This window comes from Streptococcus mitis (assembly GCF_000722705.1).
GTDB lineage: Bacteria > Bacillota > Bacilli > Lactobacillales > Streptococcaceae > Streptococcus > Streptococcus mitis_P.
Window position 1 is genome coordinate 1 of record NZ_JPFW01000010.1, and the last position, 57671, is coordinate 57671.

At 40.1% G+C, this 57671-nt stretch carries 52 protein-coding genes, 3 pseudogenes and 1 riboswitch (1 of these 56 running past the window's edge); of the genes and pseudogenes, 8 read left to right on the forward strand and 47 right to left on the reverse strand.

Going from position 1 to position 57671, the window contains the following annotated elements:
- The 24 genes and pseudogenes from SK642_RS11030 to SK642_RS09295 all read right to left on the reverse strand — a co-directional run.
- A pseudogene (locus tag SK642_RS11030) lies at positions 1–159 on the reverse strand (flagellar assembly protein H domain protein); the annotation flags it as partial.
- Positions 160–1098, reverse strand: coding sequence for an Rpn family recombination-promoting nuclease/putative transposase (locus tag SK642_RS09195; RefSeq protein WP_033684506.1), 939 nt, complete (start codon positions 1096–1098; stop codon positions 160–162).
- 100 nt (positions 1099–1198) lie between these two features.
- Positions 1199–2887, reverse strand: coding sequence for an alpha-L-fucosidase (locus SK642_RS09200; protein WP_033684508.1), 1689 nt, complete (start codon positions 2885–2887; stop codon positions 1199–1201).
- A 1-nt stretch (position 2888) separates the two neighbouring features.
- Positions 2889–6677 (reverse strand): sugar-binding domain-containing protein, encoded by a 3789-nt coding sequence (locus SK642_RS09205; protein ID WP_051734086.1) that lies wholly within the window; start codon positions 6675–6677, stop codon positions 2889–2891.
- A gap of 237 nt (positions 6678–6914) precedes the next feature.
- Complete coding sequence (locus SK642_RS09750; RefSeq protein WP_051734087.1) at positions 6915–11177, reverse strand: ZmpA/ZmpB/ZmpC family metallo-endopeptidase; 4263 nt, start codon at positions 11175–11177, stop codon at positions 6915–6917.
- Positions 11178–11532: 355 nt separating this feature from the next.
- The gene (locus SK642_RS09215; RefSeq protein ID WP_004235732.1) at positions 11533–12417 is read right to left on the reverse strand and encodes an SPFH domain-containing protein; all 885 of its coding nucleotides are present in this window, start codon (positions 12415–12417) and stop codon (positions 11533–11535) included.
- 145 nt (positions 12418–12562) lie between these two features.
- On the reverse strand, positions 12563–13714 hold the full coding sequence (locus tag SK642_RS09220; RefSeq protein WP_033684509.1) for an iron-containing alcohol dehydrogenase: 1152 nt from the start codon (positions 13712–13714) through the stop codon (positions 12563–12565).
- Between the two features lie 860 nt (positions 13715–14574).
- Positions 14575–16080 (reverse strand): zinc ABC transporter substrate-binding lipoprotein AdcA, encoded by a 1506-nt coding sequence (adcA, locus tag SK642_RS09225; RefSeq protein WP_033684510.1) that lies wholly within the window; start codon positions 16078–16080, stop codon positions 14575–14577.
- 9 nt (positions 16081–16089) lie between these two features.
- On the reverse strand, positions 16090–16896 hold the full coding sequence (locus SK642_RS09230) for a metal ABC transporter permease (protein WP_033684511.1): 807 nt from the start codon (positions 16894–16896) through the stop codon (positions 16090–16092).
- A complete protein-coding gene (locus tag SK642_RS09235; protein WP_033684512.1) occupies positions 16889–17593 on the reverse strand; it encodes a metal ABC transporter ATP-binding protein in 705 nt (234 codons plus the stop codon). Before SK642_RS09235 ends, SK642_RS09230 begins: the two co-directional genes overlap by 8 nt.
- On the reverse strand, positions 17593–18033 hold the full coding sequence (adcR, locus tag SK642_RS09240; protein WP_033684513.1) for a zinc-dependent transcriptional regulator AdcR: 441 nt from the start codon (positions 18031–18033) through the stop codon (positions 17593–17595). The genes SK642_RS09235 and adcR overlap by 1 nt, the downstream gene beginning before the upstream one ends.
- Positions 18034–18185: 152 nt before the next feature.
- On the reverse strand, positions 18186–19454 hold the full coding sequence (gene dltD / locus SK642_RS09245) for a D-alanyl-lipoteichoic acid biosynthesis protein DltD (RefSeq protein ID WP_033684514.1): 1269 nt from the start codon (positions 19452–19454) through the stop codon (positions 18186–18188).
- Positions 19447–19686 (reverse strand): D-alanine--poly(phosphoribitol) ligase subunit DltC, encoded by a 240-nt coding sequence (gene dltC, locus SK642_RS09250; protein WP_000351967.1) that lies wholly within the window; start codon positions 19684–19686, stop codon positions 19447–19449. The genes dltD and dltC overlap by 8 nt, the downstream gene beginning before the upstream one ends.
- A gap of 12 nt (positions 19687–19698) precedes the next feature.
- The gene (gene dltB / locus SK642_RS09255; protein WP_033684515.1) at positions 19699–20943 is read right to left on the reverse strand and encodes a D-alanyl-lipoteichoic acid biosynthesis protein DltB; all 1245 of its coding nucleotides are present in this window, start codon (positions 20941–20943) and stop codon (positions 19699–19701) included.
- Positions 20940–22490, reverse strand: a complete 1551-nt coding sequence (gene dltA, locus SK642_RS09260; RefSeq protein WP_033684516.1) for a D-alanine--poly(phosphoribitol) ligase subunit DltA — start codon at positions 22488–22490, stop codon at positions 20940–20942. The genes dltB and dltA overlap by 4 nt, the downstream gene beginning before the upstream one ends.
- Before the next feature lie 20 nt (positions 22491–22510).
- Positions 22511–22642, reverse strand: a complete 132-nt coding sequence (locus SK642_RS09265) for a teichoic acid D-Ala incorporation-associated protein DltX (RefSeq protein ID WP_000813667.1) — start codon at positions 22640–22642, stop codon at positions 22511–22513.
- A 311-nt stretch (positions 22643–22953) separates the two neighbouring features.
- The gene (locus SK642_RS09270) at positions 22954–24132 is read right to left on the reverse strand and encodes a ryptide export MFS transporter (RefSeq protein ID WP_033684517.1); all 1179 of its coding nucleotides are present in this window, start codon (positions 24130–24132) and stop codon (positions 22954–22956) included.
- Between the two features lie 7 nt (positions 24133–24139).
- A complete protein-coding gene (locus SK642_RS09275; protein ID WP_033684552.1) occupies positions 24140–25231 on the reverse strand; it encodes an MFS transporter in 1092 nt (363 codons plus the stop codon).
- Positions 25228–25662, reverse strand: a complete 435-nt coding sequence (locus SK642_RS11035) for an SPASM domain-containing protein (RefSeq protein ID WP_235230877.1) — start codon at positions 25660–25662, stop codon at positions 25228–25230. Before SK642_RS11035 ends, SK642_RS09275 begins: the two co-directional genes overlap by 4 nt.
- 208 nt (positions 25663–25870) lie before the next feature.
- A complete protein-coding gene (locus SK642_RS11040) occupies positions 25871–26203 on the reverse strand; it encodes a radical SAM protein (RefSeq protein WP_235230878.1) in 333 nt (110 codons plus the stop codon).
- A gap of 149 nt (positions 26204–26352) precedes the next feature.
- A complete protein-coding gene (locus SK642_RS11045; protein WP_033684519.1) occupies positions 26353–26544 on the reverse strand; it encodes a hypothetical protein in 192 nt (63 codons plus the stop codon).
- Positions 26545–26613: 69 nt separating this feature from the next.
- The gene (locus SK642_RS11180; protein ID WP_350353758.1) at positions 26614–26727 is read right to left on the reverse strand and encodes a KxxxW-cyclized peptide pheromone; all 114 of its coding nucleotides are present in this window, start codon (positions 26725–26727) and stop codon (positions 26614–26616) included.
- 32 nt (positions 26728–26759) lie between these two features.
- Positions 26760–27622, reverse strand: a pseudogene (locus SK642_RS09290) (helix-turn-helix domain-containing protein).
- 448 nt (positions 27623–28070) lie between these two features.
- Positions 28071–28271 (reverse strand): hypothetical protein, encoded by a 201-nt coding sequence (locus SK642_RS09295; protein WP_033684520.1) that lies wholly within the window; start codon positions 28269–28271, stop codon positions 28071–28073.
- Positions 28272–28402: 131 nt separating this feature from the next.
- Between SK642_RS09295 and SK642_RS09300 the strand changes: the two genes are divergently transcribed.
- Positions 28403–29011, forward strand: coding sequence for a hypothetical protein (locus SK642_RS09300; protein WP_051734088.1), 609 nt, complete (start codon positions 28403–28405; stop codon positions 29009–29011).
- 86 nt (positions 29012–29097) lie between these two features.
- Here the strand turns inward: SK642_RS09300 and SK642_RS09305 are convergent, their stop codons facing one another.
- The 5 genes from SK642_RS09305 to SK642_RS09325 form a co-directional block, all read right to left on the reverse strand.
- Entirely contained in the window at positions 29098–29301 is a 204-nt protein-coding gene (locus SK642_RS09305; RefSeq protein ID WP_033684522.1) for a hypothetical protein, read from the reverse strand.
- A 192-nt stretch (positions 29302–29493) separates the two neighbouring features.
- A complete protein-coding gene (locus SK642_RS09310; protein WP_033684523.1) occupies positions 29494–30198 on the reverse strand; it encodes an MIP/aquaporin family protein in 705 nt (234 codons plus the stop codon).
- Positions 30199–30267: 69 nt separating this feature from the next.
- The gene (gene glpO / locus SK642_RS09315; RefSeq protein WP_033684524.1) at positions 30268–32094 is read right to left on the reverse strand and encodes a type 1 glycerol-3-phosphate oxidase; all 1827 of its coding nucleotides are present in this window, start codon (positions 32092–32094) and stop codon (positions 30268–30270) included.
- 53 nt (positions 32095–32147) lie between these two features.
- Positions 32148–33653 carry a glycerol kinase GlpK gene (glpK, locus tag SK642_RS09320; protein ID WP_033684525.1) on the reverse strand — a complete coding sequence of 502 codons (1506 nt, stop codon included), beginning with the start codon at positions 33651–33653 and terminating at the stop codon, positions 32148–32150.
- Positions 33654–33811: 158 nt separating this feature from the next.
- Positions 33812–35239 (reverse strand): helix-turn-helix domain-containing protein, encoded by a 1428-nt coding sequence (locus SK642_RS09325; protein WP_033684526.1) that lies wholly within the window; start codon positions 35237–35239, stop codon positions 33812–33814.
- Positions 35240–35403: 164 nt separating this feature from the next.
- Here SK642_RS09325 and hslO point away from each other — a divergent pair, with 164 nt between their 5' ends.
- From hslO to SK642_RS09340, 3 genes are read left to right on the forward strand one after another with little or no spacing between them, the layout of a single operon-like run.
- The gene (gene hslO, locus SK642_RS09330; protein ID WP_033684527.1) at positions 35404–36276 is read left to right on the forward strand and encodes an Hsp33 family molecular chaperone HslO; all 873 of its coding nucleotides are present in this window, start codon (positions 35404–35406) and stop codon (positions 36274–36276) included.
- Complete coding sequence (gene dusB, locus SK642_RS09335) at positions 36263–37243, forward strand: tRNA dihydrouridine synthase DusB (RefSeq protein ID WP_033684528.1); 981 nt, start codon at positions 36263–36265, stop codon at positions 37241–37243. Before hslO ends, dusB begins: the two co-directional genes overlap by 14 nt.
- A gap of 1 nt (position 37244) precedes the next feature.
- Complete coding sequence (locus SK642_RS09340) at positions 37245–37790, forward strand: cysteine hydrolase family protein (RefSeq protein WP_033684529.1); 546 nt, start codon at positions 37245–37247, stop codon at positions 37788–37790.
- Between the two features lie 76 nt (positions 37791–37866).
- On the opposite strand, the gene SK642_RS09345 is transcribed toward SK642_RS09340, so the two are convergent.
- Positions 37867–38550, reverse strand: a complete 684-nt coding sequence (locus SK642_RS09345; protein ID WP_033684530.1) for a hypothetical protein — start codon at positions 38548–38550, stop codon at positions 37867–37869.
- Between the two features lie 286 nt (positions 38551–38836).
- On the opposite strand from SK642_RS09345, the gene SK642_RS09350 reads away from it, so the two are divergent.
- Positions 38837–39067, forward strand: coding sequence for a hypothetical protein (locus tag SK642_RS09350; RefSeq protein ID WP_033684531.1), 231 nt, complete (start codon positions 38837–38839; stop codon positions 39065–39067).
- 73 nt (positions 39068–39140) lie between these two features.
- On the opposite strand, the gene SK642_RS09355 is transcribed toward SK642_RS09350, so the two are convergent.
- The 17 genes from SK642_RS09355 to SK642_RS09435 form a co-directional block, all read right to left on the reverse strand.
- Positions 39141–39914 carry an NUDIX domain-containing protein gene (locus tag SK642_RS09355; protein ID WP_033684532.1) on the reverse strand — a complete coding sequence of 258 codons (774 nt, stop codon included), beginning with the start codon at positions 39912–39914 and terminating at the stop codon, positions 39141–39143.
- Position 39915: 1 nt separating this feature from the next.
- The gene (pnuC, locus tag SK642_RS09360) at positions 39916–40695 is read right to left on the reverse strand and encodes a nicotinamide riboside transporter PnuC (RefSeq protein WP_033684533.1); all 780 of its coding nucleotides are present in this window, start codon (positions 40693–40695) and stop codon (positions 39916–39918) included.
- A gap of 9 nt (positions 40696–40704) precedes the next feature.
- Positions 40705–41763: an AAA family ATPase gene (locus tag SK642_RS09365; protein WP_033684535.1), complete on the reverse strand. Its 1059-nt coding sequence runs from the start codon at positions 41761–41763 to the stop codon at positions 40705–40707.
- Positions 41764–41909: 146 nt separating this feature from the next.
- Entirely contained in the window at positions 41910–44342 is a 2433-nt protein-coding gene (locus tag SK642_RS09370; RefSeq protein ID WP_033684536.1) for an ATP-dependent Clp protease ATP-binding subunit, read from the reverse strand.
- A gap of 1 nt (position 44343) precedes the next feature.
- Positions 44344–44802 (reverse strand): CtsR family transcriptional regulator, encoded by a 459-nt coding sequence (locus SK642_RS09375; protein WP_033684537.1) that lies wholly within the window; start codon positions 44800–44802, stop codon positions 44344–44346.
- Between the two features lie 118 nt (positions 44803–44920).
- Complete coding sequence (locus SK642_RS09380; RefSeq protein ID WP_033684539.1) at positions 44921–45649, reverse strand: ABC transporter ATP-binding protein; 729 nt, start codon at positions 45647–45649, stop codon at positions 44921–44923.
- Positions 45649–46656, reverse strand: a complete 1008-nt coding sequence (locus tag SK642_RS09385) for an ABC transporter substrate-binding protein (protein ID WP_033684553.1) — start codon at positions 46654–46656, stop codon at positions 45649–45651. Before SK642_RS09385 ends, SK642_RS09380 begins: the two co-directional genes overlap by 1 nt.
- 37 nt (positions 46657–46693) lie before the next feature.
- Positions 46694–47452: an ABC transporter permease gene (locus SK642_RS09390; protein WP_161681781.1), complete on the reverse strand. Its 759-nt coding sequence runs from the start codon at positions 47450–47452 to the stop codon at positions 46694–46696.
- Positions 47415–47705 (reverse strand): thiamine-binding protein, encoded by a 291-nt coding sequence (locus tag SK642_RS09395; protein WP_033684540.1) that lies wholly within the window; start codon positions 47703–47705, stop codon positions 47415–47417. Before SK642_RS09395 ends, SK642_RS09390 begins: the two co-directional genes overlap by 38 nt.
- A 69-nt stretch (positions 47706–47774) precedes the next feature.
- A riboswitch (TPP riboswitch) is annotated at positions 47775–47877 on the reverse strand.
- 82 nt (positions 47878–47959) lie between these two features.
- Entirely contained in the window at positions 47960–49078 is a 1119-nt protein-coding gene (gene cbpD, locus SK642_RS09400; protein WP_033684541.1) for a choline binding-anchored murein hydrolase CbpD, read from the reverse strand.
- A gap of 193 nt (positions 49079–49271) precedes the next feature.
- Positions 49272–49538, reverse strand: a complete 267-nt coding sequence (locus tag SK642_RS09405) for a Veg family protein (RefSeq protein WP_001278169.1) — start codon at positions 49536–49538, stop codon at positions 49272–49274.
- Position 49539: 1 nt separating this feature from the next.
- Positions 49540–50892, reverse strand: coding sequence for a replicative DNA helicase (gene dnaB / locus SK642_RS09410; RefSeq protein ID WP_033684542.1), 1353 nt, complete (start codon positions 50890–50892; stop codon positions 49540–49542).
- Between the two features lie 43 nt (positions 50893–50935).
- Positions 50936–51388: a 50S ribosomal protein L9 gene (gene rplI / locus SK642_RS09415; RefSeq protein ID WP_000864215.1), complete on the reverse strand. Its 453-nt coding sequence runs from the start codon at positions 51386–51388 to the stop codon at positions 50936–50938.
- Positions 51385–53358, reverse strand: coding sequence for a DHH family phosphoesterase (locus tag SK642_RS09420; protein ID WP_033684543.1), 1974 nt, complete (start codon positions 53356–53358; stop codon positions 51385–51387). The genes rplI and SK642_RS09420 overlap by 4 nt, the downstream gene beginning before the upstream one ends.
- Before the next feature lie 135 nt (positions 53359–53493).
- Positions 53494–54042, reverse strand: a complete 549-nt coding sequence (hpf, locus tag SK642_RS09425; RefSeq protein WP_004255322.1) for a ribosome hibernation-promoting factor, HPF/YfiA family — start codon at positions 54040–54042, stop codon at positions 53494–53496.
- 79 nt (positions 54043–54121) lie between these two features.
- Positions 54122–54784, reverse strand: coding sequence for a ComF family protein (locus SK642_RS09430; RefSeq protein ID WP_033684544.1), 663 nt, complete (start codon positions 54782–54784; stop codon positions 54122–54124).
- Positions 54781–56079 (reverse strand): DEAD/DEAH box helicase, encoded by a 1299-nt coding sequence (locus tag SK642_RS09435; RefSeq protein ID WP_033684545.1) that lies wholly within the window; start codon positions 56077–56079, stop codon positions 54781–54783. The genes SK642_RS09430 and SK642_RS09435 overlap by 4 nt, the downstream gene beginning before the upstream one ends.
- Before the next feature lie 56 nt (positions 56080–56135).
- Between SK642_RS09435 and SK642_RS09440 the strand changes: the two genes are divergently transcribed.
- The 3 genes and pseudogenes from SK642_RS09440 to cysK all read left to right on the forward strand — a co-directional run.
- A complete protein-coding gene (locus tag SK642_RS09440; protein ID WP_033684546.1) occupies positions 56136–56771 on the forward strand; it encodes a YigZ family protein in 636 nt (211 codons plus the stop codon).
- 96 nt (positions 56772–56867) lie between these two features.
- Positions 56868–56960 (forward strand): annotated as a pseudogene (locus SK642_RS11050) (PH domain-containing protein); the annotation flags it as partial.
- Between the two features lie 96 nt (positions 56961–57056).
- On the forward strand, positions 57057–57671 hold the 5' portion of the coding sequence (gene cysK / locus SK642_RS09445; RefSeq protein ID WP_033684547.1) for a cysteine synthase A. 312 nt of this gene lie beyond the right edge of the window; the window shows 615 of its 927 coding nt (coding positions 1–615); it begins with the start codon at positions 57057–57059; the stop codon falls past the right edge of the window.

Genomic DNA, 57671 nt, shown 5'->3' on the forward strand with positions numbered 1-57671 from the left:
CATCTTCCTATCCTCCTCGGACCAGCTCTTGTAGTCTAGCAGTTGGTCTGCCTGGCTGATGGCTCGCTCAGGTTGTTGGGTAAAGGGTTTATTCCCGAAAAACTCCAACCATGGCTTGCGAACCTCGTCTTTGCTGGTTTCTCTGTATTTTTTGAGTTCTTATTTGTGATGTTCTTTCAATAGTTCTTCAAACTCAGAGACAGTCATACCTAACTGCTGGCTGGCAACCTCGGAAGTCAGAAGACCTTGACGGACTAGATTTAGTAGCATAGACAAACTTCCTTCAACTTTCCCACGCTCCAGTCCCTGTTCAATGCCCTCTGCACGACCACGTTCTAATCCTTTTTCTTCAGCTTGTTCCAAGGCATAATCATGAGCCAATAACGCTTGTTCTTCACGTCTGCGTTGTTCACTAAACATTTTCCTATCCTCCTCGGACCAGCTCTTGTAGTCTAGCAGTTGGTCTGCTTGGCTGATGGCTCGCTCGGGTTCTTGAGTAAAAGGTTTGTTACCGAAAAACTCCAACCACGGCTTACGAACCTCGTCTTTGCTGGTTTCTCTGTATTTTTTTAGTTCCAAGAACGCCATCTTGACCAGATGGTTTTCTTGTCCATTGTTTGTGATAGTTAAAACCTCACCTGTCGTGTCCTCGCGCATGCTAAAGCTATGAAAGGCCAAATCATCTTGGAAATAATTACTATCCACAATAGCGATTGCGTATACTGGTGCGATGTGTTTGTAACTCTGATGAGTATCACCTTCACGTTGACGAATTTTTTCTAGGTTTTGATTGACCTGACTGCACAAGTAAGCCCACAGGCGATTGATGAAAAAATTCTGATGATGAACTTGGATTTCGATAATAACCTGCGTGCCATTGTCCAACTCCGCCAAGACATCTATGCTAGTGTAGAAATCCTGCGCCGAGTACGGCATGGAAGGCAAGACGTGAATATTGCTCCCCTCCAAAATGGTTACATTTTTTGCTGGTAAGTCCAACATATCGCGGATAAATTGACAAGTGATTTCTGGATTGCTAAAAATCTTCTTAGCAACCAAGTCATTAGTCGGGCTGATGCCTGGATGTCTTAGAATCATCCTTTTCCTCCTTTTATTATACCACAGTTTTAAATCTAATTTTGCTAGATTCGATGGTTCCATCTATTTATTCGAAAAGGAAATGAATTGTGAAGATATTTTATCTCGTTTCAACTAAAATATGAGCTTGATCAACCAGTTGTCCATCAACAGTCATATTCAGATAGAAATCCAAGGTCTTATCAGCAGCAAAATACAGGGTTGGTATGGTCAAGTCTTTTTTGCTTTCCCCAGTTTGGAATTGAAGAACTTGTATCTCATCCTGATAGGCAACACCATGCACACCTGTCCCAGGTTGAATCGAAATCTTAGCCTCCAAAGGAGTATTACTTTCGCTACGTTCAATTCTAAAATGAAGAGTCTCTCCCTTTGCCACAGCTAGACTTTTTTCTGCAAATACTAGCCCCTGAACAACTACTTTTTGTAATAACCTCGGAGTTTTATAAAGTGAAATCTTGGTCAATACAGGCATAGATTGTGCCTCTGTAATCATCACGCGCACCTTCTGTGCCTTTACTAGTGAACCTCGCAAGAGGCGCTTATGACCAACTGTGAATTCCGTACCAAATTCTTGCCAGACGCCACCCATCTCTACTTGCACCTGAAAAGCAGCAATTCGTTGTCCTATCTTCAAATCTTCTCTTAACTCAATTACATCAAAAGTTTTAGGAGATCCTAGGTCGAGTTCTAACTGGATGGGCAAGCCTACATCGCTTGCCCAAGAGCTGGTCTCAAGGCCATCTGTCAGATGATGACAGCCAAAGTCTGCGGAAAGAGCGGGACCAGATACCTTGGCTCCCAGAGCCAAATCTTCCCTATAGAGCTCGTCACGATAAGCCGCAAATTCGTAGAGACGCTTGATATCTTTATCGTCAAATAGACCATCTTGATTCGGCGGAATATTAAGCAAGAGAGGTGTTCCCCTCCCTACCGAGTGAAAATAAATCTCTACCAACTCCTCAAGTGACTTAGGATCCTGATCCTCATGGTAAAACCAACCTGGTCTAATGGAAACATCTGCCTCACCGATTGAGAAAATCCTGCCTGAAGAATCCCCATGCTGAAGATAGTCCAGCTCTGCTGCTGTTCCTAGTTGATCTGGATTCACCTTTTGCCACAGGGGATCACCTGCATACCCTCGTTCATTGCCAATCCAGCGGATACTGGTACCTTCTGTTGAAAAAATCAAGCAGTCTCCCTGCAGGTCACGAATGGTCTCAAACCATTTCTCAAATTCATAATTGACCTTTTGAGCACCCTCTCCTCTGGCACCATCCATCCAGACCTCAGCAAATTTTCCTGCATTGCCATAGGCAGGATTTGATAAAATCTCCTTCAACTGAGACAAATAATAGGCATTATAGTCCGCTTCTCGATCCACATGATAGAGAGGACTGTGGGCATCCCACGGCGATAGGTAGACCCCCATATCCATATCAAACTCTGTGGCGGCTTGGGACACTTCAAGGAGCAAGTCCCCCTCTCCATTCCTCCAAGGACTGGCCTTGACCGAATAATCTGTATGAGCTGTCGGATAGAGGACAAAGCCGTCGTGGTGCTTGATCACCAAAATCAACTTTTTAAAGCCCGTTTCCTTGAGCACGCGAACCCACTCACGCGCATCTAACCCTGTCGGATTAAAGCGTTCAGGATCCTCCTGACCTGTCCCCCATTCCTGGTCATAAAAGGTATTAGGCCCAAAATGGATAAAGGCCGCTAGTTCATCCTCTAAATAAGCTAGTTGAGCCTGACTAGGCAAGGGGCCATGCGGTTTTATTTCTCTTACCATACTACTTCCTATCTACACTTTTCTTTACTTTTTTGGCATATACTTGCAATTCGGTTAAGGCTATGGGACTAGTCAAACCTTCAAATCGAAGACGAAGGGCATAGGTCTCCACCTTATCAAATTCAAAACGAAGCTCTTCATCCTTGTCGCTTGACACTTTTCGGATAGCTGATACAGGGCGCCAATTCTCCTCTTGCTTGAGCAGAGAATCCTTGTCCAAATGGTTGGGAGTTCGAGGTAAGGCAGGCTCATTCCCTACATAATAATCAATAAAGGTCGGCTCTACCACCACGTAATCTTGATTTTCAACATAATACAAGGTCAGGTTATCTACAAATCGCGGTTTTAAAATCCCTGCATCTCCAAACAGAATGCCCACGCTGGCTTGCTCTGACTTGGCAATCCAAGTATTGGCTGTCGATTTCTTCCTAGCAATAACCTTGTCATTGAGATATGAAGCTGGATGATTAGGCTCTGAGTGGGAAGCAAAGACCAGAGGCAGATTAGACCCTGTCCACTGATTGGAAATAACTTCCCCATCTACACTAGCAGCTGTCACATGAATAGTGACTGTTGCTGGCAACTCACAACTCGCTACTTGCCCTGTGAGAACATATTCTCCTACCTGAGCATAGATTTGAGGATCGAGTTCATCCCAAGTCACCTTGGCAGTATCTCGTCTGCCATCTGATAAGACTAGCTTGACTCGCTCTGGTAAGTGTGGAGCTTCCTTGACAAGCGTCCAGACCCTTTCAGGCTCAATAGCGTAAATCCCTTGGACACAAACCTGAGCCAAAGCCTTTAGATCCAGCCCTTCTAGCTGACCAGATACCGTAAATTCATGAAAGCTTTCCAAAGCTTCTTTAGGAATTTCCTCCCACACAACCTTGACTCGTTTTGCACCGCCTGACTCATAGTCCACCAAGACCGAGGACGGAAACTGTGGATAAATCCCCTTATCTGTATACAAGCGAAGCAGTCTTACAGAAACTGCCTTCCCTAGTGAGGTATTTTCTGCGACCTGCAAGTGAGTTTGATAGGTCTTCCCTTGATAAATAGCACGGATAAGCAAGTCACCTGCAGACAAGCAATGAAGCACTCCCTGCTTGATAATAGCATGGGCACTGCCACTCGTCTCCCAAATCACTTCACTATTCCCCACCTTATTCACAGGGTTATCCACAATTTGTGGATAAAGCCCAATGGCTGGGGAATCTCCTTCTTGTAAACCTGTCTGCTTGTCCACTCGAATCTCAAACAAGCGCTTATTTTTCACTGGCTGGTAAGGCAAAGCTTCTCCCACTAGAAAATCAAAACTTGCTGGCTCTAGTCCTCTAGCACTGGCTTTTACTCTCACTTGACCTGACTGATCTAAGCTCTGAACTAAAACAACACCCCTGCCATGAAAGCCTCTCCTCTTAAACCGACCATTTTTCTGAGCCTGATAACGTTCACGACTGGCCTGTCTGCCGTTATCCACACCCACAATGCGAGCAGGACCTTGAATTTCAAAATGAAGTTGATTGGAAGCAGTCGACACCCAATTTCCATCCTTGTCCAATACATCAAAATAGAGATAAAGGAGGTCTTGTCCATCTGGTTCCAGTTGTGTTTTCTCGGCATGTAGCCCGATTTGAACTGGCTTACCTGCAGTCACCACCCTATCTTCTGCCACAATCTGACCTTGACGGTCATAGGCCACAGCACGCAATTCTCCTGGTTGATAAGGCAAACGCCATTCGAGATAGAGTTGATCTGAACCTTGTCCCTCTTGGTATTTTCTACCATCTGAAGTCCATTTTTCCTGAAAAGTCTTTCTCCCCTGAGATTTTCCATTGAGAAATAGCTCTACTGAACCAGCATTTGAATACACTCGAACAGGGATATCCCCATACTTATCCACAACTTGTTGATAACTCTGGTGGATTTCCCAATTCCAATGGGGCAGGATATGAACCATAGGATGCTGATCTAGTTCCAACCACTGACTTTGATAGAAATAATAGTCATTTTTAGGAATCCCTGCCGTGTCCACAAGCCCAAAATAAGAACTCTTGACAGGCGTATCATTTTGATTGTGCCAAGGAGTCGGCTCACCGATATAGTCCACCCCTGTCCAGATAAACTGACCTGCATAGTCTAGCCGATTTCGATCTGCTATCCAAGAAGCCGTCGCCGTCTTCCCCCAAGGAACCCGATCATTGCCATAGTCCGACTGTTCAAAATTCCTCACGCGACGATTATCCCCAACCCATTCCTTATCTGGTCGAAAATAGCTGTCACGAGTCCGTGTAGCCGATGAGGTTTCAGACCCATAAAGTCGCCACTTGGGATGTCTTTTGCGAATCGCGTCAATATTGTCTTCCGAGTAATTCAAGCCCACCACATCCAGCAAATCAGCAATCTTTTCATGACCTCCAGAACCATCTCCAAAACGGAACTGATCCATTCCCATGGTTACAAAACGGCTATCATCAACCTCCTTAACCCTTTCCAGCAAGCGTTTGATCGTCTTCAATGAATGAGCATCTCCATTTGCTTCGCTGACTTCATTTCCCAAGGACCACATAAAGATAGCTGGATTGCTCTTGCCACGCTCAATCATAGTGCGCAAATCGTAGTCTGACCAAAAATCGCCTTCCCTCGCTTCTGGATGAGTTGCTTCTTCCTCAAAAAAGCGACCATAATCATATTCTTTCTTGCCTCCATACCAGGTATCAAAGGCTTCTTCTTGGATGAGTAGGCCCATTTTGGCAGCCAGATCCAGCAAGATACTACTAGCTGGATTATGGGTAATTCGAATAGCATTGACCCCCATTTCCTTCATCTGGAGCAAGCGTCTCTCAGCAGCTGACCTGTTTTCCGCAGCTCCCAGCGCTCCGTAGTCATGGTGCAGACAAACCCCATGAATCTTCAACCAGCGACCATTTAGAAAGAAGCCATTATCCGCTTGCCAATCCATATAGCGGTAACCAAAAGTCTCCTCTTCTTCATCAACTAAGACGCCATTTTTATAAAGACGAGTCTTCAATTGGTAAAGGTGAGGGGAATCAATATCCCAAAGCAAAGGTTGAAAAATTGATATTGCTTGTTTGAAATGATATTTGTCCCCAGCTTCAATCACTACAGAGTCTGTCGCCTGCCAGTCTGACAGTTGTTGTCCATCATACCAGATACTCTGTTCCAAATACACCGACACGGACTGAAGCCCATCATTTGAAACCTTGCTTTCAAGCTGGGTTTCCACCCAAGATCGCCTTTGCCCCTTAAGCTTGGAACTTGCTATCTTAATCCCATACAAATCCAGATGAACTGCATCTGTAATCAACAATTTTACTTCTCGATAAATACCGCTACCCGAATACCAACGACTGCTAGGTTGCTGATTTTCCACAAAAACCGCAAGCTGGTTGGCCGTCCCATCGTTTCTTAGATAAGGTGTGATATCATGAGAAAAGGGCATATAGCCATTGGGATAATAGCCCAGCACTTGTCCGTTGACATAGACTTGGGCATTCATGTAAACCCCATCAAAGAGCAAACGCACCGAAACAAGACTGGCATCTTCTTCCAAGTAAAACTGCGTCCGATACCAGGCCTGACCCCCATTTAACTGACCACCCTCATTTTGCGCTGGCGAATAATGATCAAAATCATTGTAAATACTCCAGTCATGGGGCACTTGAATGACCTGCCAATTTTCCCTCTGAAAATCCGATGCCAAGGCCTCTTCTTTCCCCACCTCCTGGCTAAAAAACCAGTGATTTCGTAAAACTTCTTCTCTTCTCATACAAGCATTCCTCGTTAAACAAGTCTATTGACTTGACTATAGCACAAAACAAAAGCGCTTTCAAGTTTTCATCCATCACTCCCTAAATACTCAGAAAAGATTCTATAATTTGTGGAGAAGTCTGAAAATCACTCCATGTTCCTATAAACTATCATTTTCAAGAAATAAGATCAAAGCTTACAAGAACCAAAAAAACACCTCTCTGAATGTTCATTCCAGAGAGATGTTCCTTTTGTCTTAGCTATTGTAAATCGATTGTCTAAAGTCATCTGAATCTTTGAGATAAGCTTTATAAATCGCTTTTTTCAGTTTTTGAACGGGGGTTTCGATAAAGGTATAGGTGCGAGCAGTTGTTTTGCCTGCCTTAATCTGTTTCAACTCCTCTTGGACAGCTTTCTGCATCAATTCACTTAACTTCTGACTTGTCAGACTTACTTCCTGACCTTCATATTGGATTGTCAAAGGTTTCAATTGATTGAGCCTATCCACTCTTTCCTTGATTTGTGCTTTTTTGAACTCAGCATAGCTCTTACCACTTAAAACTTTATTGAAAATGTAAGTATCAGACAAAGGCTTGTTTTCAGCCTCTGCTGCTTCTTTAAACTGATTTGACACATAGGGAACAAATCCTTCATAATAGCCCAAAGCAGCCATCAATTCAAAGGCTTGTTTTCTAAAAGTGATATCCCCACTCATACCAGAGTCATTTTGACTAACACCATAAATGGTATCAAACATATCAACGGTATAATAACCATTTGCTGCAATTTTACCTTTATCTGAAAAACCAGCAATGATATAACGATTGACCAGGATATGATTGTCAATCAAACTATCAATATTTGTCAATTTCTTGGCATCTTCTAAGGTCAGTTCTTGAATCTCCTCACTCTTATGAGTCGGTTTAACCGCTGTATTACGGTAATCTACCCAAGTTCTAGGACCTGTTGAAGTAATCGGCATTATTTTTTTGAAATAACTCATCTTGTCTTCTGCAGATAAGCCTCTACTTGCCTCTGCTTCTAGGTAATCTAGAGTATAAAGGACATCAAAACTTCCCTTCATGTAAGATTGCAAATCTTCTACCGTTTTAAATCGTTCAGCTGTTTTATTGTAAAATCCATTCTTATCACTCTCATCATATACAAAGTTAAGATTGAAATAAGTATCCTTTTCTGGATTATAGGAGTTTTCAAAAATACCACGCGCATAAAACTCTGCTCCTGTACCATCTCGACGACCATGATTATTAAACAAGACCGTTCTATCTAGTAAGTGCGTCATTTCATGAGAATAAGTCGCTGAACCTCTATCATCCAGAACCCTATCTATAAAGTAACGGACACCTAATCCATTAGCCTCAGCTCCCACCTTACTTACTGGAGAATAGTAATTCATAGGGGTCATAAATTGGTCGACTCCCTTATCAGCTCCACTACCAGCAGCTGATGACCAAGTGCTATCAATCTGAGCATTCGGATTACTTGTATATTTCTTCATCGTATCAATAATCAAGCGATTTGTCAGCAACTTATCACGATTTTCTGGTTTTGTTATACGATAAAGAGTATCAACATAGTTGGCTTGTTGTACAGCCGCTTTTTCAATTAAAGACTTGACTCTAGCAAGCTCAGCCTGATACTTAGTTGGATTAGACTGGGCAAGAGAAGTATCTATATAGGAACCAATATTACCGTAAGTAATCGTCGCCATATTACTAATCACGTAAACATGTGGTTCTTTCACATTCAAAAGGCCCAAAATAGCAGCCATATTAGCTTCTTGTTTACGAGGATCCTTTTCCCCAGCGGTCAACTTGCTATATAGCCCGACATGCACTGAAGGATTTTCCTTAGATGGTTTTTCAACAATCATAGCTTGGCTAGATTTTTTAAGCCAAGTATCCGCATCATCTGACGTAAAGAGTTGGCGATTGCTGTCTAAAAATTCCTTCAAGCTAGCCTTACCTGTAATGGTAGATAAGTATTTTGTAAATGTTTGAGGACTATTGGTCAATTTCATCTCTTCATAAGACATGGATCCTAATTTTTTCAAACTATCCAAGGCTGTCATTGTCTTATTGCCAAATGAACTTGGATTAAAGGCCAGAATATCACGAATATTCGTGTCCCCAAATTGAATATTATAAAAACGATTGATATAAGACAGTCCCAACAAAATCTGCTCTTTGTATTGCTCCAGCTCTTGTTTGACCTTGTTGCGATTTTCAGGGGTATCTCCTATAATCCCCAAAGTATGAGAGGCAATCTTTTTGAAACTTGACTCAGCTTGCGTCTTCGTCTGATCAAAGCTTTCTTGAATTGACAGTTTTTGAAGATACTCTGTGCGCAACATATCTTTGACCTCTTGATCAGTGATATTTGGATGTGTTTTTCTGAGCAAGATTTTACGCATGGTAATATCTCGAGGATCATAGACAGGCTCCAACTGTGCTTTTAATTTACTATCATTTAAGAAATCTACTGACCTCGCGCTTGTGGTAAGAGCAGACACATCCACAGCATCTTCTCTCTCACTATTAGCTGGAAGTAAGTGTGGTTTATCCTCCTGACTACCAACTAAAATAACTCTCGGTTTCATTGATTTTGTTATTTGACTCACTTCCTGAGGATTAATCAATTCACCAGTTTGTTCATTGATAGCGTAAGTTCTGGTAAGTGTATTCTCACCAACTTCTCCTTCAGATGCTACCTTTTCTATGTTTTTAGCAAGTGAAGAATCCTCTCTTCGCTCCTCAGTAACAGCAATCGGTTGTATTACTTTTTCCACATTACCAACTTGAATCACTTTATCGACTGCTGGATTTACTTGTCTAGTAGTGTCAGATACCGTCACCTGACCTGTTGCCTTGTCTAGTTGATAAGTCGTCCTAGTTTCCACCGAACCATCACGCCCTACAACCGCTACTTCCTGTCGTCTGAACTCCAAAGTAGGATTCACTTGGTAAATCGTTTTATGAGATAGGACAGTAGTTTCAACACTCGGTTTAGTTCCAACTTCTACAACTTGATCAACTTTGTTAGCTACTATGTTGACAGTTTTATTCTCAGAAATATTTCCACTTGCTTGATCTTTAGTATAGGTAGTAGTAACTTGTTCTTGTCCCTCAACACCCGGAATTTTTACTCTTGTAATACCGTGGTCTAGTGCCTCATTCTTTTCATAAATTGTTCCATAAGGAACAGCTTTGGTCTCTACTTTGGTCTGAGGAAGTTGAGTGTCTTCTTTATACTCTGGGAGAGCCTCCTGTATCTCCGGCTCATCGGAAACGCTACCTTTATAAGAGGGAAGAGGTGGTTCGACCAAGGACTCGCCAGAAACACCGCCTCCATAAGATGGGAGAGACAGCTCTACCAAGGACTCGCTAGAGACACCACCTTCATAAGATGGAAGAGCTGGTTGGACTTCCGGGGCTAGACTTAGGCCATTTTCTTGAGGTTCCTTCTCTTTTGTCCCGACCAGAATCTCCTGAGTAACTGGTTCACGAAGCACTTCTCTCCCTACTTCATTTCGCCTTACAACACCATCGATAACCCTTACTTCTGTTAAGATTCGTTCTTGTCCCTTGGCACCTTCTATAGAAATTCTTTTTTCTCCCTTAGTCAGAGTTGGGTCAGACTGCAATTGAGTTTCAAATTCTATCTCCCCTACCCTAACTTCCAGTTCTGGCTTGTCTTCAATAACAGTTTTCATTCCTTCATCTGGTACTTTTTTAGACTCAATACGCATACTTTTTTCAGGAGTTGGATTTAAAACAGGCTCAACTGCGTAAGATGGTTGAGGAGATTGCACAAGATCTTTAGTCGAGCTAAAATGAGATGTAGTCTGTGGTACAATCTTCTTAGATTGAGGTTCTGAACTTTCCTCCTTTTGAGATAATACTGGCGATTCTACCTTATCAACAGAAAGTTCCTTGCTAGCACTATCTCTTACCAAATAATATCCCGTAAATTCATATCCTTGGACTGTTTCAGGACTTGGTAGAAACTGACCTTCTACTCTCTTAACAAGGGCTGGTTGCAATTCTACCAGATTTTCAAAAGCAGAGATGGATGCTCCCCAGCCACCAACAGCAAAGACTGTCACAAGGAAGTAAGACGCTCCCTTTTTTCTCTTGATTAAAGTAAAGGAAAGCAATAATAATCCTGCTCCCAAGATAAACATCCCATCATTAGAAAACAGACCTGTTTCTGGTAATCTTGTAGCCAATTTTCGATAGACAAAGTAGTATTCTTTTCCCTCTTTTACCTCAATCTTATTTTCTTCAAACCATTGCAACTCAGATTTCAGCTTTTCAGATAAATCCTGCTCATCCAAATAATGACTTGAAATTAGTGTTGAACTCGTTTCTGTAGCCTGTACAGGTTCAGCTCCCATACCAGCAAAAAATAAACTCGTTCCTAGCAAGACCGAACAAGCTCCTATTGTATATTTCCTCAAAGAAAAACGCTGCTTTCTCTCAAATTGAAATTCTTTCATCCCATATCCTATCATTCATTATTATTGTATATTTAGTATATCAGAAATAGTTTGTATTCACAAATCTTTCTAGTTATTCCCTTATCATTCCAAGTTAAGGGGGACAACATACAATAATTTTTATTTAAATGTATATCAATGTTCTTTGTTTTTCTTAACAAAAGTAATGTAAAAAGAGCCTGTCGCCAAGCTCTTTGTACTCAATGAAAATCAAAGAACAAACTAAGAAACTAGCCACAGGTTGCTCAAAGCACCGTTTTGAGGTAGTAGATAAGACTGACGAAGTCAGTTACATATATCTACGGCAAGACGACGCTGACGTGGTTTGAAGAGATTTTCGAAGAGTATTAGTCTATTATTTCTTCTCAGCACGAAGGGCTGACAAGATTTGTGTACGGATATCATCCACACCATTTGGCGTATTTGGTAAAAAGATAGTTTGATTTCCTTTAGAAGCAAAGGTATTCAAGGTATCCAAATACTGGTTGGTCAAGAGGATGGACATGATTTGCTCTTCTGTCATGCCAACATTGGCTTCCTTGAGTTCGGTGATAGACTCTGCCAACCCATCCACAATCGCCTTACGTTGTTGGGCAATCCCCACACCATGAAGGCGGTCTTTTTCTGCTTCGGCTTCAGCTGCAGTGACGATTTTAATCTTGTCAGCTTCTGCCAATTCTTGCGCTGCGACCCGCTTACGTTGCGCCGCATTGATTTCATTCATGGATTGCTTAACTTCTGCATCTGGTTCGACCTTGGTAATCAAGGTTTTCACGATAATGTAGCCGTAAGTTGTCATTTCTTCCGCAACTTGGTGTTGAACCTCAAGGGCAATCTCATCTTTTTTCTCAAACAATTCATCCAAGGTTAATTTGGGAACAGAAGAGCGAAGAGCATCTTCGATATAAGATTTAATCTGAGATTCTGGACGCATGAGTTTATAGTAGGCATCTGTCACGCTCTGCTCATTAACACGGTACTGAGTCGCTACATTCATCATAACGAACACATTGTCCTTGGTCTTGGTCTCAACCACAATGTCGCTTTGCAACAAGCGTAACTGGATTCGTGCCGCAATCGAGTCAATCCCAAAAGGCAAGCGAATATGAATACCGCTATTGGCAACCTTTTGGTATTTCCCAAAGCGTTCAATAATCGCCACCGACTGCTGACGAACCACATAAACTGTACTCAGTGTGACTATCACCAATAGGAGCACACAAACCACCACAAAAATCATCAAAAATGTTGCCATTATCGTGACCTCCATCATTATTTTTCCTGTATTATAGCACATTTAAAGAAGGCTGTGCAGTTTTTACTGCGATTTTTCCTGAAATGTCAATAATTAGAGGTGAATTGTCACATTGTCGTCTAATTCCTGGCTAAAACAACTCTTTATAAAAAGCAATCGTTTCTTCTAAGGTTGGCATGAATGGATTTCCTGGTGCGCAGGCATCAACCAAGGCATTCTTAGAAAGATATTCAAAGTCAAAGTCTTTTTCTTCAATACCAAGCTCAGTCAGTTTCTTAGGAATACCTACTGTTTCAGACAGTTTCTCAATCTCAGCAATTGCATAATCGGCACACTCTTCATCTGATTTACCTTCCACATGAAGTCCCAATGCCTTGGCAACATTGCGGAAAGCTTTCGGAACACGTTTAGCATTTTCACGTTCGATAACTGGTAGCAACATGGCACAGCAAACACCGTGTGGCAAATTATATACTGCACCGAGTTGGTGAGCCATTGAGTGAACATAGCCCAGACCTGCATTGTTAAAGCTCATACCACCAAGGAAGATGGCATTGACCATACCTTCACGCGCTTCAATGTCGTGTCCGTTTGCTACTGCACGAGGAAGGTATTCCTTGATAAGCTCAATAGCTCCGATAGACAGTTTCTTAGTCACATCATAAGCACCAGGTGTTACCAAAGCTTCAACAGCGTGCGTCAGAGCATCCATACCAGTCGCTGCAGTTAAGCCTTTAGGCTTAGAGAGCATCAATTCAGGGTCATTGACAGAGATCAAGGCAAGGCTATTCTTATCAACCATGACCATCTTAACCTTGCGTTCTTCGTCAGTAATGACATAGTTAATAGTGATTTCTGCAGAAGTTCCTGCTGTTGTATTGATAGCCACAACTGGCAAGCCTTTTTTAGCAGACTTATGAAGCCCCTCATAATCCTGTGGTTTTCCACCATTTGTAGCTATGATAGAGATACAACTAGCTGCATCCTGTGGAGACCCACCACCAAGACTGATGATAAAGTCGCATCCATGTTCTTCCAAAGCAGCAACCCCATCTGTAACATTCTTACAAGTAGGGTTTGGCTCTACATCACTAAAGATGACATATTCGATTCCTTCTGTATCTAACGGTTTTAAAACCTTAGGCAAAATGTCACTTCCTTCGATGAACTTATCTGTTACCAAAAGTGCCTTTTTATAGCCAAGTTCCTTGATATAAGGACCTACTTCATTTACAACACCTTTACCAATAAGGTTGACTGCTGGAACGTAAAATGTCGCCATATAATTTTCCTCCTGCGCCTCCGCGCTATTTACTTAACATCATTATATTACTTTTTGTATTCGTTTTCAAATATTTGTGAAATGTTTAACAAATATTTTTTAAAGGAGTGATATTTGATTATTCTTTATGAGATTCTTTTCCATCAGCAAACAAAGCAATTAGAACAGATTTTGAAATCATAGCATACGAGGGCTTGCAAGAACACTCTAATTTCCCCTCCTCAATTTAATTAAAAAAAGAATGGTTACATATGTTAGAAACCTTATTCACAATATTTCTCACTCCGTTGTTTATCCAAGTACTACCTGAGCTTTTCAAGCTGTGATTCAATACACAGAACAAGTAACGGTTAACCTTTTAATAGGATAGAAAAAATCATTGGATGCACTGATATCCAATATTTCAAGAATTAATCAATGTTGATGATCTAAATTTGTTGTGGTATACTATTTTTGTCATCGGTTACCGATTACGTTCCTTACGGTTCGTGAAAGGAGGTGAAACTAATGAGCCTTATCCCAGAGCTCGCTCTTACTATTATAGCAGACGTCATCGCTGGAATCATCTTGTATTTCGTCTGCAAATGGCTAGATGGTAAGAAGTAGACCGAATGACTAGCCTGTAAGCACCCGTTAAATCGCTAAGATACGTCAAAAAAGCCCTTAACTACTGGCATAGTTAAGGGCTTTGGTGTTCTAATGAACCTTATCCGATAAAATTATTCTAACATACAGGTCCAGATATTTCAAGAGTTTTATTTATTGTTTAAAGTTCCTTAGGTATCTGAAAGGTCTATAATGAAGTTGACCATCTAGTACCCAAAAACCGACTAGCTCTCATGAACTAGTCGATTTTCTCATCAATGCGCCAACATTTCTTGGGCAATTTCTTGGCCAGATAGGTTATCTGGGTAGTAGGTTGGCCAGTTATCCATTTCTTCAAAGAGGGCTTCTTGGCTTGTGCCTCCAAAGAAGATATGGAAGTGTTCTGCCTTGACTGGGGCGATATTGTGGTCACTAAACTGAACATACTTGAATTGTCCAGCATCCGCATCTGTGGCTTCAAAGAGGAAGCGCACGCCACGATTGCCTTTCTTATAAGTCAAGATTTTCTTTCCGACATACTTGTAGGTGTATTTCTTACTTTGTCCACCTTGAATAAATTCCATAGTGTTATCAGTGATATTGATCTTAGTGACATCTGTCTGATAGCCTTTTGTATAGTAGGCCTTGTACTCAGCCTGGGTCATCTTACCAGTCAACTTAGCCTTGTAGTCAAATACTTGATCAAACGTACCATCTTCAAGGAAAAGATAAACTGATTGCCAGTTACCTGCATAGTCACTCAAGGTGCGGTCCTTGACATCTGCATCTTCAAAGTAACCATTTTGAGCTGTCTTGGTATCCTCTGCCTTTTCAGGCTCAATTGCTGGACCTTCTTGGTCTGTTGTTTGTTTTAGAGCCTTGAGGTTTTTCTCCATGATAGAGATGTAATTTTCTCCAGCCTTGGTGTCCTCTTCTGTCAGACTTTCTAAAGGATTGAGGACATCTGTTTTGACACCTGCTTCTTTTGAAAGTGTGTTAGCAAGGGCTTGTGAAGCATTTTCCTCAAAGTAGATATAGGCGATTTTATTTTTCTTGACGTACTCTGTCAATTCTGCCAAACGAGCAGCTGATGGCTCTGCATCTGGAGAGAGACCTGAGATTGCGACTTGTTTAAGTCCATAGTCCAAGGCAAGGTAGTTAAAGGCTGCGTGCTGAGTCACAAAGCTCTTTTGTTTGGCTTGAGACAAGCCTTCTGCATAAGCCTTATCCAAGGCCTGCAATTTTTCGATATAGGCAGCAGCATTCTTCTCAAAGGTCTCTTTTTTATCAGGATAATCTGCCGACAAGCTATCACGGATGTGCTCTACAAGTTTGATGGCACGGACTGGTGACAACCAAACATGGGGGTCAAACTCATGGTGATGGCCTTCTTCGCCATGGTCATGTTCTCCCTCTTCTTCCTCGCCACCTGGCAAGAGCAACATATCACCTGTCGCCTTGATAGTTTTCACCTTTTTCTTATCCAAAGTATCTAGCAATTTAGGGACCCATGTTTCCATGTTTTCATTTTCATAAACGAAGGTATCTGCATCTTGGATTTTGGCAACCGCCTTGGCAGAAGGTTCGTATTCATGGGGTTCTGTACCAGCACCGATAAGGAGTTCTACATTAGCAGTATCTCCTGCGACTTGCTTGGTAAATTCATAGACAGGGTAAAAGGTTGTCACGATATTTAGTTTGCCATCTGCCTGCTTTTGATTGGAACAAGCCACTAAAAATAAGGCACATAGACTGGCTAGTAATAAGCTAATTTTTTTCATGTTCTTCTCCTATTTGATAAAACGTCTTACTAAACTAATGAGTAAAAAGACAGTTACAAAAATAATGGTAATACTTGCACTTGCAGGTGTTTCTGCATAGTAGGAAATGTAAAGTCCTGCCACCATTCCCAAAAATCCAATAGCACTGGCTAGCAGCATAACCGATTTAAAATTTTTCCCCAGACGCAGGGCAATACTAGCTGGCAAGACCATAATGGTCGACACCAAAAGAGCTCCTGCTGCAGGAATCATAAGGGCAATAGCCACCCCTGTCACCATGTTAAAAAGAATAGACATGGTGCGAACTGGCAAGCCATCCACAAAGGCCGTATCCTCATCAAAGGTCAAGATATACATTGGACGAAGGAAGAGGAAGGTCAACAGCAAAACAACCGCCGCAATGACAAAGAGGGAAATGACCTGCTCTTCGCTGATAGTCACAATCGAACCAAAAAGATACTGGTCCAAACTCATAGAACTCGAGCTTTTGCCCTTGCTCATGACAATCAGAGAAACAGCCAAACCTGTCGACATGAGGATAGCTGTCCCGATTTCCATAAAGCTCTTGTAAACCGTACGGAGATACTCTAGGAAGACCGCCGCAATCAAGACAATGGCAATCGTAGAAACAGTCGGAGAAATCCCTAGTACCAGACCAAAGGCTACACCCGAAAGCGAGACGTGGCTGAGGGTATCACTCATCAAACTCTGACGACGCAAGATAAGGAAGGTTCCAAGAACTGGCGAGAAAAGACTCATCGCAATAACCGCCAGAAAGGCACGCTGCATAAAGTCATAAGATAATAAACTAAGCATGACCCACCTCCTGATCATTCTCATGAACGTTGAAACAACGCCATGGCGAGTCTTGGTTACGGACTAGATGAATATTGCGATCCGCATAATCCTTAACTTCTTCAGGGTCATGGGTAATCATCAACACAGCCTTGCCATGATGATGGGCGCTATGGTGCATGAGTTCGTAAAATTCATTTTTACTTCCTGTATCCATCCCCGTTGTCGGCTCGTCTAGGATAAATACATCAGGGTCAGAAGCAAACATACGTGCAATCACCGCTCGCTGCTTTTGTCCTCCAGAAAGAGACCCCAAGCGTTTGTCTCGGTGTTCCCACATGCCAACTGAGTCCAGACTAGCCTTGATATGCTCCTCATCATGAGCATTCAAGCGACGGAACCAACCTTTTCGTGGGTAGCGTCCCGACTTGACAAATTCATAAACCGTACTTGGAAAACCAGCATTAAAACTGGCAATCTGCTGGGGAAGGTAGGCTATTCTCAATTTCTTACCCTGAGCATTTGTCTTTGAAATAGTCACCTTACCAATGCGTGGTTGAAGAATACCTAGACTGGCCTTGATTAGTGTCGTCTTAGCTGCCCCATTTTCCCCCGTCAAGGTCACAAATTCCCCACTATCAACACTATAATTGATATGCTCCAGAACAGGCTCCTTATCATAATAGAAGGACAAATCCTCTACCGTAATGTATCTCATTATTTGATTTCTCCTACTAAAGCAGTCAAAAACCGCTGAATCACTTTTTGTTCATTTGGAGTAAACTGAGTCGCCACTTGTTCATAGGTTAAAAGTGTGTGCTCATGGTGATGATGGTGCTCCTCAGCGATTGGACGAGCCAGATCAGTCAACTGATAAAAAATCACACGCGCATCCTTAGGATCTTTAGATGTTTCCAACATTCCTTCCTTGACCAAAGACTTAATGGCCTTGGTAACTGCTGCCTGACTGACATTGAGGCGACGAGCCAATTCTGAATTTGTTAAAGATTCCTCTGACAAAAGCATGAGGATATGCTCCTGGGTATTGGTCAGGGCCACGTCGCTAGTACAATTCCCTATTAAAATCTCGTGCTGGTTTTCTGCTTGCAAAATCACTTCATTCAAAAAGGCATCTATATCCTTTGCTAGCTGTCTCATATCTGACTCCTTTCCTTATATGCTTCTCTATTTTCAAGAGAAAATACTATTCTGTGGAATTTTGTTTACCAGTTAATTATATCACAAGCAAAAAAAGAGTCAAGAAAAAACGTGAAAACCAGTTTCATTCTTGAACTCTTCCATATTATTATCTATTGAAATTCCTTAACATCTCCATCGTAGAGCGACCATTCTTTACTGAAAAAGCGCTCATTTAGATGGTAGGTAGGAGCTGGTGTAGGATTGGATAGGAAAGGATCAACTGCCTTGTCAAAAGCTAACCAACCCAACCAACCAAGGTGAATGGTATCCTTCATAAAGAATGGTTCTCCACCATCTTTAGAAAAATCTGCTATATTGGTAAAGCCTTGACTTTCTAACTGGTAGCGAATCTTTTGCACCGTTTGTTGGTACATATCCTCTCGTAGACCAGCGTAGTCCATCCATTTTTTGTTAACAGGTGGAATGATAAAAATCGGATTTACCTTGGATTTAGAAAACTGTGTCAACACTAACTGCAAGTCATTATATTCTGGCGACTTGAGATAGGTATAAGTTTTCTGAGAATCCTTTAATTTATTAAAATCCTTCTTAATCTGCGTAGTATAGAAATAATTTTCCATTCCTAAATCATTATTAGAAGTATTCTTTTCAGCATCTGCTTTAACAACATCTTCTATGGCTTGATAAGAAAACTGATCTGGTAAGGTTTTTAAATACTTAACTACATGTTTATCATAGTTGACATAACCTCTGAAAGAAAATTGACCAAAGAATATCGACTGTCTCTCATTAAAACGAGACATTAAAGCAACTAAATCATAATCTGTTTCTGAAAGAGATTCCCCTTTAGCCAATTTCATAATCATGTCTTTATTAGCTACATGAGGATACTGTTGAAGGAGGCGACTTGCTGCATATTGACTTGCTTGATCTCCCGACTGATTTTCTAAAAAACTAGTTAACTGATCACCATTGAAATACTGTTGAAAAGCTGCTGGTTCGTATCCATTTTTACTAAACCACTGAGGTGAAATAACAAAGACAGCTGGCTTATTTTCCAATTGCGGTAACATCTGTTGCATCCCAAAATACTGATTAAGAGAGGCGGCTCCTCTCTGACCTAACAAATAAGGTCTATAGGAACGATTGTATTTTTCCGCCAATACTGAAGGATGGGCACTATCAAAACGTAACCACTCACTCGAGCCAAAAAAAGGAACAAATCTTAAATCAGGATCTGACAAAGCCCTAACTTTTTGAAATCTTTCTTTAAAACTATCAATTGTAGTTGCTGCTGCCGATCGCTTTTCCCGTATGATATCATGAGCACTCCCAGTAGGGAAGAAGAAAATCAAGAGGTAAACCAACAAACCAGCTGTTATGATCGGTCCGAAGATCATCCATAAGCGTTTAAGCATTTTGTAGCTCCACAATACCAGCTATAATTTTATTAGCTGTATTCCAGTCATCACGACCAAACTCTGTTACAGGGACACGAATGTCAAAACGGTTTTCAATCTCCACAATCAACTCAACCGTGCCCATGCTATCCAAGACACCTGCATCAAAAAGATCTTCATCCATCATGTCAGAAACATCTTCCATAAACAACTCATCAATAATTTCGATAACTTCTGATTTGATATCCATATTTTATTTCCTTTATTTTTTAAACCATAAATCATTCAAAAATCCAGAAAAGATTAAGAATGACAGCATGACGACATGGAAAGTCACAACCATGCCAAGCAACTGAATCCAGCGATTCTCAGGTAGAGCAGGCTTCCCTGCTTTTTTCCGTTCCTTATTGAGCGTTTTTTTCTTACGAATCCAAGCGTCATTGATAACCAAGCCTAATCCATGAAAGAGTCCATAGGCGATATAATACCAGGTCACACCGTGCCAAAATCCCATAATCAGCATATTTACAATGTAGGCCACACTTGAGGTTACATTGCGATTTTTAAAGACCTTCTTTCTGGTCAACACCATGACCATTCGCATAAAGACAAAGTCACGGAACCAGAAAGAGAGACTCATGTGCCAACGATTCCAAAATTCCTTTAAATCTCTTGATAAGAAAGGTTTGTTAAAGTTGATAGGGCTACGAATTCCCATCAAATTTGAAATGGCTAAGGCAAACATAGAGTAACCTGCAAAATCAAAGAAAAGTTCCAGACCAAAGGTATACATAACCGCCAAGGCATAGAGGTTAAAGAAGCCACCTGACTGCAGGGCTAGATTCTTCAGAGGAGGTAGTAAAGTTTCTCCTAAAACATGAGCTAGGATAAACTTATACAAAAATCCCCACATGATATAGCGAACAGATTCATCCAGCATATCCATCAACTCATCCCGCTCAGGAATGGTCTGATAATTTTCATTAAAACGCTTAAAGCGATCAATTGGGCCACTTGAAAAAGTCGGCATGAAGAGAAGGAAACGTAGGAATTCCCAGAGGGTAAAATCCTTAATCACTCCATCTCTCAGCTCGATAATAATCCCAACCGAACGAAAAGTTAGGTAAGAAATTCCCAAAAATCCAAGCAAAGACTGCGTTCCATTGATAGCAGGCTGGACCTTGACAAAGATAATCGGAAGGAGAGACAGAAAACTAACTAGGTAGAAAACCCACTTGCCATCCTTACTTTTTCGATAATGCTTGTAGAAGAGTACGAGCAATATTTCCCAACAAAGATAAATACCTAAAGCAGCCAATTGATTGGTCTTCCCACCCACCAACATGGTGACGATAAAGAAAAGACTAACCAGCACTTCATACCAGGCGAAGCGTTTCTTGAAAAAGAGACCGATAAAGATGGGCAAAGTTGCAGCAATCACATAGACAAAATACTGAGGATTACCATACGGCTCTAAATGAGGAAGCTGTTGAAAGAACTCCATCATCTCTTGTTCACCTCGTTAATCAATCCTTTAATGTCAATCTTTCCATTTGGAGTCAGTGGCAAACTGTCTCGATAAAGGAATTTGGACGGCATCATATAAGACATCATAATATCTGTCAAGTCTTCCTTAATGGCCTTGGTAATATCGATATCACGTTCAAACTGCTCACGGACACCATCTTTTAAGATGACATAGGCCAACAGATTTTGTACCTTGTGGTCCTTGTTATAGCGCGGAACAGCGACAGCAGACTCAATAAAACGAGACTTGTTAAGGTTTTGAGAGACATCTTCTAACTCAATGCGGTAACCGTTAAACTTAATCTGGAAGTCCATGCGTCCACCGTAGAGAAGCAAACCCTCATCTGTCATAGATCCCACATCGCCTGTGTGATAGGCTGGCAGTCCTTCAAATTCAAAGAAGGCTTCCGCTGTTTTTTCAGGATTGTTCATATAACCTTTTGAAACAGCTGGTCCAGAAACAATGATTTCTCCCTGTTTACCATTTGGCAATTTATTACCTTCTTCATCAATGATAAAGGTTGGAGAATCAGCCTTGGTATAGCCGATTGGTAGGCGTTTGAGAGTCGCTAACATCTCATCTGTCACGGCAACTGCTGACAGGGCCACTGTCGCTTCTGTTGGACCATAGGCATTGATAATACGGGCATTAGGGAAACGCTCGCGCAGTTTTTGAGCCGTTTTGACCGTCAATTCTTCACCGTCAAAGTAGAAATGCGTGATTCCAGGCATTTTCTCACTGTTGAAGTCTTCAGACAACATGGCCATATCTGCAAAAGACGGGGTTGAAGTCCAGATAGCGATTGGCAATGAAAAGATGGTCGCAAAAAGTTGTTTAAAGTCCTGTGTAATGGCAGATGGAAGAGCGAAAAGTGTACCACCAAGTGCCAAGGTCGGTGCCCAGTACATGACAGACAGGTCAAAAGAATAAGGCGGTTGCGCCAGCATTTGAGGACGACTTGGTGTCGCAAATTCCTTGTCCGTAATCATCCAGTTGGTAAAGCTGAGGAGATTATCATGGGAGATCTGCACTCCCTTAGGCTTACCAGTCGTACCAGAAGTAAAGATAATGTAGTAGTTATCATCTCCCTTGACTGGATGCGTGATCTCATAGCTAGCCCCTTGAGCAAAGGCTTCATGAACCTGAGCTAGATTCAACATCGGTGTAGAAACCTGCTCCAATGGAAAGTCTGAAATGGCAATAATCAAGCTTGGCTCCGCTACTTCTAAAATAGCTGAAACTCGTTCCAAGGCCGAATGGCTATCAATTGGAATGTAGGCATGACCTGACTTAGTCAGCGCTACAAAAGTTGCCAACATTTCATATTCTTGGCCACCAAAAACGACTACAGGAGACTTCTCTGGCAAGTCTAGTTGGTCAATAGCTGCGGTCAAACTATCCGAATCAGCCTTTAAATCTCCATAAGTGTGTTCCTGCCCCAAAACATTATAGACAGGATAGCTAGGCTGGGTCTGAGCAAAATGCTCAATGGTTTCAATCATATCTGCTATTGGTTTATTTGACACAATAGGGATTCTCCTTCAAGTTAAAATTCATTATAGATAAAGCTTCCTTGACCCTGTCCAAGATAGCTAAAGAAGTAAAGCAGCCCTAGAAAGATAAGAAAATACAAGGCTGTCCGACCAAGAAAGAGGTACAATTCTTTTCTCTGTTTCATCAAGAAAAACCATTCATTTCTGTAATTTTTCGCTAAAATAAGAGTGATTCTTACTAGCTTATTTTTCTACCATTGTACCATTTTATAGGGTAATTTTTCAATTGTTTGCCGTACATTTTCACTGCATTTAAGCTAATTTTAAAGATTATGCAGTTTTTCTATGTATATTTTAAGTAGAGAAGTCTAGGTAAAAACTCCATTTCAGTAGAAAATGAAGTAATTATCCCCATAATAAAACGCATAATATCAAGTTTTTTCAACACCTGATACTATGCGCTTTTCTGATTTTTAAAGACTTTTTAACCAGTCTCTCATTTAAAATAATCTCGTCTGATATAAATTAAAATAGCTTCTATCATCAGACAAATGGCCGATAGCCAAAAACTGATGCTAATACCAAAATTTTCAGTAATATAGCTCATTAGCAAAACAAATACTGAAAATGATAGTGTTGAAATCACTTCCAGAACGGAATAGACATTAACCAAGTTATTTTCCTCTACTGTTTCCTGAAGAAATACACTTTCAGGAACTTCTTTTAGTTGCGATAACATACCAACTAAAGCTGAAAATAATAAAAACATCTGTGCGTTTGGAAAATATAGAATAGTCAGTGTCACTATTACCATGCCTACAAGAGAAAAAAGAATACTTTCCCATTTAGCAGCAAGAAACTTTTCAGATAGCCTAAAAGCAATTAAGCCACTAATTATAATCCCGATAGAGTATGCTGTATTAGAATATCCCCAGTAACTTTCCGTTTCATTTAATAGCTCAGTTACAAAGACAAGTATGATAGAAGAAACCCAAATCGTATTTGAGAAAATTTCCAATAAATTTGCTGATACAAAAAGTCTTAATCTAGGATCTCTAGCAACTAACTTCCAACCTTTGAGCAAAATTTCAAGATTAGTTTCTGACTCTAACACCTCCACTTCAGCCTTAGGAAGCAATAACATCAGAAAGCTAGAAATGATATACAAGATTAAAATGATAAACGTGGTAGGTAAGAGACCAATTGTTGCAAACAAGAGTCCACCTAATCCCCAACCCACCAATTGAACAGCTTCACCACTCATTGATAAGGCTGAATTAGCCTTACCCAAATCAGTCGCATAGCGTGGCACAATAGCATAGGAAACAGGTGCAGCAAAACCATCTAATATGGAAATTGCCACAACAAATAGATAGGTTACCAAAGGCGCTACTGATTGCATTACGGTAAACATTCCTACCAGTATCGTTAATAATATAGTCTTTCCAAATTGGGATAAAGATAAAACCCTATTTAGTGCTAACCTTTTAGTAACTAAAGGAACTAAAAGACTCGCAACAAAAGAGGATATTCCTATTAAAATAGGAACTAGTGATGTGGCAATTACTGATTTTGAAATAATGTATATGTTAGCAATGATGGTTACTCTAAAGAAAATATCTGCTAAATTTGCAAACAATTGAGAGACTAACAACTTGATAAATGAATTAGACATATACTTTTTAAAATCTTTCCCCTCTGTTTAAAAATAAATAAAGTCCTAAGCAAAAAAGAGCCTGAATTCCAAATATTAAATAATTACTTTTTATACTAAAGTTATCTGCAAAAATACCGGCCAGAAAATCTGCTACCATAAAACTTATTGAAATAAATAAATTATATGCCGACCACAATACTGCTCTATTTTTCTCTATCGACATATTAAATTCAGAATAAAAATGGTTATTATAACTGGAATTGAGAATACGCATTAATAGAAAAGTTATAATTTGGATGAATAAATTGGTTTGAAAAAACATAAAAATAGCTAGTATTGGTAGCATTAAACTTATTTTAAACTTAATTTTTAGATAACTCCCCAAAGCCATAGATATATTAAACATAAATAGTACGATACCCAACATATCTAATGAGAGTCCCTGTTCATTTAAAAATATACCTGCATAAGAGTTGCTAATCATAATTAGAGTTGAGAATGCTACTCCTAACAATATTAAGTTCCACGGAATATCTTTAATATTATCGATGCTGAATATTTTTTGATTATTATTCCGTGTATTTCTGATTTCAGGTAATTCTATTAAATTTAATTGACTTAAAACCACAAATACAATGGAAATAATAATCGGATAACTATAATTCCTATTCAATAAATATGGAGATATAATTGTAATAATAGCAATAAAAACATATTTTACTGTATTGAGATATTTCAAAAATGATTTATATACTACCTCATCATCAATTATTTCAAAATTATAAGCATTAAGAACTCCTGAAGATAATGATTCCGACAATCCAAAAGATACTGTTGAAATATATATTATATTTGATTTTCCAAACAGTAAACAAGATAGCGCTAAAATTAATAGGAAAATTTGATATAACCAAATTTTCTTGTAACCAAACTTACTTGAAATAACACTTAATGGAATGTCAAAAACTGCGCCACATAACTCGGTAATGACTGATAAACTAGCTATTTCTGTGAAAGAGAAACCCAGACACTTTAAAAGTAACATTGTTACAAAGTAATACGGTAATCCAGACAGAAATATATTCATCACATATAAATTAAAAATCCTTTTACTCATAATTTGCAAACTGAGTCTCTAAAATATTCTGGACTCTTCTCCTTAATCAAGTTAACATAACAGCCACCTTCGCAAATTTTTACTAAGCCACAAGATAAACATTTAGAATTCTTCGTTCTAAAAGAACGAATTTCTCTATACAACAAGTCATCATACCAAATATCTAACAAATTTTTTTCAAAAGCATTTTGCTTAGTTCGATTAATTCCTAAAAAGGCAATACAAGGCATGATATCTCCATTAGACATTATTTCCATCTTAGTATACTTCGCACGACATCCATAATACATTTCATCAAACTCTGAAAATTCAATCGAATTATTTATTAATTCTGGATAGGCGGTGTAAAGATGACACCCCTCAGTAGCAAAATTTAACTTAGCTTCTCGTTGAGCTATATAATCTGTAACATACTCATTCAGTCTTCTCAAATCAGCTAAATCGTATTTTTCTTTATTTTAGTATATCCTGTTACCTCAGAATAATTAGCTACTGAAAACCTATCTATTTTATTCTCTATACAAAAATCAACTAATTCTATAATTTGTTCATAGCTTTGCTTTGTATACACTGCATTAATTCTACATTTTTTCCTAACAGCTTTAAAATATTTCGCTAATTTTATCTGTCTATCAGGTCTTACCCCATCAATTCAAAATTTAATTCAGGATTTAAAGTCTGCAAAGATAAGACTGGTGTAATATAGTTAGAATTAGTCAGAATATCTACTGTGCTTTTCTTTATTAACTGGGCATTGGTCGTTATAGTAGTCTTCAACTTTAGTTTTTCACAAGCTATCAATAAATTATCAATATCAAAATATCTAGTCGGCTCTCCACCTAAAATTGAAATACTAAGCACTCCGTTATCTTTTGCCTGACGCAAAATTCGCTCCCAATCTTTAGCAGGTTTGGAATTTCTATCTTCTCGATTTGCTAAAAAACAAAAACCACATTTTAAATCACAGTACATACTAGGGTATATTACTAATTCGAGTGGAAAACTCAGTATATTATACTTCTTTAATTTTGCTACATGTTTCCTCGCATTTTTAAAGTTTCGGCAGGATCTTTCAATGCCCCCTCAATATTTTTATCAGAATAGATATCTAATGATAATGCTCACTTTAATTTTCCTGCTTCTATATCTTTCTTAAAAAAAGAAACAGCAATTTCGAAACCATGAGTTTGAACTAGATATAGAAAAAAAGCCTCAGTCTCATCTAATTCAACTCGATCAAAATTTGTTTTATTTATTAAAATTCCACCAAACTTCTCTAGTCTAAATAAAATATCTTCTGAAATTCTTCTCATCTTGAATACCTTCCTAAAAAAGCAGAGGGAAATGTAACCTCTGCTTATCCTATGAGATAAATTACTTTATCACTTCCAACCGTCGCCTTTTGCCATAGAACTAGACTCAAGGACTTTTTCAAGTTTTTTAGACATAATTGTAACTCCTTTCAAATAGGATACTGTAATTATATTCTTTTTCATCACTTACAATAAAACATTCCCATATCTGCGTATTACCTTTTACTTACTAAAATTTTTTCTAAATGCCTTTCATAAGTCTTTGCCAAATGGTTACTTCCCGCTAATTTCATTGCTCCAATACACTTCCTCATTTCAATAATTGCTTTACAATCCATCTCTTTTTTGTATCGATACAGATGTTGTGCATACTGAAACACCAACCGTTCATAAATTTCTATCTCGGTGAAAAAGCATTGATTCAGTTGCTTTTCAAAATATAAAGCATCAAGAAATTTTCCTCTTTCAATACATGTGATATATCCGTTTAATAGCATAGATGAAATCAGTCGTCTATTGTTTGGAATTTCTTTGTAGAAATCAGAACGTCTAGACATCTCTCTAGCCAAAACCATGAAAACATCATGTTTTAGGACATCTAACGTATTTGAAAAAATCAATAATTCATAGTGTCCCCAGTATTCAACACTAAAGAGATAGTCAGTTAGATAAAATAGATCATCACCAGAATAATAAGCTTCTCCCGATAAATCTTGTAAACGAATTTTTAATAAAATAATGTTAAGCTTATGAAATTTCTCCTGTTTAGAATCTGACTCCATCTGAGAATAAAGTAATTTTTCAACCCATCAACATCATGATTTGATACAAAACGCATAACCTTTGATAAGAGTTCGTTCAGTTCATCACGATGAAAATCATGAACAGCATACATAAATTCATCAATGGGCATGTTAATTTCATCCAAAATAGCCATAAATTTTGAAATGGTTAAATCAGTCTCTCCCTTTTCAAAACGTGAGAGCTGTGATGTTGATATACCAGCTTTTTCGACATCTTTCAAGCGAAAACCTCTAGATTCTCGAAACTTTTTAAAAATTTCTCCAAATTTTTTCATAATATCTCTCCAACAAGCATATATGGGAACAGTTTTTGATTGTTAATATTTTAGCATAAAATAGAAGAAAATAAAAGTGAGGTATTTCACATGAAAAAACAAAAATTATTGCCTTTATTATTCCTAATTTTAGGAGGAATTATGATTATCGTTGTTGGCTAGTACTAAGAAGTTAGTTAGTAGAATAATTACATCTTCAATCGAAAAAGAGACTGGGAAAAAGTCTTAAAAATCAGAAAAACGCTCAAATCCTTTGGCGCTCTAAGCTTTTCTAATGATAGATAGGTCAAAAAATTATCTGAAAAGTTCCCAGGATCGTCGTCTCAGCATCAAAAATACGTGAAATTTGCATAATTAAAATAAATTTCAGGGGGAGTTATACAAAAAAACGACGATTTAAATCGTCGTTTCACCAAGATAAATATACAATCTTTTTTTGAAAATACGTCTATTTATTTTTATGGTTTTTTATTGTAAAGTAGACCCAACCGAATGAACATAGGTTGTCGAAAGCAAATGTAAAAACTGCAAGGATGATAGCTCCTGTATCTAAATAACCTCTTTCAAGACCGTTTTTCAACAACAACAAGCCTGTAGTTTCGACAAAGATCAAAAATAAAAATATATATAAAATTTTCACATTAAGCATATTGTTACCGCTTTCTTTTTATTTGGTTTTATTGTATAATAAAAGTTGAAAAAAATCAAAAATACAAAGGAGTTTCCGTTATGTCTAAGATGTTTAAATGCATGTGTTTGCTAGTTATGTCTATTTTCTGTATGTCTAGCATTTCCCCGTCGCTTGTTGTTTTTGCTGATGATAGCTTATCGGCAAACTCTAAAGTTGTATCTGGTGAGGCTCAGTTTGAGAATGGCTCATCAGTGCGGTTCGGAGATACGCAAGTAAATATTTTAAGTGATGAAGTTCTTGAGGTGGTCAATCCAGATGGAAGTGTAGACACTATTGAACAACGTGCTGATGGTGTCTATGTCAATGGGTCATTCTATATGGCTTATCAAAAGAATGAAATCGACCTAAATATATCTTTTAGATCATACGATCCTAATGTTTGGAATTACGTCAACACAATACATGGGAATAAACTAGCCAACACATTCGCTAACTTCATGATTCAATCTGGAATATCCGCGTTTTTTGCTATTATAGGTTCTATGGTGGGTGGCCCATGGAGTGGCATAATTAGTGGAGCATATATTGGTACGCAAGCTTATGAGAGTTACTTGGAGTCACAAAGCCCATATCCATACTACATAACAAATACTTATATCCATGTTGCTCAAAGAAAATGGAAGTTTATCACTGGATACTATAGAAACTCAGATTATACTGGGTATGAAAAAACCGAAACAACCTACGTGAATTTCTAAAATATAAACCCTGCCTAGATATAAAGGTAGGGTTTATATTTTAGTTAATTGCTCAAGTAATTTGTAAGCATAATACTTGCGAAACTCTATTTGTTCAAGCGGTTCAAAAGCTCTTGTTTTTTATCCTCAAGCTCAGCTCTCCTTTGCTCGATTTCTGCACGTCTTTGGGCAATTTCTGCTTGTGCTTCAGGGGTCTCAAGAGTACCTTGTGACCTATGAAATTCTATTAGCATATCAATGATTTTTGGGTCTAATTCGTTGATATAATCAGGATTTGACCATTTCGGCACGTTGCTTGCAGGTGCTTGCTTTTTGCCGCCTTTTTTGGGCGTTTTGGCTTGTTGTTCAGCTTTCTGACTGTAGTTGACCTCGTGGAATTTTCGTGCTTGATATGATGCGTTTTATTATGAGAAGATTTACTTCATTTTTTCCTGAAATTGAGTTTTTGCCCAAACTCTATCAAAATAATTGTTTTTTCTAGATTAGAAAAGTGAGAATACAAGTACGGCTAAGGCTGCACCGATAACAGGTCCTACAACTGGAATCCAGGCATAAGACCAGTCTCCGTCTCCCTTGTTTGAAATTGGCAAGATACTGTGCATGATACGAGGGCCAAGGTCACGCGCAGGGTTCAAGGCATAACCTGTTGTCCCACCTAGTGATAGACCGATACCGACAATCAAAGTTCCCACTGCGAAGGTTCCGATACCTGCCTGAAAATCATAAAGCCCCAAAGCAAAGATTGTCAACACCAAAACAAAGGTTCCAAGGATTTCACTGATCAAGTTAGAAACTGTATCCTTGATGGCTGGACCAGTACTGAAGGTTGCCAGGATATTGCCTGCATTTTCTTCTTCCTCATAATGCGGTTTGAATTGCAACCAAACCAAAATCTGACCCAGCATAGCCCCTGCGAACTGGGCTAGGATGTAAGGGAAAACGGAAGCCCAAGGCAAACCACCTTTTAAGGCAACACCGATGGTCACAGCTGGGTTTAAATGAGCTGGACTGAGCTTGCCAGATACAAATACTGCAACCGCAACTGCAATCCCCCAACCCATAGTAATCACAATCCAACCTGAGCTGTTGCTCTTAGTTTTAGGAAGAACCACACCTGCAACAACACCATTTCCTAGAAGAATCAGGATTAAAGTCCCCAAAAATTCTCCAAATAATTCATTCATCATCTTTCTGTCTCCATTAAAAAGAAGGGACGGGCGACAAGGAATGCTACCCTCCACCTCTTTTCCTTTTTCTTAATTTTTTAATTCTGCTAAATCGTTGTTAGCGAGAGCTGCTTCGACATCCGCACGGTAACCTGCTTTTTCATCTTCTGACCAGTCATAGAATCGTCCCATTTCATCCAAAACTGGCTCAACGATACTATCCAAACTATCACGCATAAAGAGCATGTGGTTGGTACGACGAAGGAGGAAGTCAACTGGGCTAAGAGCCAACTCATTGCGCATTGCATAGTGAAGTGACAAGGTATCTGCCAAGCTGAGTCCTGGCGCTTGTTCCAAGCTGTGAGCAAGGGCAAAGACTTTCGGTGCATTTGAACCATAGAGATTTGCTAGGTAATGAGCTTCCTTGCTATCCAAACCACGTGACACTCCAAGTTGCGCAAAGGCTTCGATTTCTGAATCCACATTTGCTGGATTCAATTCTCCACCTGAAACAGGGTAAGTCTTAGAGTTGATGAGTTTAAAGCTTCGGTCAAATTCTGCTTTGAGGATATCGACCACGCGCTCCATAGCTCCTTCAGCCATCTTACGGTAGTCTGTGATTTTACCACCAGCAAGAGTCAAAAGTCCATTATCATCACGGTCCAAGCTAGAGCCACGAGAAACTGCAGATGGATCCAAATGTTTCTCAGATGTGCTGCTTTCAAGCTTGCTAACAGCAGATTCAACATCTTCACGCGTTTTTTCTTTCGATAGATAAGCTTCGACAGTCGCAATCAAGGTGTTAAAGCTTTCGTCGCTAATGGTTCCGTTATTTCCGCCATTGTAGTCAGAAGCGCTATTGCCTGCGATCAATGGACGAAGACCTGCCCAGCTACTTTCGATATCATCAATGGTAATGTTAGCTTCTGGGAAGCGGTTGTTGACAATACCAAGTAGGTAATCTACATCTTCCTGCGTCACTTTTGGATGTTCCAAATCGCCTGTGTAGTCTGTATCCGTTGTACCAAAGTAAGTCTTGTTTTCACGTGGAAGTACAAAGACCATACGACCATCTCCCAAGCCTGTATCAAAGTAAACTGGCTGTGAAACCTTGATCTTGCTTGAATCCACTACCAAATGAACTCCCTTAGTTGGGCGCATTTGTGAGAATTGTGTTCCCTTATTAGACAAATTGCGTACTTTATCACTCCAAGGACCTGTTGTATTAATAACAAGGCGTGCCTTAATTTCAAATACTTGGTCTGTCAAGAGATCACGAGCTACTACGCCTGTAATCTTGCCACTTTCGTCAAATAGGAATCCTTCTGCCTTCACGTGGTTGGCAATAAGGGCACCGTCTTGGTTGGCACGTTTGATATTTTCAATCACGAGACGCGCATCGTTGTTACGGAAGTCAAGGTAAACCCCACCTCCTACCAAACCTTCTTTCTTCAAGTTTGGCTGGCGTTCCAAGACTTCTTCCTTGCTCAAAACCTTGTTGGCAGCTGGCGTGTTATTAACCCCTGCCAAGAGGTCGTAAAGGTCCATAGCTACTTTAAGACGGAAGAGACTAAAGGTCGCTCCATCCTCATCATATACTGGCAAGAGCATTGGGTCTGGTTTTGGAATATGAGGTGCAATTTGTTGGACCACTGCACGTTCTGAAACCGTATCTGATACAACTTCTACGTCAAATTGCTTAAGGTAACGCAGACCTCCGTGAACCAATTTAGTTGAACGGCTAGATGTTCCTTCTGCGAAGTCTTGCATTTCAATCAAACCAGTATCTAGACCACTAGCTGCAGCCTGCAAGGCTACACCAGCCCCTGTGATTCCTCCACCGATAATCAAGAGATCCAAGGTGCGTTCCTGCATTTTTTTAATTGATAATTCACGTGTTTTCTTTGAAAATTCCATAGTTACACACTTTCTAATTAAATCCTGTCATTGTTAAACTGATGTCATCAGTATTAGTCTTCTTCTGCAAAAACTTGAGTTGCTTTTACAGCTTTCTTCCAACCCTTGTAAAGTTGTTCCTTACGAGATTCATTCATAGATGGCTCAAAGAGTTCTCCAGTCTCATTCAAGAGTTTCAACTCATCTAAGTCTTTCCAATAACCAACTGCCAAACCAGCTAGGAAGGCTGCACCTAAAGCTGTAGTTTCCAAGTTTTTAGCACGAGCAATGTCAATTCCTAAAATATCAGCTTGGAACTGCATGAGGAAGTTGTTCATGGCTGCGCCACCATCCACTTTCAATACTTGAATAGCTGTTTGAGAATCTACCTGCATGGTATCGATGATGTCACGCACTTGATAAGCAATTGATTGAAGAGTTGCCTTAATAAAGTCTTCCTTGCTTGTTCCACGAGTCAAACCAAAGACTGAACCGCGAGCATTTTGATTCCAGTATGGTGCACCAAGTCCTGTAAAGGCTGGAACTACATAAACTTCATCATCATTGTGTGAATCACGAGCATATTTTTCAGATTCTGGTGAGTTCTCTACCATTCGAAGACCGTCACGAAGCCATTGAATCGCACTTCCTGCGATGAAGATTGAACCTTCCAAGGCATAGTAAACCTTACCATTAATACCGTAACCGATAGTTGTCAAGAGGTTGTTTTCAGACAACTGCATTTCTTCACCAGTATTCATGATGATGAAAGAACCTGTTCCATAGGTATTTTTAACCATACCAGGTTCAAAGGCTAACTGTCCAAAGAGGGCTGCCTGTTGATCCCCTGCCATACCTGAGATTGGAACTTCTCCGCCATAGAAGTGGAATGGAGCTGTCTTACCGTAGATTTCAGAGTTAGAGCGGACTTCTGGCAACATAGCCTTAGGAATATTGAGGATTTCCAAAATCTCATCATCCCACTTAAGTTCTTTAATGTTATAAAGCATGGTACGGGCGGCATTTGAGTAATCCGTCACGTGAGAAGCACCGTCTGTCAATTTCCAAACCAACCAAGTGTCAATAGTACCAAAGAGCAATTCACCCTTTTCAGCTCTCTCTTGCGCTCCCTCTACATGATCCAAAATCCAACGAACTTTAGTAGCAGAGAAGTAAGCATCGATAATCAAACCAGTCTTTTCATGGAATTTTTCCACATAGCCTTTACTTTTTAGTTGCTCAGCTAAAGGAGCTGTCTGACGAGATTGCCAAACGATGGCATTGTAGATTGGAAGTCCTGTTTTCTTATCCCAAACGACCGTTGTTTCACGTTGGTTAGTAATCCCGATTGCTTCGATTTGACTTGGTTTCACACCACTATCAATGAAAGCACCAGCAATAACAGACTGTACAGAGTTCCAAATTTCATTGGCATTGTGCTCCACCCAACCTGCGTGAGGGAAAATTTGAGTGAACTCTTTTTGGCTAGAGCTAACTTTTTCACCTTTTTTGTTAAAGATAATGGCACGAGAACTTGTAGTCCCCTGGTCAATGGCCATAATGTATTTTTCTTGTGACATGTGATGTCCTCCTCATAAAAATCTTGAGGATGTCTCCTCTTTACACTAACTAGTATACAAAATAAAGCGCTTTCTTGTTTATCAACTTTTTTAATTTTTAAAAAAATGTGAGGAGATTGTGTGAATTTCACAAAAAAGACCTGGAAGCACCAAGTCTTTTAAGTGAATAATAACTGACGAATCCCTGCCAAATCTTCCATATCCAAGTCATTTTTTAAATAATAGACTGGTGTCTGCTCCTTCTTATGAATAGGGTTATTTGTAACCAGCAAATCATAATGTCGAGTTCGGTCATAGGCTTCAATGGTAATGAAACGATTGTATTCCAAATACCGTTTCAAAATGGCTGCCATCCTTGAAAAGACAAGAAAACCAGATGTCAAATCCAGACCAATCCGCATATGCTGGCCACCATTTTCAGCCATATATTCGATCAACTGCAGCCATTCCCAGAGAATTTTCTTATCCAAATCCGTCCCCTGCTGAAAGGCAGGTAGAGCATGAAAAATCTCTTCTGCTGTCTCTTTAAAATCATGTTCCATCAGCGAATAAGGATGACGATTCTCTAACTGGTACTTATAGCGGTCCTGTAAGATATAACCCTTATATAGATAGACTTGAGCACAAAGCTGACTGAGTTCATAGGTGACATGATCCTCTGTGTAGTCCCCTAGTAATTCCTCTTTCTTCATCTCTTGAATCAATTGCGTCAGCAAATCTGCCAACTGCCCTCCAAAACCAAGGATATACTCCATAGTATGAAGAGGAAGAATGCGATGAGATAGGAGGAAAGAGAAGAAAATCATCATCTCACCATCCTCAGTTCCGAGAGGGAGGTGTTGCCCAGCAAAAAAAGACGGAGTCTTTCTCAGCAAACGCAGGTAGAAAATATTGTCAAAATACCCTCGCATTTTCTCTTCTATCACTTGAAACTGACAGGCCTTGACCCGTAGACGTTGTTGACTGATGTGAGACCAGAGAACCAAGTCCAATTTCTGGCCCGAAGACAAGCTTGCACCGCAGATTTCTTCTAAACAAGCAATCTCCTGCTTTCTCTCTGGCTTCTGCATGTGACCTTCCCACTCCTGACTCGACCAAACCTTGCGGAAAAGACAGAAATAGAAATAGCGAATCTGATGTTCTGGACCTCGCCACCGTCCATTTTGAATAGATAAATCAAATTCTAACAAAATCTGATTTAAACTAGCCAAATGGCGACCAAGCGTAGCCTCACTAATCATCAATTCTTGAGCCAGCTGATGGGCTAAAAACTGTTGGTGGTAAAGAAGATAGACTAAAATCTGGTATTTAACCGCATTCTCCAAAAACAAGCTCCGAATATCTCTTCCCTTGGTAGCTGCACCGATTGATAGACGCAGACTCTCATCTTCTAAGTGGATTGTCAGCTCTAAACCACTGTCCAAAGCCTTGTCATTGAACAGGGTGACATATTTGGTTAGAGTCGCTTTTGAAAATCCTGTTTCCTCCATTACGGCCTTGACGGTTGTCTCAGACTCTTGTAAGAGAAAGGAAAGGATTGAAAATTGGCCAGATTCAGCCTTTTCCATCAAATCTCCTAAATACATTTGTTACCCCTTTCATTTTCTACCTTAAGCATAGCATAAATCTTACAAATGCTGAAATAATCTGTTTCTCTTTTTATTTTCATGCTGATTTCCTAGTCTATTATACTGAAAATCAGCAAACACACGGCTCCCCCTTTGGGCATTTTTATGCTAAAATAGTAGCTATGGATAAAATTATTAAAACTATATCAGAAAGCGGAGCCTTTCGTGCTTTTGTCCTTGACAGCACAGAAACAGTCCGCACTGCTCAAGAAAAACACCAAACCCAAGCTAGCTCAACTGTAGCACTTGGTCGAACTCTTATCGCTAGCCAGATTCTCGCAGCCAATGAAAAAGGAAATACCAAACTAACAGTTAAGGTACTGGGATCTAGCTCTCTAGGTGCTATTATCACCGTCGCTGATACCAAAGGTAACGTCAAAGGCTACGTTCAAAATCCTGGTGTTGACATCAAAAAGACTGCAACTGGTGAAGTACTAGTCGGACCTTTTGTTGGAAATGGTCAATTCCTCGTTATCACAGACTACGGTACTGGAAATCCTTACAACTCTATGACTCCTCTCATCTCTGGAGAAATCGGTGAAGACCTTGCCTTTTACCTTACTGAAAGTCAACAGACCCCTTCTGCAGTCGGCCTCAATGTCCTTTTGGACGAAGAAGACAAGGTCAAGGTTGCAGGTGGTTTCCTAGTTCAAGTCTTGCCAGGAGCCAAGGAAGAGGAGATTGCTCGCTTTGAAAAACGCATCCAAGCAATGCCAGCTATCTCAACCCTTCTGGAAAGTGAAGACCATATCGAAGCCCTTCTCAAGGCAATCTACGGTGACGAGGCCTACAAGCGTCTTTCCGAAGAAGAAATCCGTTTCCAATGTGACTGTAGTCATGAACGCTTTATGAACGCTCTTGCCAGCCTTCCAAGTTCAGACTTACAGGAAATGAAAGAGGAAGACCACGGGGCAGAAATCACTTGTCAATTCTGCCAAACTACTTACAACTTTGATGAAAACGACCTGGAGGAACTCATTCGTGACAAATCTTAATACACCTTTTATGATTGGCAATGTTGAGATTCCCAATCGTACCGTTTTAGCACCCATGGCCGGCGTGACCAACTCTGCCTTTCGTACCATCGCAAAAGAGCTCGGAGCTGGACTTGTTGTCATGGAAATGGTGTCTGACAAAGGGATTCAATACAACAATGAAAAAACTCTTCACATGCTCCACATTGATGAGGGAGAAAACCCAGTTTCTATTCAACTTTTTGGTAGTGATGAAGATAGCCTCGCGCGCGCAGCAGAATTCATTCAGAAAAATACCAAGACAGATATCGTCGATATCAATATGGGATGCCCTGTAAACAAAATTGTGAAAAACGAAGCGGGAGCTATGTGGCTCAAGGACCCAGACAAAATCTACTCTATCATCAACAAGGTCCAATCTGTCCTTGATATCCCCCTTACTGTCAAAATGCGTACAGGCTGGGCTGACCCGTCTCTTGCAGTAGAAAATGCCCTCGCTGCTGAAGCAGCAGGTGTCTCCGCCCTTGCCATGCATGGCCGTACCCGTGAACAAATGTACACAGGCCACGCAGACCTTGAAACCCTTCACAAGGTCGCTCAAGCTCTGACCAAGATTCCGTTCATCGCTAATGGTGATATCCGCACTGTTCAAGAAGCTAAACAACGTATCGAAGAAGTAGGTGCTGACGCTGTCATGATTGGACGAGCTGCTATGGGCAATCCTTACCTCTTCAACCAAATCAACCATTACTTTGAAACAGGGGAAATTCTACCTGATTTGACCTTTGAAGACAAGATGAAAATCGCCTACGAACACTTGAAACGCTTGATTAACCTCAAAGGGGAAAACGTCGCAGTTCGTGAGTTTCGTGGACTCGCTCCTCACTACCTCCGTGGAACATCTGGCGCAGCCAAACTCCGTGGAGCCATTTCACAAGCTAGCACCCTAGCAGAGATTGAAGCACTCTTGCAGTTGGATAAGGTTTAACATGGTTCATACTGCTCTACTGATTATCGATATGCAAAAAGCATTTGATAGACCTATTTGGGGAGAACGAAACAACCCTCAAGCTGAACATCAAGCATTGAAGGTACTGGCATACTTTCGTAAACACGGTCTTCCAGTCTTACATGTTCAACACATATCTGACAATCCCCAGTCGCAATTTCATAACAAACAAAATCAGGAGTTTAAAAGTGGATTTGAACCATTTGCTTCAGAACCTGTCTTCCAAAAAACAGTTAATAGCGCCTTTATTGGAACAAATCTTGAAACATATTTACGAAAAAATCAGATTGGTCATTTAGTCCTTGTTGGTTTGACCCTGCCTCATTGTGTATCTACTACGACACGAATGGCAGCAAATCTTGGTTTTGAAGTCACTTTACTAGCAGATGCTACTGCCAGTTTTACCCTATCTAACAAAAACGGTCAGTCCATCTCTCCTGAGACTATCCATGAGATTAATCTCCTTTCTCTACAAGATGAGTTTGCTCAAATTCTTACTACAGAAGAATTTTTAACCCAAGTATAAGTATAAAATAATCCGTCAACTCTTATTTGAGCTGACGGATTTTCTTTGATTGTAAAAATTCAAATACTGATTGTTATTATTGGCTCAAAGCAACACTGGAAACCTTACCATCCGCTCCTGTTGTAATTTGGATGATTTTTCCTCCACCGATTTTGGCATTATACTTACCATCATCAAGAGTATAAGAATAGCCTCTGATAGAGTAGTTTTCTTTCTTTCCATCAGCAGATTCTACTGTGAATTGACCTCCTGATGAAACTGTAATAGTTTCGCCATTAGCTCCCTTCCAGTTGCCCGCTGCAGCTGAGAAATCACCATCTACCATGGTTAAAACGCCCTTGTAGCGTTTATTTTGCTCTGCTTGCTTGTCTTGAAGTTTGCGGTCAGTTGTAGAATCATAGCTTGATTGATTAGACTGATCTTGAGGAGCCTGTTGAGTTGAAGAAGCCTGAACAGGAGTTTGTTGACTAGCTGCTTGTTGATTAGACACCTCTTGACCTTGTCTTTGCTCTGGTGCAGGTGTCGCAGTTGCTGAAGATTGATCAGTAGACGCCTTAGTCTTTTCAGATGAAGCTGAACTTGAGGACTTCTGAGTCTTGCTTTCTTGGCTAGAAGAAGCTGCTTTAGAGCTTGATGATTGACTTGTCTTAACAGAACTGCTTGCTTGAGTTGTTTCTTTTTTATTTCCACAAGCTCCTAGTAGCAAGGTAGAAGCCAATACAGTTGCTGCCATCAATTTGATATAGGTTTTCTTTTTCATTTTTCTACTCCTTTGTAATATTTTAGAAATATAAAGAAATCTTTTTGTAATATAATTGTAACATTAGAATTTAAATATGTCAACAATTTATCTAAACTATTTTAAAAATCTTAAATACTTTAGATACATTTATTCCTCCTACTCTTCTATTCGTAATCTAATAGAAAAAACAGAAAAAAATTCCTATTTTGAGTAATATTTTTAAATCACTCTTGTGTAATCGCTTGCATCTTTAACTGCAAAGGAATATAATAACATTGAAATAGAATATAGGAGGTGCATTCTTATGCTAAATAAGTATTTCAAGTATCTTCCTTGGTTGATTTTGGGAGCTATTGGCTCTTATCAATCAGCCACTTACTATGCGCAAACTTCATTTGATGTCTTCTATCTGACTACAATCTTTTTGATTGTCTATATCGCTTTGTTATTTTTACATGAGAACTATCTCAAGTATAGATACAAAAACTTCTTTACTCACATGTTGAGCAATCATAAGAAAGATAGCCATCCCTAAAAGCAGTCGCAATAGAAAAGCCAGCTCATGATGGTAGATAAAGAGGTCGGGAACTTTGTCCCGACCTCGTTTTTTATTTCAATCGATAGGTTTTTCTTGGTTTCTTTTTAGGCACTCGTTTGAGTCCAACTTCTTCTACATATTCTCCGTATTTTACAAGAAAGTTATTACTGACGATTGGACGACCTGGGTTGATGAGATTAACCAGTTCGGTTCCCTCGTAGACAGTGAACTCCTCCTCTAGCAGATAGAGGAAGGTCGGGTTCCAGTCGAGACGCCCTTGAATTCGTTTGATGGATTCTTGGATAATAGCATAATGATCAAAAGCGAAGGCTTGCTCCCCCAACTCTACTCCCTCTAGGTAGCATTTGCCTGTCTGAAAATCGACATCTACGAAAACGACATCCTTGGCATCGTCTCCTGCTTGAACCAGCTCTAATGCACGACTAGGCAGATAAACCAAGTGGGCAATGGTCACCGTCCAGCCCCGTGGGTCACGGCCGGGGGTCGATACGGTCATCAATTGCTCAATTTTTTCCAAAGGAAGATCGAGATTAACTTCTTCTCTCACCTCACGCTGACAGGCATGCGCAGCATCTTCGCCCTTGTCCATAAAGCCTCCAACTAGCGCTAAACAATTTTGATATGGATGAGCCTTGCGACGAATTAATAAAAGCTTTATCTTTCCTTCAACAAAGCAGTAGGCTACCATATCCACCGTCACACTTGGTTTTTCGTATTGAGGGAGTTCCTGCTTGTAGTACCAATCCAAAAACTCCTCCTGACTGGCATGGATTTCAAAATATTCTCTTTCCGTCATCCCTGCTGGAATCATCGTGTCCGTCATTTTATGCCTCCTTACGAACTGCCTTGGTCCATTGGTACCAACCTACTAGACTATTGAGAGTGTAAACCCAGTACATCCCTTGAATATGGATATTTTCACCCCACCAGAGGTAAATACTAAAGAGATTGGTTGCAATCCAGAAAATCCATTGCTCACGGTAGAGACGTGTCATCAAGAGCTGACCAACACCATTGGTCGCATCGGTAACACTATCACGGAAAGGGCGAGCACTATGGATACTTTGGTAAGCCAAGCCCATACCAATCCAGATGATAGCAGTCAAGGCCAAGTACTTGAACCAGTCAAGCACAGATAATTTCTTAGCTTCAAAGTGAGATTCTTCTACTTTTCCTTGATCATTGATACGATTGGACAGCCAAGCATAGAGACCAATCGGCTGCATGACAAAGAAGTAAACGGTCGTCAAAACTTCACCATAAAAAGTTGCATTCATGACCAAAATCAAATAGATAGCAGAGTTAATGGCCCCAAAGAGATAATTACTTGCACGCCCTTCTGCTACCAAGATGACACAGACAATCCCAGTCCAAGATGCAAACAAGCTCATCCAGTCATGACTTTCTGTATTTTGCGTGAATTCTAAGATCAAAGGAACACTTGACAAGGCGATGAGATACAACCACTGGAAGAGACTACGGCCTACAAAGAGATCTTTCCAGAGCAGATGCATAATTCCTCCAAAACCGATCTTGCGGGCTTCTGCATGGACATTTTTAAAGTTTTCGATAAATTGTGTGATTTTTTCAGTTAGTTTTTTCATAATTTTCTCCTAATCTGCTTGGTAAATGGCATCAATAGCCACTTTTGCTGCTTCATAATTTCCTAGGTAATCCTCAGCTAGATAAACTAGTGGAATGGTGGTTAAATATCGCTCTCTCATCTGATCCAAATGCTGGGAAAAACTATGACGAATATGGTCTTCTGCCATGGTCATATCTCTAAATCCGTCATTGACATAGGAGCCGACAGGCTGCACAAAGAGAATCAAGTCCCATTTCTCCTTAGCCAAGATCGAGACAAAAAGGTTATCGAAGGTCTCCCCTGATAAGTCCTCTTGATCCTCAGTCTCCATATAATAATCATAGTAGCCCTTGGTTACTATGGAGTTAGTATCGGCTATCACTAGACCTCGATTGGCATTGCTATCGATTAACTTTGAGGTCTGGTCGTACTGCCCCAAGAGCAGATAATAGTAATCCTTTGGAGTCAATTCATCATCACGGACGTTATTTTTAATCTGGTACTCACGCGCGTATTCCAGACTAACGGGCGCATCATAATATCTGGCCAAATCTTTGGCTAGAGTGGTCTTCCCATTACTGGCACTTCCCATAATCAACACTTTCTTGGTAAACTGACGACGGAAGGGTTGAGCAATATATTTCCAATATTTGCTTGGATTTTCTCGAATCATAGTCGCTGAGATACCAAACTTTCTTTCTTGCAGAACAGTCTCAAAGCCACGATTAGATAATTCTTGCTGGTAGTTTGCTTCTCCCACAAAGAAAATTAGTTCTTGATGGTTTTCATCATAGGAAATCTCTGCTAACATTTGGTTCAACCACTCCTGCCAGCCCATAGGGTAACGGGGAAGATTGGTTTCATCTAACTTACAGACAGAGATTAACTCATCATCCCGAAAAGCCTCTCGAATATAGCGAAACCTTTTTTGCAATGTTAAACCTACCTGCTCCCCTCGGTCTTCCTCATAACCTGAAACGACTACCCAGACCTGATCACACTGACGCTTCGCTCGCTGGATCAGATCAATATGACCTTGATGAAGCGGAGCAAAGGTTCCAAATACCACTGCTGTTTTCTTTTTCATAAACGTGTAACCTTTTTATTGTTTTTAATATTTTTGTTATCTATGTTTTTATTATAAACTATATTTTATTTTGTCAAGAGTTTTTTATTGTTTTTTATAAAAAAGTAGCAAAAAAGAGAATCAAGATTGCTCCTGATTCTCCATTTTTATGCAATATCAAATTTTAACTGGCCTGCTTTGACACCAATCTTAAGTGTACTACCTGCCACTAATTCTCCCTTGAGAAGAAGTTCTGCTAACTTATCTTCCACTTCTGTTTGCAGGGTTCTGCGAAGTGGACGAGCTCCCATCTCTGGGTCATATCCTTGATTTGCCAACAATTTCAGAGCTGAAGCTTGTAATTTCAAGTCAATGCCTTTTTCAGCCAAACTTGCCACTAAAGGTTTAACCATAATCTTCACCACTTCCTGCATATGGTCGCTAGACAGGCTATGGAAGACCACCTTTTCATCAATACGGTTAATGAATTCCGGTCTATAAGCCTTTTTCAGCTCTTCAAACATGCGTTTTTCCATATTCTCTTGGTCAAAACGAATATCCTTAGCTCCAAAGCCGACGGTTTTATCATCACGAAGGGCTGTCGCACCAAGGTTTGACGTCATGATAATAATGGTGTTTGAGAAGTCAACCTTGCGCCCCTTGCTATCTGTCAAGACACCATCATCCAAGACCTGCAAGAGAACATTAAAGATATCTGGGTGGGCCTTCTCTACCTCGTCAAAAAGGAGAACGGAATATGGTTTGTTGCGAACCTTCTCGGTCAACTCCCCACCTTCTTCATAACCCACATAGCCTGGAGGAGCTCCGTTGAGACGGCTAGCTGCAAATTTCTCCATATACTCACTCATATCAAAGCGGATAAGGGCTGATTCGTCATCAAAGAGAACTTCTGCCAGAGCCTTGGCCAATTCGGTCTTACCGACACCTGTCGGCCCTAGGAACATAAAGGAACCAATCGGACGTTTGTGACTGCGAATTCCTGACTGGTTGCGGCGAATGGCACGACTAATGCTTGATACAGCTTGATCTTGACCGATGACACGTTTGTGCAATTCAGCTTCCAAATTCAAGTATTTCTTGGCATCCGTTTGGGTCAGTTTTTGAACTGGAATACCTGACAAGCGACTCAAGGTAGTCAAAATATCAGACTCTGTCACCAAGTCTTTATATACTGGGACTTCCTCTTCTTTAGCGATTAGCTGGGCTGCCTGTTTCCACTTACCATCCATCAGGGCCTTGTCAGCTGAACTCAAGCCAGAATCGTCTGCTTTTACATGCTTTGACTTATTTTGCACTGTTGCTGCTGCTTCATCCAAGAGATCAATAGCAGAGTCTGGCAAGTGACGACTAGTCAAGTAACGATGGGCCATCTTAACCGCTGTTTCAACCGCTTCATCTGTGATTTGTACACGGTGATGTTTCTCATAAGTAGCTTTCAAACCTTGCAAGATGGTCATGCTGTCTGCCACACTTGGTTCTTCAATCGTCACTTTGGCGAAACGACGAGAAAGGGCTGCATCTTTTTCGATATGTTTTTGGTATTCTTCCTGAGTGGTGGCACCAACCGTTCTCAAAGTTCCACGCGCCAAGGCTGGCTTCAAGATATTGGCCGCATCCAGAGTTGAGTCAATTCCACTACCAGAACCCATGATGGTATGAAGTTCATCGATAAAGAGGATGACTTGGCCATCTTCTTCAATATCCTTGATGATATTATTCATGCGTTCTTCAAAGTCACCACGGAAGCGTGTCCCTGCCACGACATTCATCAAATCAAGCTCTAACACGCGCATCTTAGCCATTTCCGCAGGTACATCACCACTAGCAATACGCTGAGCGAGCCCAAGCGCCAAGGCTGTTTTCCCGACACCAGCATCCCCAACCAAGACAGGATTATTCTTGGTTTTACGGCTCAAGATTTGAATCATACGCGAGATTTCCTTATCCCGACCGATGACTGGTTCTAACTTGCCAGAACGCGCTTGCTCTGTCAAATCATGCGTATAGTCCTCGAGACCACCACTCGGAGTCTGGGGCATGCCCATCATGTTAGCCATAGAATTTTGCTTATCAGCTACTGTACGATGGCGTTGGCGTAAAGCCTTGAGATCTTCACGAGTCCAGCCTGCATGTTCTTCCAGATTTCGACGAAGGGCAGCAATCTTGACCTGATCTTTCTTGTCTTCATAAGAAAAACCAGCTCTCTCCAAGATACGAGTCGCCAAGGCATTGCCATCATGCAAAATCGCATAAAGGACATGCTCTGTCCCTAGCACCTTAGCATGGACCACTGACGCTACATATTCTGCTTCATCAAAAAGAACCTGCAAACGATGGGAGAACGGCAATTCTGTAAAGGTTTCATCCTGTCTATAGTCCGTTTCAGTCAGTTCCAAAGCGACCTCTTCTAAACGATCCATCTCATATGGATAATCATTTAAAGTCGCCCCTGCCACACTATAACTGTGATTGGACATGGCAATCAACAAGTGCCAAGACTCTAGATAACGAGCTCCAAAATGGCCAGCAACCATGTAGGCACTTTCGATACATTCATTCAATGCTTTTGAATAGTTCATCTTACTTCCCTTTTCTATCTACCTCTTGTATGACCTGTCGTAGCATATTAGCACGAACAACTGGAGCTTCTTCTCCTAGAACCCGATCCAAAGCTACTACCACCAGCAAATTCATCTCCTGCTTGGTCATCAATTCCTGCTCAACCAAAAGCTGTAGAATATCTTCATAAATTTCTTGACTGACCCGCTCACCAATTGAGTAAAGCAAATCGCGGAGCATTTCATGATGACTAGAAAACTCAATCCGTCCTATACGAATGTAGCCTCCGCCACCACGCTTACTTTCAACCAAGTAGCCTCTACTTTCAGTAAAGCGTGTCTTGATCACATAGTTAATCTGACTAGGAACAACCTGAAAGGTATCTGCCAACTGACTCCGTTGCAACTCCACAATACCAGATTGATCTAAAATCGCCTTGATGTAGGCTTCAATATGATCCGATGTATTTTTAAATCTCATTACAAACCCACCTCTCTCTTTGAACCTTGACTATCTTTGACTATTATACCGAAATTTTCTCATTTTTAAAAGAAAAAGGGCGCTGGTAAAGGATAATCTTCACCAACTCCCTATTTTTCTACTTATCTAAGCCTAATTCTGCCAAGATTTGACGTTTATAGGCAATCTTTTGGACTTCCTTGTCCTCATCTCCAGACCAATCTAGTTTAATTTCTGAAACAATCTGCCCAGGGCGGTTTTTCAGAATATAGATGCGGTCGCTGAGATTAAGGGCCTCTTCGATACTATGCGTGATGATCAGGGTCGTTAGTTGCAACTGCCTGTGAATCTCAAGGTACCAAGCATGGAGTTCCATCTTGGTCATCTCATCCAAGGCGCTAAAGGCCTCATCCAAGAGAAAGAGCTTGTGACCGAAAAGGTAGGTCCTGAGCAAGGCCACACGCTGACGCATCCCTCCACTGAGTTCGTGAGGATATTTGTCCCGTACAGCTGTCAACTGGAAGGTCGCAAGGATTTCATCCGCTCGGGCAATAGCTTCCGCCTTATCCACTTTTTGAATCAAGAGGGGCAGAATAATATTGCCTAGCACAGTCTTGTGCTCCAAGAGTAGATCCTTTTGCAACATATAACTCACGCGCCCCTTAGGATTTTCTTCACCATCCAGAACAATTCGCCCTGACTGGACTTCTAAAATCCCAGCGATTAGATTAAAGAGAGTGGTTTTTCCAACACCACTTGGGCCCAGAATAGAAACTACTTCACCTGAAGTGACTTTCAGATTGATGTCCTCTAAAATCCTCTCCTGACCATAGGCATAACTGACGTGTTCTAGTCTTATTTCTGTCATTATTTCACAAATTCATTGGTGAAGCCTTTGTCTGTCAAGTCTTCTTTAAGGATACCATTTTCTTTATCCCATTTGTAGAAGGCATTCCAGCGAGCTGCATCAAATTGACCCCATTTTTCCTTGTCGCTTGCGTATTCTTTTGACAAGTATTTTTGAGATTCGATGACAAAGTCACGTTTTTCCTGAAGTTCAGGTGCGTTCTTGATGAGGATATCAGCTGCTTCTTCTGGATGCTCCATAGCATATTGGTAACCTTTTTTGATAGCTTGGATGACTTTGCGAGCTTCTTCTTTGTTGTCTTTAAGGTAGTCGTTGTTTGCGATGATAACTGGCGAGTAGTAATCAAATTCCTTGACGTAGTCTTTCAAGTACATGAAGTTAGCCTCTACGCCTTGAGATTTTGCAAGAATACCATCCCAACCGTAGTAGATCCATGCAGTATCAAATACTCCATTAGCAATCGGTGTGATAGAGTTTGAGTCGTTATTTGGTACTTTTTCAACTTTTTCAAAATCCCCACCTTGAGATTCTACTAAAGTTTTCAACATAGCTAATTCAGTTGGGTCATTCCATGTCCCGTATTTCTTACCAACCAAGTCTTTTGGACTAGCTACATTGTCAGATTTACGAGAGATGATTCCTGATGTATTGTGTTCAACAATAGCTGCAACAGCAGTGATTCCTGCTCCTTTTTCCAATTTCTTAGCCATGTAGTCTTGGAAATACACTGCAAATGGTGCCTTACCATTAATAACCAAGTCAGAAGAACTTTCTTCTGGTGGAAGTTTCAAGTCCACATCCACTCCAGCTTCCTTGAAGTATCCTTTTTCCTTAGCCACATAAAGCCCTGTGTGGTTGGTATTTGGTGTCCAGTCTAGGATAAAGTCAATTTTCTTGAGTTCTGCTTCTTTGTTGTCCTTAGAAGCAGTTCCTTGGCCACAAGCCACAAGTACGACAGCTACAAAAGCCGTTACAAGCATTAAAAACACTTTCCATGTTTTTTTCATTTTGATTTCCTCTTTTCTTTTTTGAAACATCCTACTTCTACGAACGTTTCCATTTAATAACATATTTTTCACTAATATCGACCAATTTCATACCAAGAAGGCTGATAATCGATACCAGAATAATAATGGCAAACATGGTATCATACTGAAACAGTTTCTTGGACTGAATCATGTAGACACCTAGACCCTCAAAGCCTCCCAACCACTCAGATACCACTGTTGTGATAAAGGCGTAGGAAACACTAACTCTCAGACCTGCATAAAAGTAAGGCAGGCTGACAGGGACTTTAAAATGCCACAGGATTTGCCAAGATTTGGCCCGCATTAGACTAAATAAGGTCAACATATCCTTGTCACAATGCCTAAAGCCGTCTAAAATACTGACAATGATAGGAAAGGTTGTCGTCAAGATAATCAAGACAATCTTGGGTAAAATCCCATAACCTAGCCACAAGACCAGAATAGGAGCTATGGCAATGGTCGGAATGGTCTGAACAACCACCATCATAGGGTAAATCAGGTCATTGAGCCAAGTCAAACTATCCATAAGCACAGCCATGAGACAGGCAATCAAGACTCCCAAAACCAGCCCCAGTAAAGCCACTCTCAAGGTCGCCCAGCTATGGTGCCAGAGAAATTCTCTGTCACGAACAAAGGCCTGGAGAATTTCAAGAGGGGTAGGCAGTATAAACTTAGGAAGAAGTTTAAGCAATCCTGCTAACTGCCAGATTGACAAGACTCCGAGAAAACCCAATAGACTAATGTGTCGTCTCAGTATACTTTTCAAGTTTCTCATCAATACTTAAAATCTCTCCTATATTTATTTTGACATTGGCAAAGACATTATCTGCCTCATTCCCTGCCACTTCCAGTGCTTCTTTGAGAATGCGCATAAGCTCATCAAACTCCCCTTCCAAGACCGTTTCAAATGGTGTCACCACCATGGTCACTTCTTGAGCTTGCAGATAAGCAATGACCTGATCGATAACAGCTATCCGATCAATCCCCTGTGCTAGGGGAAAAACTTGCAAGGCAATGCTTGCTTTCATAACAACCTCCTCTTCTCGTTTTCCTTTAACAAAAAGAAAAACCTTTACCATACATGGAAAAGGTGCAGAATTAGACTAAGTATCGTTCCCTACGCTGGCATTACCCAGATCAAGTGCGGTCGAAGCTTAACACTTCCTCTCAGACTGTACACAGACTCCCATATATTATATGGACATATGATAGCGCAAAACAAAAAGAATGTCAAGGAAACTGCTTACAGAAAAGAGCAGGAAATTTTTCCTACTCCCATTTTCTATACTCGTTCTCCATTACTATTTACTCTGTAACCATCCACCGTCGTATTAACAGCTAAGGCGCCTGAAGAGTAAGAATAATACCACTTACCAGAGACTTGATACCATCCTGTTTTCATTGCCCCTGAACTATCTAGATAATACCACACTCCATTTTCCTTTAACCATCCTGTCTGCATTTCACCAGATGATTTCAAATAATACCAGCTAGAACCATCTTTCATCCATCCCGTTGATTTAGACCCATTTGATTTGAAATGATACCAACTACCATTTATTTTCTTCCAACCAACAGTTGAACTACTATTGGATCCATAGCTAGAGCTATTTCCTGATTGATTCTGATAATTCTGTGAAGAAGTCACCCCCTCTAGCTGGATATAACGACGGCTACCATTATAAGCCGTATAACTCAACCACTTGTATCCATCTTTTTCGAGAATTTGATCATAATAAACATTCTCCCCAGGATAATAGTAATCAATCACAGTTGCGCTAGCTAGTGGCTGATTTTTGATAGCAGCCTTAGCCTTAAAATAATGTGTTCCCCCTGTTGAAATTGAGGATTGACTATTTCCAACACTGCCACCAGCCAAATCTTTAAAATGGATAAAACCAGTCATGGTATTGGCCTTCACGACACGCTTATTGTAAGATTCCCTTATTCCATAGTTGTATTCTTCAATCTCAATCTGATCTCCCATTACATTTGATACCCAGGCAACATGACCATAAGTTCCTGCAGTAGACCAAGCAATAGAGCCAATAGCTGGTCTATTATCTACACGATAGCCTTCACGACGAGCACGATAGCCCCATTCATTCGCATTTCCATAAGCTGCCGGAATCTCAAAACCATTGACATTACTCAAACGAAAGGCTGCAAAAGAAGTACACTGACGAGAATACATCCGCCACTTGTCAATCTCCTGACTCCCATTTTTATAATGAGCAGGATAATCATCCCCACGCGCAATTGATCCATTCCCTCCAGAATAGGCATAGACACTATCACCCGCTGCTAGCATCAATCCTACTACTAAAAAAGGAACAACCTTTTTAACTGATTTTCTAAAAGAAAACCCTGTCTCTGTTACTTTGAATGGTAAAACTTTCATTCTTCCTCCTTGAAAATAATATAGTACTCAATGAAAATTAAAGATCAAACTAGGAAGCTAGACGCAGGCTATACTTGAGTATGGCAAGGCGAAGCTGACGTGGTTTGAATTTGATTTTCGAAGAGTATAAATCGAAGATTGCCTTCACTTAAATTATTCGGAGAAAAAAGAAAAAGTGAGAAAATTTCTCACTTTAGTCAAGATAATGAATCAGATTCTTTTCTGTAAGAATGTCTGAGTAAGTAAAGGACTCAACGTAAACATTAGCTTGTTTATCTCCTTCAACATTCCCAAATTCCACGATAAATAGGGATGGATAAACTTCAATTAGCTTACCCAATCTATTTTTTTGGCGCTTACGACCATTCTCCAAAGTCATTTCTACGACTTGTCCCTCATGTGCCTTGATTTCTTCTTTGATTTTTTTCATCTTGGCTACATCTGTAAATGCATCTGACATCTTATGCCTCCCTCTTTGAGATACTTGAAAATTTATTGTATTCTTTTTGGAAAATTAATTCCACCGTTCCACGAGCTCCACTACGGTTTTTCTCGATAATAACTTCTACCTTATTATTTGGTATGCCTTCCTCTTCTTCACCACCACGCTCATAGTAGTCGTCGCGATAAAGAAAGGCTACGATATCAGCGTCCTGCTCAATAGACCCAGATTCACGAATATCAGACAAGACTGGCCTCTTATCCTGACGTTGTTCTACACCACGAGATAGCTGACTTAGAGCGATTACTGGAACTTTCAGTTCCTTAGCTAAAATTTTCAACTGACGTGAAATTTCTGAAACCTCTTGTTGACGATTTTCTCGCCCAGTTCCCGTGATAAGCTGCAAGTAGTCTATCAAAATCAAACCTAGATTACCCGTTTCTTGAGCCAGTTTGCGTGATCGAGAACGAATTTCCGTGATTCGAATCCCTGGTGTATCATCGATATAGATACTTGCATTGGCTAGATTCCCTTGAGCAATGGTATACTTTTGCCACTCCTCATCTGTCAATTGCCCCGTACGAATAGAATGCGATTCCACCAAACCTTCTGCCGCCAACATACGATCCACTAGACTTTCCGCACCCATTTCAAGTGAGAAAATAGCTACCGTCTTGTCCAACTTAGTCCCAATGTTCTGAGCAATATTCAAGGCAAAGGCTGTCTTACCAACCGCAGGACGAGCCGCCAAAATAATCAACTCCTCCTCATGCAAACCAGTCGTCATATGATCCAAATCACGATAACCTGTCGCAATACCTGTAATATCAGTCGTTTGTTGGGAGCGAGCCTCCAGATTTCCAAAGTTGACATTCAACACATCTCTAATGTTCTTAAATCCACTTCGATTAGCATTTTCACTAACATCAATCAGCCCTTTTTCGGCCTGAGCAATAATTTCATCAACTGGTTGTGAAGCCTCGTAAGCTTGATTGACAGACTCTGTCAACTTGCCGATTAATCGCCGTAGCATGGCTTTTTCAGCAACAATCTTAGCATAATACTCCGCATTAGCAGAAGTTGGCACAGAATTGACAATCTCAACCAAGTAAGACAAGCCACCAATATTCTGTAAGTCACCTTGATTATCAAGAATAGTACGAACCGTTGTTGCATCTATAGCATCGCCACGATCTGATAAGTCAACCATGGCTTGGAAAATCAAACGATGGGCATACTTAAAAAAGTCCCGAGACTCAATGTATTCTCGCACAAAAACAAGCTTACTCTCGTCAATAAAGATAGCCCCTAAAACGGATTGCTCAGCTAAGATATCTTGAGGTTGTACTCGTAACTCTTCTACTTCTGCCATCAGATTTCCCTTCCTTTTACAATCTTGTCAAGAAAGTGTAAATTTACCCTTCTTTCACACGAAGATTGATCACACTTGTGACATCTTGATAGATTTTCACTGGTACATCAATCAAACCAACTGCTCGAATCGGAGCTTGCACTTGGATATGACGTTTATCAATCTTAATTCCAAATTGCTTTTGCAATTCTTCTGCGATTTTCTTATTGGTAATTGAACCAAAAGTACGGCCATCTGGACCAACTTTTTCAACAAATTCTACAACAGTTTCTTCTGCTTCAAGTTGGGCTTTAATTGCTTTTGCTTCTGCAATCATCTCAGCGTGAGCTTTCTCTTCAGATTTTTGTTTACCACGAAGTTCGCCCACCGCTTGAGCAGTCGCTTCTTTAGCTAGGTTCTTTTTGATAAGAAAGTTTTGTGCATATCCTGTTGGTACTTCCTTAATTTCGCCTTTTTTACCTTTTCCTTTAACATCTGCTAAAAAGATTACTTTCATTCTTCTTTCTCCTTTTCCTTTATTTCGTTTAATACAATTTCTGTCAGTTTTTCACCTGCTTTTGACAAGGTTAAATCCTTAATTTGAGCTGCTGCTAAATTAAAGTGGCCTCCACCTCCCAGCTCTTCCATAATCCGTTGTACATTCAGCTTACTACGACTGCGAGCTGAGATAGAGATAAATCCTTGTGTATTCTTCGCAAGAACAAAACTCGCTTCAATACCTGACATGGCTAACATGGCATCTGCAGCCTTACTAATGACAACTGTATCATAGCATTTCGATTCCTTAGCCTCTGCTATTAGTACATCTGAACCTAATTTACGCCCCTGTAAAATCAGTTCATTGACCTCACGATATTCTTCAAAATCTGTCGCAGCAATTTCCTGGATAGCAATACTATCACTTCCGCGCGTTCTGAGATAGCTAGCAACATCAAATGTCCGACTGGTAACTCGTGAGGTGAAATTTTTAGTATCCAACATCATACCAGCCATCAAGACGCTTGCTTGCATACGACTCAGACGATTTTTCTTAGAATTCTGGAACTGTAGCAATTCCGTTACCAACTCACTGGCACTACTTGCACCACTTTCAATATAAGTAATAACTGCATTATCTGGGAAATCCTGATCCCTTCTATGGTGGTCAATGACGATGGTTTGGGTAAATAAATCATAAAAATCTTTTGATAAAGTTAAAGCTGTCTTTGAATGGTCTACAAGAATCAACAAAGAACGATTGGTCACCATCCCCATTGCATCCTTAACAGACAACAACTTCATAACTCCTTCTTTTTCTAAGAATGAAACAGCTCGTTCAATATCTGGTGACATTTGTTCTTCGTCATAAATAGCATAGCTATTTTCAGTCACATTGCTGGCAAATAACTGCATACCTACAGCAGAGCCCAAAGCATCCATATCCAGATTTTTATGACCAACTACAAAAACCTGATCCACACTACGAATCTTATCTGAAATAGCCGTCATCATAGCGCGCGTACGAGTCCGTGTACGTTTGATTGAGGCAGCAGACCCACCACCAAAATAAACTGGATTTTTCGTTTCGTCATTCTCCTTGACAACAACTTGGTCGCCACCACGCACTTCAGCCAAGTTCAAGTTGAGTAATGCAACTTTCCCTATCTCATCATGATTTCCATCACCATAAGAAAATCCCATACTTAAGGTCAAAGGCAGCTGTCTCTGTTTCGCCTCTTCTCTGAAAGCATCGATAACCGAAAATTTATCATTCATCAATCCCTCAAGTACCGTGTAGTCCGTAAATAGATAAAAACGGTCCATACTCACTCGACGGGAGAACATGGCATGCTTCACAGCAAATTCTGAAACAAAATTGGCTACAAAACTGTTAATATGACTAATATCAGACTCTGATGTTTCATCTTCTAAATCATCATAGTTGTCAACGGAGACGATCCCAATCACAGGTCGACTCGTTACTAACTCAACAGTCGCTTCGTATTCTCCAGACACATCAAAGAAGTAAAGAACTCCAGACACCTTGTCCATATGAACCGAATAGCGAGTCTCACCCAAGGTGGCATAAGAACCTGGATTCCCCACAGAAGCCTTGATAATTGTTTGAATTAATGCCACATCAATCTCGCCCACTTCATTAGTCAAAATCAATTCAGCATAAGGATTAAACCATTCAACTTCACCTGACGACAAGTCTAATTTAATAACTCCGACAGGCATCTGTTCTAACAAGGTTGTCAAACTATCTTCAGCTTGGTGGTTTACATACTGAATTTGTTCTACTTCACTCCTTGAGTAGTACTCTCTTTGATGAATGAATAATAAACTATATGAACCCAAAATAAGTAGCAAAAGAAATAGCGTTACCAGTGTATTCGTTACAAAAACAAGTTGCACAGATAGCACTCCGAACGCCACTATTCCTAATATTAAGGGGAAAATAGGACTTATATAAAATTTTTTCATTCCAAACCTCTTGGCACCCATTATACCATAATAACCACCAAAAAGCGACTTTTTAAAAGTGTAATCAACAATTATATCCATTGTAAGAAAAAGTAGGTTTACAACTCAGTAAACCTACCTTTACATATATTAAAATTAAGATTCTTTAACTTCTAACAGACCAATTTCGCCATCTTCACGACGATAAATCACATTGGTTGTTTGATCTTCAACATCCACATAAATAAAGAAATCATGTCCCAACAAATCCATCTGTAGAATAGCTTCTTCCAAATCCATTGGTTTTAAATCAATTTGTTTTGAACGAACAACTCTAGATTGGACAACATTTGTATCTTCCACCAAAGCATCTGTAAATAATTGACTAGTTGCTACCTTATTTTTATTTTTACGCTCGATTTTTGTTTTGTTTTTACGAATCTGACGTTCAATTTTATCGGTTACAAGGTCAATTGAACCATACATATCTTGAGACACATCTTCTGCACGAAGAGTAATAGAGCCAAGCGGAATCGTCACTTCCACTTTAGCAGTTTTTTCACGATACACCTTCAAGTTAACTCGAGCATCCAACTCTTGTTCAGCTTGAAAATACTTTTCGATCTTTTCGAGTTTAGAAACTACATAATCACGAATTGCTTCTGTTACTTCTAGGTTTTCACCACGGATACTATATTTAATCATATGAGTACCTTCTTTCTAAACATTTTTGTTTTTCTGATTTCATTATAACGCTTTCATTTTATTTTTGCAAATTTTTTCCTCATCTTACAAGGGAAAATGTTTTTACATCCTCTGCACCTGCCTCTTCCAGCAGTTTCTTCACACGATTTATAGTTGTTCCCGTAGTGTAAATATCATCTATAAGTAGGATTTTTTTAGGAATAGTAACTCCACTTTTAATAAAGAAAGGAAGTTCTGTTGCCAAGCGTTCTGAACGACTTTTAGAAGAACTAGCTCTCTCTTCTCTTTTATCTAATAAATCCAGATACTTAAAACCTGCTGCTTCAACTAAACCTTCAACCTGATTAAATCCTCTGTCAGCATATCTCTCCTTACTTAATGGAATGACTACAAATTGATATTCTTTGTACTTTTTCAACTCCTCACTTAAAAATGAAGAAAAAACTTTTCTTAAAAGGAAGTCCCCATCAAACTTATATCGACTGAAAAAATCTTTCATAGCATGATTGTAAGTAAAAATCGCGCTATGACTAACCTCAATTCCTTCTTTACACCAAAGTTGACAATCTTGACAATTTGTTGACAATCCTATTTTCATACAGTTTGGACAGTGCTCTTCTCCAATTCTCTCAAAAGTAGAATCACAGTCTGAACAAAGACAAGAATCATCATTCCTCAAAAGCAAGATACTACTAAAAGTTAAAACAGTCTTCATTGTCTGCCAACATAACAAACACTTCATAGACCCGCCTCCTTGTTCATCTGCTGAATTTCCTTAATCGCCTTCTTGATCGAAGCATTTAATCCGTCATGAAAGAAAAGCAAATCTCCTGTCGGTCTATCCATACTTCGTCCAACTCGTCCACCAATTTGAATCAAACTAGACTTGGTAAACAGACGATGATTGGCCTCTACTACAAAAACGTCCACATAAGGGAAGGTAACTCCACGCTCCAAGATTGTCGTACTGATAAGTATTGTCAGTTCTCCATCTCGAAAAGCTTGCACCTGCTCTAACCGATTTTCTGTTACAGAAGAGACAAAACCAATTTTCTCATTTGGAAATTGCTCCTGTAAGATTTCTTTTAGCTGCTCCCCTTTTTTAATTTCTGATGCAAAAATAAGCAACGGATAAGCTGTCTTTCTCTGTTTCTCAATATAAGACTTTAACTTTGGTGACAAACGATTCTTATCCAAACAGCGATTAAAATCCGATAACCAAACTGGCTTAGGAATAATCAATGGATTCCCATGAAATCGTCTAGGCAAGCTCAATCTTTTTAGTTCTCCTAAACGGACTTTCCTATCTAACTCATCGGTCGAAGTCGCTGTTAAAAAGATTCTCAGCCCATTCTCCTTTACACTATTCTTGACAGCATGGTAAAGCGTTGGATTATCAACATAAGGAAAGGCATCTACTTCATCCACTATCAGCAAATCAAAAGCTTGATAAAATTTCAATAACTGATGGGTCGTCGCAACAACTAATGGGGTTCGGAAATACGGTTCTGATTCTCCGTGTAGAAGAGCTATCTCGCAAGCAAAATCATCTTGCAGGCGCTTATACAATTCCAAGCATACATCTATTCGAGGACTGGCCAAACATACTGCACCACCCCTATTAATCACCTTAGCCACAACTTGATAAATCATTTCTGTCTTTCCAGCCCCTGTCACCGCATGAACTAAAGTTGGCTCTTGCTTGTCTACTGCTTGAATCAGTCCCTCTGATACCTTCTCTTGAAAAGGAGTTAATTGACCACGCCATTTAAGAACATCTTGTTTAGGAAAATCCTCCTGCGGAAAATAGTATAAAGCTTTATCACTTCTAACTCGCTTCATCAGCAAGCACTCTCGACAATAGTAAGCACCAATGGGTAAATACCATTCCTCTAGAATAATACTATTACAACGTTGACAGAAAAGTTTCCCCTTCTCCTTTCTCATTGCTGGAAGTTTCTCCGCCAACTGACGCTCCTCTTCTGTTAATTCATTCTCAGTAAACACACGACCGAGATAGTTTGGATTTACTTTCATACTTCTTTATTCGTAAAAACCTAGCGCTTTAGATGATTTTTTAGTACAATTAAATCATGGAATTTAGAACAATTAAAGAGGACGGACAAGTCCAAGAAGAAATCAAAAAATCCCGCTTTATCTGTCATGCCAAGCGTGTTTATAGCGAAGAAGAGGCTCGTGACTTCATCACCACCATCAAAAAAGAACACTACAAAGCGACGCATAACTGCTCTGCTTTTATTATTGGAGAACGAAGTGAAATTAAACGTACAAGTGATGATGGTGAGCCCAGTGGTACTGCTGGAGTTCCCATGCTTGGGGTACTAGAAAATCACAATCTCACCAATGTCTGTGTGGTAGTGACACGCTACTTTGGTGGCATTAAACTAGGCGCTGGAGGATTGATTCGTGCTTACGCCGGCAGTGTGGCCTTAGCTGTCAAAAAAATTGGCATCATTGAAATAAAAGAACAGGCTGGCATTGCTATTCAAATGTCCTACGCTCAGTACCAAGAGTACAGTAACTTCCTTAAAGAACATACTCTCATGGAGCTGGATACAAATTTTACAGATCAAGTCGATACGATGATTTATGTTGATAAAGAAGAAAAAGAAACTATTAAAGCTGCACTTGTAGAGTTTTTTAATGGAAAGGTCACTTTAACTGATCAAGGTTTACGAGAAGTTGAAATTCCTGTAAACCTAGTGTAAATAATAGATAATACAGTGTTTCACTGACATTCTCACCGCTACTTTAATTAGCAAAATAAAAAGATGCTTGCAAAGACCTACTATAAAATGAGACTATTCAAAAAGAAAACGGATTGCGTTCTCCTTTACACCTATTTACTAGAATTAGCCTATCATAATCGCTTAAAAATTAATGGCTTAGACCTATGATATAAAAAAATCCTATCGCTTCGATAGGATTTCTATATTTTACAAATGGTATAGATAGCGTTATACTAGAGATATCTTATACAAAGAGGTATTCATATGTCTATTTATAACAACATTACTGAACTAATCGGTCAAACTCCGATTGTTAAACTCAACAACATCGTACCAGATGGTACTGCGGACGTCTATGTAAAGCTTGAAGCATTTAATCCTGGTTCATCTGTAAAAGACCGTATTGCTCTTAGCATGATTGAAAAGGCTGAACAAGACGGTATTCTAAAACCGGGTGCTACTATTGTTGAAGCAACAAGTGGAAACACTGGTATTGGACTTTCATGGGTAGGTGCTGCTAAAGGATATAAAGTTGTCATTGTTATGCCTGAAACCATGAGTGTAGAACGCCGTAAGATTATCCAAGCCTATGGCGCTGAACTCGTCCTCACTCCTGGTAGCGAAGGAATGAAAGGTGCTATTGCTAAGGCTCAAGAAATTGCTGCTGAACGTGATGGTTTCCTTCCTCTTCAATTTGACAATCCAGCTAATCCAGAAGTACACGAAAAAACAACAGGGGCTGAAATACTAGCTGCTTTCGGTAAAGATGGATTAGATGCCTTTGTTGCTGGAGTTGGTACTGGTGGAACAATTTCTGGTGTTTCTCATGCACTCAAAGCAGCAAATTCAAACATTCAAGTTTTTGCAGTAGAAGCAGAC

What these genes read in the sequence shown, in the direction of transcription:
- SK642_RS09195 (WP_033684506.1), bottom strand. Translation starts at nt 1,098, where the DNA reads ATGATTCTAAGACATCCAGGCATCAGCCCGACTAATGACTTGGTTGCT.
- SK642_RS09200 (WP_033684508.1), bottom strand. Translation starts at nt 2,887, where the DNA reads ATGGTAAGAGAAATAAAACCGCATGGCCCCTTGCCTAGTCAGGCTCAA.
- SK642_RS09205 (WP_051734086.1), bottom strand. Translation starts at nt 6,677, where the DNA reads ATGAGAAGAGAAGAAGTTTTACGAAATCACTGGTTTTTTAGCCAGGAG.
- SK642_RS09750 (WP_051734087.1), bottom strand. Translation starts at nt 11,177, where the DNA reads ATGAAAGAATTTCAATTTGAGAGAAAGCAGCGTTTTTCTTTGAGGAAA.
- SK642_RS09215 (WP_004235732.1), bottom strand. Translation starts at nt 12,417, where the DNA reads ATGATTTTTGTGGTGGTTTGTGTGCTCCTATTGGTGATAGTCACACTG.
- SK642_RS09220 (WP_033684509.1), bottom strand. Translation starts at nt 13,714, where the DNA reads ATGGCGACATTTTACGTTCCAGCAGTCAACCTTATTGGTAAAGGTGTT.
- adcA (WP_033684510.1), bottom strand. Translation starts at nt 16,080, where the DNA reads ATGAAAAAAATTAGCTTATTACTAGCCAGTCTATGTGCCTTATTTTTA.
- SK642_RS09230 (WP_033684511.1), bottom strand. Translation starts at nt 16,896, where the DNA reads ATGCTTAGTTTATTATCTTATGACTTTATGCAGCGTGCCTTTCTGGCG.
- SK642_RS09235 (WP_033684512.1), bottom strand. Translation starts at nt 17,593, where the DNA reads ATGAGATACATTACGGTAGAGGATTTGTCCTTCTATTATGATAAGGAG.
- adcR (WP_033684513.1), bottom strand. Translation starts at nt 18,033, where the DNA reads ATGAGACAGCTAGCAAAGGATATAGATGCCTTTTTGAATGAAGTGATT.
- dltD (WP_033684514.1), bottom strand. Translation starts at nt 19,454, where the DNA reads ATGCTTAAACGCTTATGGATGATCTTCGGACCGATCATAACAGCTGGT.
- dltC (WP_000351967.1), bottom strand. Translation starts at nt 19,686, where the DNA reads ATGGATATCAAATCAGAAGTTATCGAAATTATTGATGAGTTGTTTATG.
- dltB (WP_033684515.1), bottom strand. Translation starts at nt 20,943, where the DNA reads ATGATGGAGTTCTTTCAACAGCTTCCTCATTTAGAGCCGTATGGTAAT.
- SK642_RS09265 (WP_000813667.1), bottom strand. Translation starts at nt 22,642, where the DNA reads ATGAAACAGAGAAAAGAATTGTACCTCTTTCTTGGTCGGACAGCCTTG.
- SK642_RS09270 (WP_033684517.1), bottom strand. Translation starts at nt 24,132, where the DNA reads ATGTCTAATTCATTTATCAAGTTGTTAGTCTCTCAATTGTTTGCAAAT.
- SK642_RS09275 (WP_033684552.1), bottom strand. Translation starts at nt 25,231, where the DNA reads ATGAGTAAAAGGATTTTTAATTTATATGTGATGAATATATTTCTGTCT.
- SK642_RS11040 (WP_235230878.1), bottom strand. Translation starts at nt 26,203, where the DNA reads ATGTACTGTGATTTAAAATGTGGTTTTTGTTTTTTAGCAAATCGAGAA.
- SK642_RS11045 (WP_033684519.1), bottom strand. Translation starts at nt 26,544, where the DNA reads ATGAGAAGAATTTCAGAAGATATTTTATTTAGACTAGAGAAGTTTGGT.
- SK642_RS11180 (WP_350353758.1), bottom strand. Translation starts at nt 26,727, where the DNA reads ATGAAAAAGAATATAATTACAGTATCCTATTTGAAAGGAGTTACAATT.
- SK642_RS09295 (WP_033684520.1), bottom strand. Translation starts at nt 28,271, where the DNA reads ATGCTTAATGTGAAAATTTTATATATATTTTTATTTTTGATCTTTGTC.
- SK642_RS09300 (WP_051734088.1), top strand. Translation starts at nt 28,403, where the DNA reads ATGTCTAGCATTTCCCCGTCGCTTGTTGTTTTTGCTGATGATAGCTTA.
- SK642_RS09310 (WP_033684523.1), bottom strand. Translation starts at nt 30,198, where the DNA reads ATGATGAATGAATTATTTGGAGAATTTTTGGGGACTTTAATCCTGATT.
- glpO (WP_033684524.1), bottom strand. Translation starts at nt 32,094, where the DNA reads ATGGAATTTTCAAAGAAAACACGTGAATTATCAATTAAAAAAATGCAG.
- glpK (WP_033684525.1), bottom strand. Translation starts at nt 33,653, where the DNA reads ATGTCACAAGAAAAATACATTATGGCCATTGACCAGGGGACTACAAGT.
- SK642_RS09325 (WP_033684526.1), bottom strand. Translation starts at nt 35,239, where the DNA reads ATGTATTTAGGAGATTTGATGGAAAAGGCTGAATCTGGCCAATTTTCA.
- hslO (WP_033684527.1), top strand. Translation starts at nt 35,404, where the DNA reads ATGGATAAAATTATTAAAACTATATCAGAAAGCGGAGCCTTTCGTGCT.
- SK642_RS09340 (WP_033684529.1), top strand. Translation starts at nt 37,245, where the DNA reads ATGGTTCATACTGCTCTACTGATTATCGATATGCAAAAAGCATTTGAT.
- SK642_RS09345 (WP_033684530.1), bottom strand. Translation starts at nt 38,550, where the DNA reads ATGAAAAAGAAAACCTATATCAAATTGATGGCAGCAACTGTATTGGCT.
- SK642_RS09350 (WP_033684531.1), top strand. Translation starts at nt 38,837, where the DNA reads ATGCTAAATAAGTATTTCAAGTATCTTCCTTGGTTGATTTTGGGAGCT.
- SK642_RS09355 (WP_033684532.1), bottom strand. Translation starts at nt 39,914, where the DNA reads ATGACGGACACGATGATTCCAGCAGGGATGACGGAAAGAGAATATTTT.
- pnuC (WP_033684533.1), bottom strand. Translation starts at nt 40,695, where the DNA reads ATGAAAAAACTAACTGAAAAAATCACACAATTTATCGAAAACTTTAAA.
- SK642_RS09365 (WP_033684535.1), bottom strand. Translation starts at nt 41,763, where the DNA reads ATGAAAAAGAAAACAGCAGTGGTATTTGGAACCTTTGCTCCGCTTCAT.
- SK642_RS09370 (WP_033684536.1), bottom strand. Translation starts at nt 44,342, where the DNA reads ATGAACTATTCAAAAGCATTGAATGAATGTATCGAAAGTGCCTACATG.
- SK642_RS09375 (WP_033684537.1), bottom strand. Translation starts at nt 44,802, where the DNA reads ATGAGATTTAAAAATACATCGGATCATATTGAAGCCTACATCAAGGCG.
- SK642_RS09380 (WP_033684539.1), bottom strand. Translation starts at nt 45,649, where the DNA reads ATGACAGAAATAAGACTAGAACACGTCAGTTATGCCTATGGTCAGGAG.
- SK642_RS09385 (WP_033684553.1), bottom strand. Translation starts at nt 46,656, where the DNA reads ATGAAAAAAACATGGAAAGTGTTTTTAATGCTTGTAACGGCTTTTGTA.
- SK642_RS09390 (WP_161681781.1), bottom strand. Translation starts at nt 47,452, where the DNA reads ATGAGAAACTTGAAAAGTATACTGAGACGACACATTAGTCTATTGGGT.
- SK642_RS09395 (WP_033684540.1), bottom strand. Translation starts at nt 47,705, where the DNA reads ATGAAAGCAAGCATTGCCTTGCAAGTTTTTCCCCTAGCACAGGGGATT.
- cbpD (WP_033684541.1), bottom strand. Translation starts at nt 49,078, where the DNA reads ATGAAAGTTTTACCATTCAAAGTAACAGAGACAGGGTTTTCTTTTAGA.
- SK642_RS09405 (WP_001278169.1), bottom strand. Translation starts at nt 49,538, where the DNA reads ATGTCAGATGCATTTACAGATGTAGCCAAGATGAAAAAAATCAAAGAA.
- dnaB (WP_033684542.1), bottom strand. Translation starts at nt 50,892, where the DNA reads ATGGCAGAAGTAGAAGAGTTACGAGTACAACCTCAAGATATCTTAGCT.
- rplI (WP_000864215.1), bottom strand. Translation starts at nt 51,388, where the DNA reads ATGAAAGTAATCTTTTTAGCAGATGTTAAAGGAAAAGGTAAAAAAGGC.
- SK642_RS09420 (WP_033684543.1), bottom strand. Translation starts at nt 53,358, where the DNA reads ATGAAAAAATTTTATATAAGTCCTATTTTCCCCTTAATATTAGGAATA.
- hpf (WP_004255322.1), bottom strand. Translation starts at nt 54,042, where the DNA reads ATGATTAAATATAGTATCCGTGGTGAAAACCTAGAAGTAACAGAAGCA.
- SK642_RS09430 (WP_033684544.1), bottom strand. Translation starts at nt 54,784, where the DNA reads ATGAAGTGTTTGTTATGTTGGCAGACAATGAAGACTGTTTTAACTTTT.
- SK642_RS09435 (WP_033684545.1), bottom strand. Translation starts at nt 56,079, where the DNA reads ATGAAAGTAAATCCAAACTATCTCGGTCGTGTGTTTACTGAGAATGAA.
- SK642_RS09440 (WP_033684546.1), top strand. Translation starts at nt 56,136, where the DNA reads ATGGAATTTAGAACAATTAAAGAGGACGGACAAGTCCAAGAAGAAATC.